General features: G+C 37.8%; 43 protein-coding genes (2 of these 43 cut by a window edge). 38 read left to right on the forward strand and 5 right to left on the reverse strand.

All coding sequences use genetic code 11. The features are described from left to right. From AB6M99_RS03625 to AB6M99_RS03650, 6 genes are all read left to right on the forward strand, one after another. Positions 1–2,057, forward strand: the final stretch of a protein-coding gene (locus tag AB6M99_RS03625; protein ID WP_369351103.1) for an isopeptide-forming domain-containing fimbrial protein. It extends 5,671 nt beyond the left edge of the window; the window shows 2,057 of its 7,728 coding nt (coding positions 5,672–7,728); the start codon falls outside the window, past its left edge; its stop codon occupies positions 2,055–2,057. Positions 2,058–2,860: 803 nt separating this feature from the next. Further along, positions 2,861–3,859 carry a tryptophan ABC transporter substrate-binding protein gene (trpX, locus tag AB6M99_RS03630; RefSeq protein WP_121836435.1) on the forward strand — a complete coding sequence of 333 codons (999 nt, stop codon included), beginning with the start codon at positions 2,861–2,863 and terminating at the stop codon, positions 3,857–3,859. 25 nt (positions 3,860–3,884) lie between these two features. Then, entirely contained in the window at positions 3,885–4,751 is an 867-nt protein-coding gene (locus tag AB6M99_RS03635) for an ABC transporter permease (RefSeq protein WP_121836436.1), read from the forward strand. Continuing rightward, the gene (locus AB6M99_RS03640) at positions 4,748–5,506 is read left to right on the forward strand and encodes an ABC transporter ATP-binding protein (protein WP_121836437.1); all 759 of its coding nucleotides are present in this window, start codon (positions 4,748–4,750) and stop codon (positions 5,504–5,506) included. Before AB6M99_RS03635 ends, AB6M99_RS03640 begins: the two co-directional genes overlap by 4 nt. Positions 5,507–5,775: 269 nt before the next feature. Continuing rightward, the gene (locus AB6M99_RS03645; RefSeq protein WP_121836438.1) at positions 5,776–7,437 is read left to right on the forward strand and encodes a ribonuclease J; all 1,662 of its coding nucleotides are present in this window, start codon (positions 5,776–5,778) and stop codon (positions 7,435–7,437) included. A gap of 482 nt (positions 7,438–7,919) precedes the next feature. Next, entirely contained in the window at positions 7,920–8,684 is a 765-nt protein-coding gene (locus AB6M99_RS03650; RefSeq protein WP_121836439.1) for an alpha/beta hydrolase family protein, read from the forward strand. A gap of 278 nt (positions 8,685–8,962) precedes the next feature. Here AB6M99_RS03650 and AB6M99_RS03655 read toward each other — a convergent pair whose 3' ends face one another. The 3 genes from AB6M99_RS03655 to mscL form a co-directional block, all read right to left on the reverse strand. Further along, complete coding sequence (locus AB6M99_RS03655; protein WP_369351257.1) at positions 8,963–13,501, reverse strand: S8 family serine peptidase; 4,539 nt, start codon at positions 13,499–13,501, stop codon at positions 8,963–8,965. Then, positions 13,491–13,919 (reverse strand): hypothetical protein, encoded by a 429-nt coding sequence (locus tag AB6M99_RS03660; protein ID WP_369351105.1) that lies wholly within the window; start codon positions 13,917–13,919, stop codon positions 13,491–13,493. The genes AB6M99_RS03655 and AB6M99_RS03660 overlap by 11 nt, the downstream gene beginning before the upstream one ends. Positions 13,920–14,266: 347 nt before the next feature. Continuing rightward, positions 14,267–14,644: a large conductance mechanosensitive channel protein MscL gene (gene mscL, locus AB6M99_RS03665; RefSeq protein WP_121834255.1), complete on the reverse strand. Its 378-nt coding sequence runs from the start codon at positions 14,642–14,644 to the stop codon at positions 14,267–14,269. A gap of 137 nt (positions 14,645–14,781) precedes the next feature. On the opposite strand from mscL, the gene dnaG reads away from it, so the two are divergent. From dnaG to AB6M99_RS03735, 14 genes are all read left to right on the forward strand, one after another. Further along, positions 14,782–16,587 carry a DNA primase gene (gene dnaG / locus AB6M99_RS03670; RefSeq protein WP_245962666.1) on the forward strand — a complete coding sequence of 602 codons (1,806 nt, stop codon included), beginning with the start codon at positions 14,782–14,784 and terminating at the stop codon, positions 16,585–16,587. Positions 16,588–16,592: 5 nt separating this feature from the next. After that, positions 16,593–17,702: an RNA polymerase sigma factor RpoD gene (rpoD, locus tag AB6M99_RS03675; RefSeq protein ID WP_121834257.1), complete on the forward strand. Its 1,110-nt coding sequence runs from the start codon at positions 16,593–16,595 to the stop codon at positions 17,700–17,702. A gap of 96 nt (positions 17,703–17,798) precedes the next feature. Next, positions 17,799–18,134 (forward strand): metal-sulfur cluster assembly factor, encoded by a 336-nt coding sequence (locus AB6M99_RS03680; RefSeq protein WP_121834258.1) that lies wholly within the window; start codon positions 17,799–17,801, stop codon positions 18,132–18,134. 78 nt (positions 18,135–18,212) lie between these two features. Next, positions 18,213–19,064 carry a dTDP-4-dehydrorhamnose reductase gene (gene rfbD / locus AB6M99_RS03685; protein ID WP_121834259.1) on the forward strand — a complete coding sequence of 284 codons (852 nt, stop codon included), beginning with the start codon at positions 18,213–18,215 and terminating at the stop codon, positions 19,062–19,064. Between the two features lie 117 nt (positions 19,065–19,181). Beyond that, the gene (gene cps2T, locus AB6M99_RS03690) at positions 19,182–20,336 is read left to right on the forward strand and encodes a beta 1-4 rhamnosyltransferase Cps2T (protein WP_121834260.1); all 1,155 of its coding nucleotides are present in this window, start codon (positions 19,182–19,184) and stop codon (positions 20,334–20,336) included. After that, the gene (locus AB6M99_RS03695; protein WP_121834261.1) at positions 20,326–21,273 is read left to right on the forward strand and encodes a glycosyltransferase family 2 protein; all 948 of its coding nucleotides are present in this window, start codon (positions 20,326–20,328) and stop codon (positions 21,271–21,273) included. The genes cps2T and AB6M99_RS03695 overlap by 11 nt, the downstream gene beginning before the upstream one ends. A gap of 86 nt (positions 21,274–21,359) precedes the next feature. Beyond that, positions 21,360–22,166 (forward strand): ABC transporter permease, encoded by an 807-nt coding sequence (locus AB6M99_RS03700; protein WP_369351106.1) that lies wholly within the window; start codon positions 21,360–21,362, stop codon positions 22,164–22,166. After that, positions 22,166–23,377, forward strand: coding sequence for an ATP-binding cassette domain-containing protein (locus AB6M99_RS03705; protein WP_121834262.1), 1,212 nt, complete (start codon positions 22,166–22,168; stop codon positions 23,375–23,377). Before AB6M99_RS03700 ends, AB6M99_RS03705 begins: the two co-directional genes overlap by 1 nt. A gap of 7 nt (positions 23,378–23,384) precedes the next feature. Then, positions 23,385–24,419: a glycosyltransferase gene (locus AB6M99_RS03710; RefSeq protein ID WP_121834263.1), complete on the forward strand. Its 1,035-nt coding sequence runs from the start codon at positions 23,385–23,387 to the stop codon at positions 24,417–24,419. Next, positions 24,416–26,185 carry a rhamnan synthesis F family protein gene (locus AB6M99_RS03715; protein ID WP_121834264.1) on the forward strand — a complete coding sequence of 590 codons (1,770 nt, stop codon included), beginning with the start codon at positions 24,416–24,418 and terminating at the stop codon, positions 26,183–26,185. The genes AB6M99_RS03710 and AB6M99_RS03715 overlap by 4 nt, the downstream gene beginning before the upstream one ends. Then, complete coding sequence (locus tag AB6M99_RS03720) at positions 26,178–27,824, forward strand: LTA synthase family protein (RefSeq protein WP_121834265.1); 1,647 nt, start codon at positions 26,178–26,180, stop codon at positions 27,822–27,824. The genes AB6M99_RS03715 and AB6M99_RS03720 overlap by 8 nt, the downstream gene beginning before the upstream one ends. Before the next feature lie 6 nt (positions 27,825–27,830). Then, complete coding sequence (locus AB6M99_RS03725; RefSeq protein ID WP_121834266.1) at positions 27,831–28,772, forward strand: glycosyltransferase family 2 protein; 942 nt, start codon at positions 27,831–27,833, stop codon at positions 28,770–28,772. Positions 28,773–28,837: 65 nt separating this feature from the next. Continuing rightward, positions 28,838–30,820 (forward strand): hypothetical protein, encoded by a 1,983-nt coding sequence (locus tag AB6M99_RS03730; protein WP_121834267.1) that lies wholly within the window; start codon positions 28,838–28,840, stop codon positions 30,818–30,820. A 347-nt stretch (positions 30,821–31,167) separates the two neighbouring features. Continuing rightward, positions 31,168–32,535, forward strand: coding sequence for an SH3 domain-containing protein (locus AB6M99_RS03735; protein ID WP_121834268.1), 1,368 nt, complete (start codon positions 31,168–31,170; stop codon positions 32,533–32,535). A 118-nt stretch (positions 32,536–32,653) separates the two neighbouring features. Here the strand turns inward: AB6M99_RS03735 and AB6M99_RS03740 are convergent, their stop codons facing one another. Next, positions 32,654–33,133, reverse strand: a complete 480-nt coding sequence (locus AB6M99_RS03740) for a hypothetical protein (protein WP_121834269.1) — start codon at positions 33,131–33,133, stop codon at positions 32,654–32,656. A gap of 442 nt (positions 33,134–33,575) precedes the next feature. Here AB6M99_RS03740 and AB6M99_RS03745 point away from each other — a divergent pair, with 442 nt between their 5' ends. From AB6M99_RS03745 to AB6M99_RS03765, 5 genes are all read left to right on the forward strand, one after another. Next, a complete protein-coding gene (locus tag AB6M99_RS03745) occupies positions 33,576–34,328 on the forward strand; it encodes an ABC transporter ATP-binding protein (RefSeq protein WP_121834270.1) in 753 nt (250 codons plus the stop codon). A gap of 1 nt (position 34,329) precedes the next feature. Further along, on the forward strand, positions 34,330–36,300 hold the full coding sequence (locus AB6M99_RS03750; RefSeq protein WP_121834271.1) for an FtsX-like permease family protein: 1,971 nt from the start codon (positions 34,330–34,332) through the stop codon (positions 36,298–36,300). Positions 36,301–36,411: 111 nt separating this feature from the next. Next, on the forward strand, positions 36,412–37,074 hold the full coding sequence (locus AB6M99_RS03755; RefSeq protein ID WP_121834272.1) for a response regulator transcription factor: 663 nt from the start codon (positions 36,412–36,414) through the stop codon (positions 37,072–37,074). Beyond that, positions 37,071–38,012: a HAMP domain-containing sensor histidine kinase gene (locus AB6M99_RS03760; RefSeq protein WP_121834273.1), complete on the forward strand. Its 942-nt coding sequence runs from the start codon at positions 37,071–37,073 to the stop codon at positions 38,010–38,012. The genes AB6M99_RS03755 and AB6M99_RS03760 overlap by 4 nt, the downstream gene beginning before the upstream one ends. Positions 38,013–38,228: 216 nt before the next feature. Then, positions 38,229–39,782: an MFS transporter gene (locus tag AB6M99_RS03765; protein ID WP_121834274.1), complete on the forward strand. Its 1,554-nt coding sequence runs from the start codon at positions 38,229–38,231 to the stop codon at positions 39,780–39,782. Positions 39,783–39,827: 45 nt separating this feature from the next. On the opposite strand, the gene AB6M99_RS03770 is transcribed toward AB6M99_RS03765, so the two are convergent. After that, positions 39,828–40,976, reverse strand: coding sequence for a helix-turn-helix transcriptional regulator (locus AB6M99_RS03770; protein ID WP_369351108.1), 1,149 nt, complete (start codon positions 40,974–40,976; stop codon positions 39,828–39,830). A gap of 184 nt (positions 40,977–41,160) precedes the next feature. Here AB6M99_RS03770 and AB6M99_RS03775 point away from each other — a divergent pair, with 184 nt between their 5' ends. From AB6M99_RS03775 to AB6M99_RS03835, 13 genes are all read left to right on the forward strand, one after another. Further along, positions 41,161–42,543 carry an MFS transporter gene (locus AB6M99_RS03775; protein ID WP_121834276.1) on the forward strand — a complete coding sequence of 461 codons (1,383 nt, stop codon included), beginning with the start codon at positions 41,161–41,163 and terminating at the stop codon, positions 42,541–42,543. Beyond that, positions 42,543–43,823: a carboxylesterase family protein gene (locus AB6M99_RS03780; RefSeq protein ID WP_121834277.1), complete on the forward strand. Its 1,281-nt coding sequence runs from the start codon at positions 42,543–42,545 to the stop codon at positions 43,821–43,823. Before AB6M99_RS03775 ends, AB6M99_RS03780 begins: the two co-directional genes overlap by 1 nt. Positions 43,824–43,868: 45 nt before the next feature. After that, positions 43,869–46,085, forward strand: a complete 2,217-nt coding sequence (locus AB6M99_RS03785) for a glycoside hydrolase family 2 protein (protein ID WP_183121623.1) — start codon at positions 43,869–43,871, stop codon at positions 46,083–46,085. Between the two features lie 146 nt (positions 46,086–46,231). Next, entirely contained in the window at positions 46,232–47,263 is a 1,032-nt protein-coding gene (locus AB6M99_RS03790; RefSeq protein ID WP_121834279.1) for a sugar kinase, read from the forward strand. A gap of 9 nt (positions 47,264–47,272) precedes the next feature. Continuing rightward, positions 47,273–49,075 (forward strand): beta-glucuronidase, encoded by a 1,803-nt coding sequence (gene uidA / locus AB6M99_RS03795; RefSeq protein ID WP_121834280.1) that lies wholly within the window; start codon positions 47,273–47,275, stop codon positions 49,073–49,075. 38 nt (positions 49,076–49,113) lie between these two features. After that, positions 49,114–49,824, forward strand: a complete 711-nt coding sequence (locus AB6M99_RS03800) for a FadR/GntR family transcriptional regulator (protein ID WP_121834281.1) — start codon at positions 49,114–49,116, stop codon at positions 49,822–49,824. Positions 49,825–49,933: 109 nt separating this feature from the next. Beyond that, positions 49,934–50,554, forward strand: a complete 621-nt coding sequence (locus AB6M99_RS03805; RefSeq protein ID WP_121834282.1) for a bifunctional 4-hydroxy-2-oxoglutarate aldolase/2-dehydro-3-deoxy-phosphogluconate aldolase — start codon at positions 49,934–49,936, stop codon at positions 50,552–50,554. Between the two features lie 4 nt (positions 50,555–50,558). Next, positions 50,559–51,956 carry a glucuronate isomerase gene (gene uxaC / locus AB6M99_RS03810; RefSeq protein ID WP_121834283.1) on the forward strand — a complete coding sequence of 466 codons (1,398 nt, stop codon included), beginning with the start codon at positions 50,559–50,561 and terminating at the stop codon, positions 51,954–51,956. 47 nt (positions 51,957–52,003) lie between these two features. Next, positions 52,004–53,098: a mannonate dehydratase gene (locus tag AB6M99_RS03815; RefSeq protein ID WP_121834284.1), complete on the forward strand. Its 1,095-nt coding sequence runs from the start codon at positions 52,004–52,006 to the stop codon at positions 53,096–53,098. Between the two features lie 16 nt (positions 53,099–53,114). Further along, a complete protein-coding gene (locus tag AB6M99_RS03820) occupies positions 53,115–53,954 on the forward strand; it encodes an SDR family oxidoreductase (protein WP_121834285.1) in 840 nt (279 codons plus the stop codon). A gap of 105 nt (positions 53,955–54,059) precedes the next feature. Then, a complete protein-coding gene (locus AB6M99_RS03825) occupies positions 54,060–55,586 on the forward strand; it encodes a beta-glucuronidase (RefSeq protein WP_121834286.1) in 1,527 nt (508 codons plus the stop codon). Positions 55,587–55,705: 119 nt separating this feature from the next. Beyond that, complete coding sequence (locus tag AB6M99_RS03830) at positions 55,706–56,509, forward strand: HAD family hydrolase (protein ID WP_121834287.1); 804 nt, start codon at positions 55,706–55,708, stop codon at positions 56,507–56,509. A gap of 9 nt (positions 56,510–56,518) precedes the next feature. Further along, on the forward strand, positions 56,519–57,671 hold the 5' portion of the coding sequence (locus AB6M99_RS03835) for a glycoside hydrolase family 3 protein (protein ID WP_369351258.1). 635 nt of this gene lie beyond the right edge of the window; the window shows 1,153 of its 1,788 coding nt (coding positions 1–1,153); its start codon is at positions 56,519–56,521; its stop codon lies beyond the right edge, outside the window.

The following is a 57,671-nucleotide window of genomic DNA, read 5'->3' on the forward strand; positions in this document are numbered from 1 at the left end:
CGAGCCTCCCAACCACAATCACTTCTTATAAGAAATTTGTGATTACAGATACGCTTGACAACGACTTGATGGTTAAAGGAACACCAACAATTACAGGTGACGCCGCTAAGTTCTTCGATGTTAAAGTAGACGGTCAAACCGTTACAGCGACAATGAAAGACTTCGCAAACGCAGGTGAGTTCGCAGGTCAACAAGTTGAGTTGGTCATCCCAGCGCAAATCCGCGAAGGCGTGACTCGCGTTAAGATTCCAAATACAACGAAAGTTGTTTATAACAACTCAACAGTTGATGGCGAACCAGATAAAGAAACGCCACCAACGCCACCAGTAACCGTAACGCCACCAACCGATCCAACAGTTGATAAGAAAATCAACCGTACATTGGAACACTTAGATATTGAACGTAACAAGTCTTACATGTATAATATCTATGCAGAGATTCCAGGAGATATTGAAAATTACACCGAATACGTTGTAACAGATGATGTTGATCCTGCTCTTGGAATCAATGGTGACGTAGCTGTCCATGTTGATGGTTACACAACAGATGCCTTTAAAGTTACAGTAGAAGGCAACAAAGTGACTGCTACTGTTGTAGACTTTGCGAAACTTGCAGGTTACAAACAAGTTCAAATCTATATTCCAGCTTACATTAAGGAAGATGCAGATTTGACAACTTATGTTGATACCAAAGTACCAAATACAGCAAGTCTTGAGTTCACTAATGCAAGTGGCATCAAGAAACGTAAAGAAACTAAACCAGTAACCGTAACGCCACCAACGCCACCAACCCCGCCAACCCCAGAACCACCAAAACCAGGTGAGCCTGTGAAAACAGTTAGCAATGTTGAAGGTGCTGAACAAGCCTTGTTGTTGAAACTTGCCCAAGCAACAGATGCGTTTAGATTTGATGTTAAATCAGTTGTACCAATTGATAACTCAATAGATAACCGCACAATCTTGACAAGCCTCACTTTGATGGATACTTTGGATGACAATCTTAAAGTATCACGAGTAGGTGTGAAAGTGACTGATACTCCAAGTATCACGACTCCAGCAACAGACTTCAACTTTATTGATGAAGACGTTGAAGTTGCGAAACAAGAGCTAGAAGAAGCGCGTCAAAAACTTGAAGCCCTTCAAAAAGATACCTCTGCGGAATCACAAGAAAAAGTTGCAGCAGCTGAAGCAAAAGTTACTGAGCTTCAACAACAGCTTTCGGAAGCCCAAGCGGTATTAGACCAGCTTAAAGTAACAGGAACTACAGAAGCTGGTGACAATAGTGCAACACCAATTCAAACTCAAGAAAAAGTGGTTGCAGAATTTGAAGCACAGTTAGAAGCAGCTACCCTTGCCTTAGAAACGGTTAAAGCAGAAATCGCAAATGCGAAAAATGCGGAAGAGCTAAAAGTTGATATTTCAAACCAACAAGCAGTTGTTGATAAAGCGCAAGAAAAACTATCTGAAGCAGAAGCTAAGCAAAAACTAGTCAATGAAAAAGTAGCGTTGTTGAGTCAAGTTACGAAACAAGGTGAGTTAACGGCAGAGGCGATTGAAAAACTAGGTGGTACAATCAAAGTTGAAGGCCAAAACGTTACAGTGGACTTCAGTGATGAAGCGACAATGGAAGCGTTGAAAGGTCGAACAGTTACGATGATTATCTATACTGAAATAAAAGATGTGAAAGCTCTTAAGAACGTTCACTTCAGTGAAGGTATTGATAACACAGCAACGGTTCAATTTAACCACGATCCAAGCGTTGATTTGACGAAGAAAACGAACAAAGTAACAGTTGTTCCACCGAGTCCAAATCCACCAAAACCACCGGTTCCAATCAACCCACCTACTCCAAATAATCCGCCTTCAGGTAATACCCCACCACCAGGTGAAACACCACCACCAGGTAATACACCTCCAGGCAATACCCCACCAACACCTCCAGCAAACCATAAACCAAACTTGCCAGCAACTGGTGATAGCACTACCTACCTTGCGGTAGTTCTAGGAGTTATGAGTTTAGGTTTAGGTACATGGGTTATGAGAAAGAAACGTGACTAAAGAGAAGGCATAAGCGATAGCTTAAACTTCTAGAGGCAGAGAAAACTCATTCTCGCTTGATTAGAATGTTTCCTTAAAAAGAGAGAAGACCAAATGAAAGGTCCTCTCTCTTTTTTGTACCATTGGGATATTGGTAGTGACGTAAGCGTCCAATAACGAAGTACCTGTAAAAATCTCTCCCTCTCCGTTATACTGTCATTAGAAAACAGAAACGGAGGATTTTCATGATGTCAATACCTATCGTTCCTTTGGGTTCGCCCCATCAATCTCGTCAGATTGAAAAGAAATGTAAAACTAATCTTCTCCTCAAACTAAGATTAGGTAAACTAGAAATCAGTTGCTTTTATCCCCTTAGTCAAGATCAACTAGATTTTATTCTAGAAAAGGTACTTACTTATGACCGTCAGGCTCAATGATTTAGGGCAGGTCTATCTTGTCTGTGGGAAAACCGATATGATCCTTGATAAAAGGATAAAATGCCAAAAGGATAAAATGCCAAAAAATTTAGAAAATTTTATAAAAGGGCTTGCAATTTTACAAATTTAAGTTATAATTAAGAAAATTAAACGAGAGGAGTCTTTGACATGAGAGCATTCACATCTACAAACTGGCAAAGCTGGCGTCTGTAACGTTGTGTTTATGTTTTGGCATAGATACGACTTTTTGGAGTACTTCAAAAAAGTATCTGTGCCGCTTGTCTTAGACTTCAAAAGAAAAGCGTCATAGGAAACTAGGCGCTTTTTTGCATACTTCCTTTATCATTGACCGTTTAGCCTAGACTTTATTGAAAAGAAGGAAAACTTATGAAACACAAAGGACTTATTGCCACACTTATTGCCATCACACTCTTGACTGCATTTGCTATTTTTTCTAAGGAAAATGGCAGAGCACCAAAATCCTCTGAGAATCAGGTTGTTAGAATCGGAATCTTACAGTTCGTTACCCATGAAGCCCTTGATGCTATTAATAAAGGCATCGTCGATGGCTTAGCTGATGCAGGTTACGATGGAACAACTGTTCAATTAACACAACTGAATGCGGAAGCTGATCAGAGTAAAATCAAAACCATGTCAGATCAGTTAGTGAAATCTAATGATTTGGTCATTGGGATTGCCACCCCGGCAGCGCAAGGTTTAGCAAATGCAACAGCAGATGTTCCAGTTGTTATGGGAGCTATATCAGATCCTGTTGGTGCCAAATTAGTTACTGATTTACAAAAACCTGAAGGAAATGTCACAGGGACATCAAACATTGTTCCTGTCAAGCAGACTGTTGATTTGATTGGAAAACTCACCCCTAATGTCAAGAAAATTGGTGTTCTCTATGCAAGTAGTGAAGATAACTCGATTTCACAAGTCAAAGAGTTCCGCCAATCAGCACAAGAACAAGGGTTTGAAGTGATCGAGTATGCTGTTCCTTCAAGTAATGAGATTACCGCAACAATGGGGATTATCGTTGATAAGGTAGATGCTCTTTTTATCCCCCAAGATAATACCATTGCGTCAGCTTTTCCAACAGTAATTGGAGCAGCTAATGAAGCTAAAATCCCAGTGTATTCAAGTGTTGACACTATGGTTGCTCAAGGAAGTCTGGCAGCAATTTCTCAAAGTCAGTATGAACTAGGGAGAGAGACAGCTAAAATTGCTGTAAAACTTTTAGCGGGGAAAGAGGTTAACAAGGTTCCTGTCGCTATTATTGATACTGGTAAACCGCTTGTTAACCCTAAAGCAGCAGAGCTACTTGGGCTTATGCTTCCGAAAGATATCATGGAAGAAGCAGATATCGTAAAATTGCAAGAATAGATAAAACAATATTAAGGATAAAAACATGATTATTTCAGCAGTATCACAGGGGCTCCTGTATGGTATTTTAGGATTAGGAATCTACCTCACTTTTAGGATTTTAAATTTTCCAGATATGACGACAGAAGGATCTTTCCCTTTGGGAGCGGCAGTAGCAGTCACTTTAATCAATCATCATATCAATCCTCTTTTTGCAACTCTTTTAGGAATGTTAGCAGGTTGTTTGGCGGGATTAGTGACAGGCCTTCTCTATACAAAAGGGAAAATTCCAACTATTTTAGCAGGAATTTTAGTGATGACCTCAGCTAACTCAGTCATGTTAATGATTATGGGGAGAGCTAATTTAGGTCTTCTTGGCAGAAAAACATTAATGGATTTCTTGCCTTTTAGTAAGGATGTTAATGTTTTATTGTTAGGGGTGATTTCAGTTACCGTAGTGATAGCTTCTTTAATTTTCTTCTTACATACACAATTAGGACAGGCTTATATTGCGACTGGTGATAATAGGGATATGGCCAAGAGTTTTGGGATCAATACTGATCGCATGGAAGTGATGGGTTTGGTTGTTTCCAATGGGATTATTGCTCTTGCAGGTGCCCTTATTGCCCAACAAGATGGTTATGCAGATGTGCAAAAAGGTATTGGGATTATTGTTGTTGGTCTGGCTAGTATTATTATTGGTGAGGTACTTTATAGCAATTTAACACTGTTAGAGCGTTTGATTGCTATTGTTGTCGGCAGTATTCTCTACTGGGCATTGATTTCGATGATACTAGCTTTAGGATTCAATAGTAACTATTTGAAAATTTACAGTGCAATAGTGCTTGCGCTCTGCCTTATTTTCCCAACAGTAAAAGAAAAAGTTTTGAAAGGAGTGACCTTATCGCGATGACAAAAATTGTAGAATTAAAACATGCCACAGTTCGTGTTAATAATGGTTTTGATGAAGTCAAGGTTATTTTAGATGATGTTAATTTGACCATTTACGAACATGATTTTTTAACCATTTTGGGTGGAAACGGTGCAGGAAAATCAACCTTATTTAATGTCATCGCAGGGACGCTCATGTTGACCAGCGGCAGCATTTTCATCATGGGAGAAGACGTGACCCATTTACCAGCTGAAAAGCGGGCTAAGTATCTGTCTCGTGTCTTTCAAGATCCGAAGATGGGGACTGCTCCTCGTATGACAGTTGCTGAGAATTTGCTTATTGCTAAGTATCGTGGAGAGAAGCGCAGCCTTTTACCAAGAAAACTTCAGGAATTTTCGGATGAGTTTTTGGCACTTTTAGCAAAAACTGGAAATGGTTTAGAACGCCATTTAATGACACCAGCTGGTCTCTTATCTGGGGGGCAAAGGCAGGCGCTAAGCCTTTTAATGGCAACGCTAAAACGTCCAGAGCTTTTACTGTTGGATGAACACACCGCAGCACTTGATCCTAAAACCTCAACGTCACTGATGACTTTGACGGATCATTTTGTTAAAGAAGACCGTCTGACAGCCTTGATGATTACACATCGTATGGAAGACGCCTTGACTTATGGCAATCGTGTTTTAGTCATGAAAAATGGTAAAATCGTAAAAGACGTATCTGCAACAGAAAAAGCTCAGATGACCATCAGTGATTATTATCAAATTTTTGAATGAAAAGATCTGCCTCGTGCAGACTTTTTAATTGTCTTTTCAGAAAAATATTTTCAAATATGGTATAATACAAGGGACTGTAATTCGACTTACTAACCTTCGCAATTACTTGTGTGAAGGACGTAAGGAACGTTTGTAATTGATTTATTAAATAATTAGAGAAAATTTTTACGATTTTCTCAAGATAAAAGACATAAGAAAGGAGTGCCTAGTCAGTTTATCTAGGCTGGGGTTAAGGGAAGTAAAAATCTTAATCCTAAGGATTTTCAAGAATGAGTGATATTAAAATCATTGCCCTGGGTGGGGTGCGTGAAAATGGCAAGAACTTTTACTTAGTAGAAGTTAATGACGCGATTTTCGTTTTAGATGCGGGATTAAAATACCCTGAAAATGAACAACTGGGGGTAGATGTCGTTATTCCCAACTTAGATTATTTGGTTGAAAATAAAGATCGTGTTCAAGGTGTCTTTTTAACCCATGGACACGCTGATGCCATCGGAGCTTTGCCTTATCTTCTACAAGAAGTTAAAGTCCCTGTCTTTGGTTCTGAATTGACCATTGAACTGGCGAAATTGATGGTTAAAAACAACAATAACATCAAGAAGTTTAACAATTTTCATGTGGTTGATAGCGTTACTGAGATTGATTTTAAGGATGCTACAGTATCGTTCTTTAAAACGACTCACTCAATTCCAGAGAGTTTGGGAGTTGTGATTGGGACTGATCAAGGGAATATTGTTTACACAGGTGACTTTAAATTTGACCAGGCAGCAAGTAAATTTTACCAGACTGATTTAGGTCGTTTGGCTGAAATTGGTCGTGAAGGTGTCCTTGCACTCTTGTCAGATTCAGCTAATGCGACGAGCACTGTTCAAATTGCCAGTGAGGCAGAAGTTGGCGTTGAAATGAACAATGTGATTGAAGAAGCGCAAGGACGTGTGATTGTTGCAGCTGTAGCCTCAAACCTTGTTCGTATTCAACAGGTATTTGATGCAGCAGCACGCTTTGGTCGCCGTGTGGTTCTGACTGGATTTGACGTTGAAAATATTGTCCGCACAGCTATTAAACTTAATAAATTATCTGTCTTTAACGATCGCTTGATTATTAAAGCAAAAGATATGGACAAATATGAAGATCACGAATTAATCATTCTTGAAGCTGGTCGAATGGGTGAGCCGATTAATGGTTTGCAAAAAATGGCAATTGGACGTCATCGTTATGTCCAAATTAAAGATGGTGATTTAGTTTATATAGTTACTACGCCAAGTATTGCTAAGGAGGCAGTCGTAGCCCGTGTTAACAATATGATTTACAAGGCTGGTGGCTCTGTTAAGATGATTACACAAAATCTGCGCGTGTCTGGACATGCTAATGGGCGTGATTTACAGTTGATGTTGAATCTTATGAAGCCTAAATACCTTTTCCCAATTCAAGGAGAATACCGTGATTTAGCAGCCCATGCAGATCTTGCTGAAGAAATTGGTATGTTGCCAGAAAATATTTATATCGTGAAGCGTGGGGACATTATGCACCTGTCTGACCAAGGTTTCCTTCATGAAGGTGGTATCCCAGCTAGTGATGTGATGATTGATGGAAATGCCATGGGTGATGTTGGTAATATCGTTCTTCGTGACCGTAAAATTTTGTCAGAAGATGGTATTTTCATCGTTGCTTTGACCGTCAATAAACGCCAAAAGAAAATCATTTCAAAAGCAAAAGTTCACACACGTGGCTTTGTTTACGTTAAGAAGAGTCGTGATATCATGCGCGAATCTGCCGATTTGGTGAACACAACGGTTGAAAATTATTTTTCAAAAGACAATTTTGATTGGTCAGAATTAAAATCAGCTGTCCGTGATGATTTGAGTAAATTCCTCTTTGACCAAACAAAATGTCGTCCAGCAGTTTTACCTGTAATTATGGAAGTTCGTTAATCAATAGTAAAAATTCTACCGCACTTAGAGGTAGAATTTTTTGATAACCCCATTGTAAATTTTGGAGTGTTTTTGCCATTTTGTGCTATAATGATATAGTGTTTTAGCTTTAAAATGGTAAACTCGTTTAAGATAAAATGTCTCAGTCACAATGAATTCCTCTTCAATATATGGTTGTTTTATAATATTTTATTGCTGGTAGTTTCTGCAATCATTACGAGCGACGAAGTCGCCACAACTAGCACTTTCCGCAGTGGTGATAACACTAAAACTAATAAGTTTTAGTGTGTGGGGGTGAAATTGTCCAGTGGACAGTTTCAGCCTGAGCTTAGAAACCTGGGAGCGAAGGAGACCTAGGCTTGCCAAGAAGGAATGGAACTCTGTAGGAGGTCGCTTCCGCCCCATACCACATTAGGAGAAGTGCTAACAAAAATACTAAATAAAAACTAATTGACTTTAAAAATTAATAAGGGGAACAAAACATGGCATTTATGAAGATTGAATATAGCTCAGAAGTATTAAAACAGGATCGTCAGGTTACCGTGATTTATCCTGAATGTGGAGTTGGTGAGGATATTCCTGTTCTTTATCTTCTTCATGGAATGAATGGCAATGAAAATTCTTGGAATAATCACTCAAATGTCCAGCGTTTGGTGAAAAAGACGAATCTGATTGTTGTGATGCCTAATTGTGATAATGGCTGGTATACCAATACAGCTAGTGGAATGGCTTATTATGATGCGATTGCGATTGAACTCCCTCAGGTGCTGCGCCGCTTTTTCCCTAATATGACCACTAAGCGTGATAAAACCTTTATTGCTGGTCTTTCGATGGGTGGTTATGGCGCTTTAAAAATTGCTTTAACGACCAATCAATTTAGTTGGGCTGGTTCATTTTCAGGTGCCTTATTTACTGATGAAACCATATTAGAGCATACTACTGAGAATGAGACGCCTTATTGGACTGGGATTTTTGGTCCCCTAACAGCTAAAAATCTTTCTAGGCATTCTTTGACTTATCATGCAAAGGTTTTTGATGGACAAACAAATCTCTACGCTTGGTGTGGACAAGAAGATTTTCTTTTTGAAGCTAATGAAAAAGCTGTCGCTGACCTTAAAAAAATGGGGATTACAATTGATTACCGCAAATCTCATGGAACACATGAGTGGTATTATTGGGAAAAACAAATAGAAATTTTTCTTGAAATGTTACCGATTGACTATGTGAAAGAAGAGCGTCTTAGCTAGAAAATCATAGCCATCTTATTTCAAGATAATAATAAAAAAGCATAAAATCATCTGAAACAGATATGAGCTGTTCCTCGTGATTTTATGCTTTTTTATTATTATCTTGAATAAAGGTTAGAACAGCGTTAAGTAGCTTTGGTGGACTTTAGTTCTATCAGTAGTCCCTTGTCCTATTTCTTTCTCAATCCACTATACTATTTTTTGACTATTCGTGTTAAAAAAAGTCTGATTGTTCATCTCGTAAACTGATATATTTAAAAAGTAATGTTTACAAAGACTTAGTCCTGTTTACGTTTAATACCTAAGTAGGTTGCCAAACTGCTCAATATCACTCCGAGGATAGGAAGTTGTAAAAGTCCTAAGTTCTTCTCGCCTGTTTGTGGGAGGTTTGTCTCTGCCGGTGATACAGGAGCAGAAGGAGTTTGTTGGCTGATTTGAGTTTTGTAGTTATCTACCTTGATTGGATTTTGTAAAATTTGGTTGGTAGGATTTGGTTCACTCATATCTTCTTGCTCTAAAGGAATTTCCAATTTAAGATTATTAATATGAGGGTGTTGGTGTTCTGCCTTGGTATGACTTTTATCGTTTTCAGAGTGATTTTTTTGATTATCATCTAAGGAGTTTTTAGGTTGCTCGGAATATTCTTTGATTTCTTCAGGAACCTTATTATCATTTGGTACTTCTTCAGTCACAACTTTAGCATAGAATTTGTACTCTATTTCGTTACCTAAGTAGTCTAGTGCATGGACTTTGATAATATCGTTATCTTCGATATCAAGTTCATAGTGGAAGACTTGGCCATTATCGCCGTATTCACCAGTTAAGATGCGGCTATCAATCATATTATTATTGATGTACAATTTCCAACCATCAAGATTATCTTGTATGTTACCTGTGATGATAACTTTGCTATTTTGAGCGGTAATGGTACCATTGACCTCTTTATCATCTTTTTCTTTGAAGAAGGTGATATGGCTAGTGTCGAGCGCAAGAGCTGGTTTTTCTGTATCAAGATATAAGAAGTAGCCTTTGTTAAAAATGAGTTCCTCTTTGCCATCAATGGTTTGATACACTTTGATATTGATTTGGTTGCTTCCATCTGTGATCGGTAGATTCAGGTTTTCAAGTGTCCAACCGTCTGAGTCAGAATCAGAACGATATTCTACAGTAGAAAAAGGTTTGTAGGCATCAGCAATTTGTTGATTACGGTTGTAGTGAACATTTGTATTGGTGATGACAGCACGAAGGGATTGACGAAGGAAAATAGGAACCTTGTAGAGAATATTCCCTTTATCAACTGAAGCAAAATTATTGTGCTTATCTTCAATGATATCAAAATAGGTGTATTTTAAGACGTTATGCATCGGGATATTTGAAACGGTGAAAGTATCATCATCGTCAGAAGGTGTTTTGCTATCTTCGTCAACATCGTTGGTTTCCTCATCGTCAGATTCTTCATCTTCATATTCATCGTCGCCAGAGTTTTCCTCGCCAGAATCATCATCGTTAAATTCTTCGTCATAAGATTCTTCATCATCGTCTTCGTCGTCAATGTCTTTATCAACTTGTCTATCTTCCTCGATTTCAGATGTATCATCATTTTCGATATCTTCTTCTGACATGTCATCTAAATCTTCTAAGTCATCTTCATCCGCTTCCTCGTCTCTGCTTTGTTTCGTTAAACGTGAGCTACGTGATGTAGATAAGTTAAATTTATTTCTAAATCTAGGTGAGGTAATCACTTCCTCATCTTCTTCGGTATCCTCTGAGTCATTGTCTACAATATGGAGGATTCCAGTGAGTTTTTTCCAATTAGCAACTGTTAAACGGTGTTCGGTGCTGTTTCCTGCTTGGTCAAAGACTTCAATGCTGAGATCACGATCCTCATCTTTATCTGCCAAATCAATCTCATATCGGTGATTTTCTAATTTTGTTACAGGAGTTTCACGATAGGATAATTTGGCCTTAACTGTTTTGATAGCATGATTATCGCTAGGAATAATAGTTAATTTATTGGTATTTGTATCATAAGTCACATCATAGGTTGGGCGCGTGCTATCCACTTTGATAGGGATATACATGGTTTGGTATGGTGAATCTGATGTTAACCTCGCGCGGAGACGGTAGTAGTATTGCCCTTCGGGAGCGGCTTCATCTTCACCTGTTTTGCGATTATACAACTTACCTTCCCAGATATTTTCATTGGCAGGGGTATCGTAGTGTTTTCGATAATGCTCATATTCTTTATAAATACTGCTACCGTATTTATTGGCAAAATGTCCTGTTTGTAAGACTTGTAGTACCTTAGCTTGATCGTCATTTCGGTCTACGATAGCGACTTCGTAATCTTGAGCCTCTCTGAGGAAAATATAGCGTGGGGCAACCTTGCTAACAGCATTGACATCTCTTGGTTTTGTTGTTAAGGCATAAAGTTCCGGGTTAGGCGTCTCTTTTCCATCTTCTTTACCAATGGTAATATACTCAAATTCATCATGTGTTTTATATTTTGGATGGAGAAGTAGTGAGAGTTTTGTTTTAGATTCTTTTTCCCAAGCTGGCGCATCTGCAATAGCTTCTTTGTGCCATTCTCCTTTGAACCCCATATAAGGCATGCTGAGATTAGGATGGTTTTTGTCTGCTGAAATAAACTCAAGATAACCTTCAACAAATTCATCCTTAGCTTGACCTGTTTTAAGAACAACATCAATAGTAACTGATGAATTTGGGTCAATGGTTACTGTTTCTGGATGTTCTAGTGATGCCCCTTCAATGGCTTTAGGGAAAATGGCTTGAATAGCAATTTCACCTGATTCATCAAGACGTATGCGTTCTGAGTTGGTTACTCCCTGGACGGTACCGTGTTTCAAGGTGAAGCTTTGCTTAGTATTCCCAAGATTTCTAAATGTCAGTTTGAAGGATTTTGTGTCACCGATTTCTTTTAAAGAAGCTGCGCCTTTATTATCATGGGTGACAATAACAGTTGATTTTAATGCTTCTTCGAATTGTGTCAATCCAGCCCCTTGTTGTCTAGGTGAATGATAGAGAGAAGTACGACCGCCGTTGGCCTCTTCTTGTTCTTGAAGAGGTTTTGCTGTATTCATCAAGAGCAATTTTGTTAACTCAACCAGTGATAAGTCTTTCTCAGAAGACTTTGCAAGAAGGGATTTGGCGTGTTGACTGAGCAGAGCACTGACTCCTGCTACGTAAGGAGATGCCATGGATGTCCCAGACAGCATGACGTATTTTCCGTGGTTTCCTAAGGAATAAACATCCTCACCAGGTGCCACCAAATCGGGCTTGATTTCTAAGTTGAGATTAGCTCCCCAACTGGTGAACCCAGAAACTCTAGGAGCATTGAGCAGTTGATGAGGGACGGCTTCTTTATTAAAGGTTAATTTTTGTTCCAATTGCTGAGCAGCTAAAGCGATAAGTTCTTGACCGTCTTTATGAGAAACACTGATTGCCCATTTGTTAGGAATATCTAAATTATGATAGCCGATAATAGGGTGTGTTTCAAAATTACCACGGCTATACTCGGTAGGATTATTGATGACAATAACACCTTTAGCACCTTTTCCTATCCACTTTTTAACCTTATCAAAAACAGACTCACCACCTCTGTGGACTAGAGCAATTTTATTATAGAGTGGCGCGTGGTTTTTATCTTCTCTTGTTTGGTCAATATATACTAAGGAAGCAGATGCATTAGAAAGTGTTTTCTCATTATGCTTGCTGAGGTCAGAGTATGCATAGTTTTTCCCACCAATGGTTAGTGTTGGAAGATAAACAATTGGGCTTTGAGCTGAACCAACCCCAATCGCTAATGGGTTAGCAGCAACAGAAACAGTTGTTGAAAGGTCTTTAGTGTTTAAAGAGTTATCAGTGTATTTATCGTAGGTGTTAGTTGATGGCGCAGCTCCATAATTTCCCATAGCCGCAACAACGATAACACCAGCTTCGGTTGCCTTTTTGACGGCTTTATAGAAAATATCATCAGGATGTCCCGTCCCACGTTCGCCAACACTGAGGCTAATGACATCAGCTCCGCGTTTAACAGCGTCTTCCATAGCATGAAAAACAGCATCGTCACCAACGTATTCGTATTCATCAGTATTGCCATAATTTTCAGAGAAAACTTTGTAAGTCAGCAGTTGTGCATTAGGAGCGATACCTTTAAACCCTTTTGGCTCCAAAGAATTACCTGCTAAAATACCTGCAATATGCATACCATGTGGAGATTTTGCCTGGTCAATCATATCCGTATCGCCACGCATGTAATTGAAACCATGTGGCACTTTATGGTTAAACTGACCATTTGGTGTGATGTCTTTAATTTTCATTTGATTCAAAACATCCGGGTCAGTAATATCAAGTCTCAAGTCAGGATGGGTTAAATCAATACCAGAGTCAATAGTAGCTATCACAAGACCACGACCATCAAGGTCTTTATGTAACTGCTTAAATTGAGGGCTAGTCATTAAACTTGCTAAAGGAGCTTCTGATTGTCTAGGTTTGCTCGTTTTATAACTTGTACTTTCTTGAATGGTTTTAATTCCAGAAGTCTTTTTTAACTTCTCAAGTTCAGATTCAGGAAGTTCGACAGCAGCCCCTTGGAATAACTGATCATAAGTGTATTTTACGGTCAATCCCTTAATGGCTTCTAAATCCTTTAAAATGGTGTCTTTTTTGCCATCTTCAAATTGCAAGATATAGCGTTTCGGTCCAAAGGTTTCTGTAGGTTTCTCCTTATCTAGCTCTGTATCGTCAAATTCTTCGTCATCTAACTCTGGGTCATCTAATTTTTGTTCAGATGTCAAAGACTCTATCTTTTTGTTTGTGCTTGATTTTTCTTTCTCTATTAAGGACAGAGGTCTCACTTTTATTTGTGATAGGTGCTCCATTTTCCGAGGTAGATGCTACATCAGAAGGAGAGACAGTGTCTGTAGGGGTTGTAACGTTTGCAGTATCGACTTGTTGAGCAGAATCATCCTGTTTTTCTGCAGAGCTATCTTTTATTGATGATTCTTCTTCAGCAGAATCATCTGTGACTTGATTTCCTTTTTCGTTTTCTTTTGAAATAGCAGAGCTTGACGCGTCTGTAGTCTCAGAAACGAGGGGGAGTGACAGATCGGAAAGATTAGTTTCTTCAGCGAGAACCTCGCTAGAATGAGACATTAAAATCAATGGACAGCAGAGTGCCAATAAGCTTATGGGGAATGTTTTTTTAGAATTCATAAATCCTCCTAGGTTTTATTTATTTTAAAATTAGGTTGACCTAATTTTAAAATAAAGTTTTTAACCTGTCAAGGACTATAATAAATAATTATTTAAAATTGTTTATGATATTGCCGAATCATAGATATTGATTTTCACAATTAAAAAACAATGGAGATAAAGTTTGCTTGAAATTTGTATTTATACAACAAATAACGAAAAAACCAAGAATATCAATTGGAATAAGAATGTTGACTTATGCCTGGTGACAAAAGGAATATATATTACATTAAAAGGTAGAAGTAACATGAAAAAGATGCAGGTCGGAGCAACAAAAAAAGCACTTCCGAAAAAGTGCTTTATAGAGATTATTTTTTAAGAAGGTCACGGATTTCTGCAAGAAGTTCTTCTTGAGTTGGACCAGCAACTTCAGCAGCTTCTTCTTCAGCTTTCTTAGTAAGAGCAGTTGCTTTTTCAGCAGCTTTAACTACGAAGAAAAGAGATGTTCCAATGATAAGGAAGTTGATAACAGCACCAAGGAAGTTACCATATTTCACACCGTTCCAAGCAAGTTCAGTGATGTTTTGAACGTTTGCAGCTTTTAAAGCTGGGTTAAGGATAAGAGGAGTGATGATGTCACTAACAAGTGAAGTGATGATTGCACCGAAAGCACCACCGATAATAACAGCAACAGCAAGGTCAATAATGTTCCCGCGGAACAAGAAGTTTTTCAAATCTTTAATCATGAGATAAAGAGTTTCCTTTCAGAATTTTTAATACTCATATAGTATATATAAAAGAAATTTGAAAGGCAAGGAAAATGACTTGATTTTTTCATTTTACACCTGTTAGCTTTAGTGATATAATGAAATATAAAACTAAAATGGGATTTTTGTGTGGAGGTGTTGATTTGGCAGTAAGCAAAGAACAGATTCTCGACATCAAAAACAGTGTCAATATCGTTGATGTTATTGGCGAAGTTGTGGCTTTGACAAAGGCTGGTAGGCATTTTTTAGGGCTGTGCCCCTTCCACAAAGAAAAGACCCCCTCATTTAATGTTATTGAGGATAAGCAATTCTATCATTGCTTTGGTTGTGGTAAATCTGGAGATGTTTTCAAATTTCTAGAAGACTATCGACAAATTACCTTTATGGAAAGTGTTCAGATTTTAGCGGATAGGGTTGGTATTAATGTCTCTGTTAGCCAACCTCGGGTTGAACAAACACAGTCACATCCTCATCAGAAATTATTTTCTCTCAATCAGGATGCTAGTAAGTTCTATCATGCTGTTTTGATGACCACAACACAAGGTCAAGAGGCTAAACAATATCTCTATGACCGTGGGCTTACTGATGAGTTGATTGTGTATTTTAATATTGGTCTTTCGCCGTCTGAGCCTGATTACCTCTATCAAGCGATGTCTAAAAAGTATGATGAAGATACTCTCATGCAGGTTGGGTTATTTAACCTTTCTGAAAATGGTCGTGTTTTTGATGCCTTTCAAAATCGGATTATGTTTCCTTTGACAGATGATAGTGGTCGTGTTCTAGGATTTTCAGGTCGAATTTGGACAGAAAATGATCAGCAGCAGGGACAGGCAAAATATAAAAATACCCGTTCGACGCTTATTTTTAATAAATCTTACGAATTATATCATATGGATAGGGCAAAAGCTGTCGCTAAAAAGACGCATGAGCTCTATCTGATGGAAGGTTTCATGGATGTGATTGCGGCCTATCGAGCAGGTATAAGCAATGCAGTCGCTTCAATGGGTACAGCTCTGACATCGGAGCATGTCCGTCATTTGAAACAATTCACAAAAAAAGTGATTTTGACTTATGATGGTGATAAAGCAGGGCAAAACGCCATTGCAAAATCTTTAGAAATTTTGCGAGATATGACTGTTGAAATTGTTCGTATGCCAAATCAAATGGACCCCGATGAGTTCCTGAAAGCAAATTCGGAAGAAGAATTGGCAAAGCTATTGACACAGTCTCGCTTATCGGCCACTGAGTTTTGGATTTATTATTTGAAACCAGAAAACACTGATAATCTTCAAGCTCAAATCGCTTATGTTGAGAAAATTTCTGAGATGATTGCTCAGGTTTCATCAATTACTGCTCAGAATACCTATATTCATTTAGTAGCGGATTTATTGCCAGATTTTGATTATATGCAGGTTGAGCAGGCGGTCAATAACCATCGATTGGCTGACCGTAAGCAACGTCAAGAGCAAACTTATCAAGGGCAACAAGTTCTTAAAACACTTCCGTTAAGTAAAGCTTTATCTGCTCTTAATAAGGCTGAAAATCAATTGTTTCATAGGTTGTTAAATCACCCTTATTTATTAAATGAATTTCGCAATCGCTCAGACTTTTTCTTTCATACACCAGAGTTACAAACTCTTTATCTTGTCTTAGAGAAAGCTGGTGAGATTAGCTCATTGGACTTGGCTTCTTTGTCAGAAGAAGAAAATAGAGCGTATTATCGTGTTCTTGAAGAAGTGCTACCTCCTGAAATTGCTGAGGGAGAGATTGTTCAGATAGAAGAACGGATTTATCGTCTCCTAGGGGAACAAGAACTTCGTCACACTGCCAAATCCATCCGTGAATCCAGTAACCATGGAGATATTGACCGCGCTGTTGAGGAATTACAAGCCCTCATTTCCCAAAAAAGAAAGTTGGAATAAGATACATGGCAACTAAAAAAACAAATACTACTTTTAACGTTCAAGTCGCAGATTTTATCCGTAATCATAAAAAAGCAGGAACTGCCACAGATGAAGAGGTAACTGAAAAACTCGTTATTCCGTTTGTACTTGATGCGGATCAAATTGATGACCTTTTGGAACGTTTGACAGACGGTGGTATTGCTATCACAGACAAAGATGGTAATCCATCAACTAAATATGTTGTTGAAGAAATTCAACCAGAAGAGTTAACGGATGAAGAACTTCTTGGTTCGAACTCTGCTAAAGTTAATGACCCTGTTCGTATGTACCTTAAGGAAATCGGTACAGTACCACTTTTGACCAATGATGAAGAAAAAGACTTAGCCGTTGCGGTGGCTGCAGGCGATTTACAGGCTAAACAGCGTCTAGCCGAAGCTAACTTACGTCTGGTGGTGTCTATTGCTAAACGTTATGTTGGACGTGGTATGCAATTTCTTGACCTTATCCAAGAAGGTAATATGGGACTTATGAAAGCCGTTGATAAATTTGATTATGAGAAAGGCTTCAAATTCTCTACTTACGCAACTTGGTGGATTCGTCAGGCCATTACACGTGCTATTGCAGACCAAGCGAGAACCATTCGTATCCCTGTTCACATGGTGGAAACCATCAATAAATTGGTCCGTGAGCAGCGTAACCTTTTACAAGAATTAGGGCAAGATCCAACCCCTGAACAAATTGCAGAGCGTATGGACATGACACCTGATAAAGTTCGTGAAATTTTGAAAATCGCTCAAGAACCTGTCTCACTTGAAACACCGATTGGTGAAGAAGATGATAGCCACTTGGGTGACTTTATCGAAGATGAAGTGATTGAAAATCCTGTGGATTACACAACTCGTGTTGTTTTGCGTGAGCAATTGGATGAAGTGTTAGACACTCTGACAGACCGTGAAGAAAACGTTCTTCGTCTCCGTTTTGGACTTGATGATGGAAAAATGCGCACACTTGAAGATGTTGGTAAAGTGTTTAACGTTACTCGTGAGCGTATTCGTCAGATTGAAGCTAAAGCTCTTCGCAAATTACGCCACCCAAGCCGTAGTAAACAACTTAAAGATTTTATGGATGAGTAAAATTTAGTTATTCAGACCAAATGATGTGTTGAAGCTAATCATTTCTGTAGCTGATTAGTAATTGTTGATAGCAATTTATCAACTAGAAAGAATGATATGTCAGATAAAAAATATACCGATGATGAAATTTTAGCCATTAAAGACAAGATACTTCAAGGATTAGAAGAAGTGATTGATCCAGAGCTTGGTATTGATATTGTTAATCTTGGCTTGATTTACGAAATTCGTTTTGAACAAAATGGGGCAACAGAAATTGATATGACGTTGACGACGATGGGGTGCCCTTTGGCTGATTTAATTACAGATCAAATTCACGATGCGATGAAATCAATTCCAGAAGTCACAAAAGTAGACGTCAAACTCGTTTGGTACCCAGCTTGGACTGTGGATCGTCTCAGTCGCTATGCACGTATTGCCCTAGGCATTCGATAAAAAATTAGTAGGACAGAGACTGAGTATCTCAATCGTCTATTTTTGACCAAATAAAAGAAAATATTTAAGGAGAATCACATGATTTTAGTAACAGGTGCCAATGGACAACTTGGAACAGAGCTCCGCTATTTGCTCGACGAAAGAAATGAAGAATACGTTGCAGTGGATGTCGCAGAAATGGATATTACCAATGCTGAGAAAGTTGACGAGGTATTTGCTCAAGTGAAACCAACCTTGGTCTATCACTGTGCTGCCTATACAGCTGTTGATGCAGCAGAAGACGAAGGTAAGGAATTGAACTACGCTATCAATGTCACAGGGACGGAGAATGTCGCAAAAGCTTGTGCCAAATATGGTGCTACGCTAGTGTATATCTCAACAGACTATGTTTTTGATGGCGAGAAACCTGTCGGTCAAGAATGGTTAGAGACAGATAAACCAGATCCTAAGACAGAATATGGACGTACCAAACGTTTGGGTGAAGAAGCAGTTGAAAAGTACGCAGACAAGTTTTATATCATTCGTACAGCTTGGGTATTTGGTAACTATGGCAAAAACTTTGTCTTTACCATGGAAAATTTAGCAAAGCAACACTCACGTTTAACAGTTGTTAATGACCAACACGGTCGTCCGACCTGGACACGTACACTTGCAGAATTTATGTGCCATTTGGCTGAAAATCAAAAAGAATTCGGCTATTATCATTTATCAAATGATGCGAAAGAAGATACGACTTGGTATGATTTTGCTGTGGAAATCCTAAAAGATACCGATGTCGAAGTGGCTCCAGTGGATTCATCAGCCTTCCCAGCTAAGGCAAAACGTCCGCTTAACTCAACCATGAACCTTGATAAAGCTAAGGCAACAGGGTTTGTTATTCCAACTTGGCAAGAAGCTCTAAAAGAGTTTTACAAACAAGAGCAAAGATAATTGTAGGGGCAAAGCCCCTTTTTGTGTGCTAGTATTTTTAATGTTAAGTTGAACAGAGCAGATTTTCTGAGATTGTGCTATAATGAATAAGATTAACATTAAAGCGAAAGGTCTTTTATGAAACACGTTTTTATTATAGGAAGTCGTGGTCTACCAGCTCAATACGGCGGATTTGAAACATTCGTTGAAGAACTGGTGAAAAATCAAAGGACTATCGGTATAAAATATCACGTTGCTTGTCTGAGTAATCAAGAACAAGGAATGCATTTTGACATGTATGGAGCAGATTGTTTTACGATTAACCCACCAAAACTTGGTCCAGCTAGGGTTATCGCTTACGATATTCAAGCGATCAATTACGCTCTGCAATTGATTGAGAAAGATAGGATTCAAGAGCCCATTTTTTATGTACTGGGCAACACAATAGGGGCTTTCATAGCTCCACTGGTAAGAAAGATTCGACGCTTAAAGGGAAAGCTTTTTATTAATCCTGATGGTTTAGAATGGAAGAGAAGTAAGTGGTCTCGTCCAGTTCAAATGTACTTGAAATTATCTGAAAAGATGATGACTAAGCATGCTGACCTTGTGATTTCTGATAATGAAGGGATTGAAAATTATATTAAACGCTCCTATCCTTGGTCTAACACACGCTTTATTGCCTATGGGACTGACTTGGCGCTGTCTAGCTTGACGGAAAATAGTCAGTTGGTTCGTGAGTTTTTTGGAAAATGGCAGAGCAGAGAAAAAGGGTATTACCTAATAGTTGGGCGTTTTGTCCCTGAAAATAATTACGAAACAGCCATTCGTGAGTTCATGGTGTCCAAAACCAAACGTGATTTAATCATTATTTGTAATCAAGAAGGAAATCCCTATTTTGAAAGATTACGTGACGTGACTGGCTTTGATAAAGACCCACGTGTTAAATTCGTGGGGACGGTATATGACAGGGAGCTTTTGAATTATATTCGTGCTCATGCCCAGGCCTATATTCACGGCCACGAAGTTGGTGGGACAAATCCTGGTCTTCTCGAAGCGCTAGCACATACAGAACTTAATTTAGTATTAGATGTTGATTTTAACCGTTCTGTGGCTGAGAGCACCGCTTTGTACTGGAAAAAATATGCAGGAAATCTATCAGAGCTGATTAATCAGGTTGATCAGGCAAGTGATTTTTCAGACTTAGGAAATGCGGCTAAAAAACGGATGGCTGACCATTACAGTTGGGAAAAAATTGTAGGAGAGTACGAGGAGTTGTTTTTGAATGAAAGTTAATATTCTGATGGCTACCTACAATGGTGAGCGGTTTTTAGCTGAACAGATTGAAAGTATTCAACAACAGACGTTTACCGATTGGAAACTCTTGATACGTGATGATGGCTCATCTGATAGAACACGAGAGATTATTCAGCAATTTGTGGAGCAAGATGACCGTATTAGCTTCATAAATCCTGATGAAACAACAAATCTCGGCGTCATTAAGTCCTTTTTCACCTTGCTCAAACATGAGAAAGCAGACTATTATTTTTTTAGTGATCAGGATGATATTTGGTTGCCTGAAAAGATGGCGTTGACACTCGCAGAGGCGCGAAATCACGCCCAAACGGATCCTCTGATGGTCTATACTGACTTAAAAGTGGTCAACCAACAGTTGGAAGTCATAAATGACAGTATGATTCGTAGCCAATCACACCATGCTAATACAGAGTTGCTTCAAGAATTGACTGAAAATACGGTGACTGGTGGGACTGCTATGATTAATCATGCCCTAGCAGAACGTTGGACTGCTACAGATAATTTACTCATGCATGATTGGTACTTAGCTCTTTTAGCAACAGCTTTCGGAAAGCTCATTTATATCGATCAGCCAACAGAGCTTTACCGTCAGCATGACAATAACGTGCTTGGAGCAAGGACTTGGTCAAAGCGTCTTTATAAATGGATGCGTCCACATTTGCTATTTAGTAAGTATTGGCAGCTTATCATAGATAGTCAACGACAGGCGAAGCATTTGCTTAATATGGATATATCAGCAGAGCAGAAAGACCTGATTGAGAAATTCATCTCCTTACAAGAGTACGGATTTTTTGAACGAATGGCTATTTTGAAAAATTATGGTTTTAGAAAAAATCGGACATTCCATACGATTGTATTTAGGACCTTGCTGATGACAAAATTTGCCTATAAAAAGGAATATCAGACAAAAAAATAATGAAAGGAAAGTTCAGTTAGTAACCTAACTGAATGAAGGGAACACTGAGTCAACTGTGACGGCTGTATCCCTATTTGATTATAGATATGAATATATTTGCTAAGGAGAATCGAATTCTTCTCCGAGAAATGATAAAAACGGATTTTAAGCTTCGTTATCAAGGAAGTTTTATAGGACATTTATGGTCTATTTTAAAGCCAATGATGCTTTTTACTATCATGTATTTAGTATTTGTTCGATTTTTACGTTTTGATGATGGAACACCTCATTATGCAATTGGTTTATTAATAGGTATGGTAACTTGGAACTTTTTTTCTGAGGCAACTAATATGGGGATGATGTCAATTGTTTCAAGGGGAGATTTGCTTCGCAAGTTAAATTTTTCTAAAGAAATTATTGTCATCTCATCAGTCGTAGGTGCAACCATTAACTATGCTATTAATCTTCTAGTTGTTTTTATCTTTGCCGTCATAAATGGAGTAAATGTGTCTTTAGGTTGGTTGGTGATTTTCCCACTATTTGTTGAACTCTTCTTAATGACAACGGGCATTGCGTTTATTTTAGCAACACTTTTTGTGAAATATCGGGATGTCGGTCCGATTTGGGAAGTTGTTATGCAGGCTGGAATGTACGGCACACCTATCATTTACTCTCTGACGTTTATTTTACAAAAAGGTCAAGTTGCCATTGCGAAAGTAATGATGCTGAATCCTTTAGCGCAGATTATTCAAGATTTACGTCACTTCATTGTATTTTCAGGAAGTTTACGAGGCTGGGATTTGATTGAAAATAAAGCAATTGCTATAGTGCCCTATATCTTACCAATTTTAATTTTTGGAATAGGTTATGCTATTTTCCAAAAAAGTGCTAAGAAATTTGCGGAGATTCTTTAATGACAAAAAATATTGCAGTAAAAGTTGAACACGTTTCAAAATATTTTAAATTACCGACAGAAAGTACACAGAGCCTGCGCACTAGTATGGTTAATTATTTTAAAGGTATCAAGGGATACAAAGAACAGCATGTTTTAAAGGATATTAATTTTGAAGTGGAAGAAGGGGACTTCTTTGGTATTCTTGGTCGAAATGGGTCAGGAAAATCAACGCTTCTAAAAATTATTTCTCAAATTTACGTTCCTGAAAAAGGAAAAGTAACCGTTAATGGGAAAATGGTTTCCTTTATTGAATTGGGCGTTGGTTTCAATCCAGAATTGACAGGACGAGAAAATGTCTATATGAACGGTGCCATGCTAGGTTTTACAACAGAAGAAGTTGATGCCATGTATGACGATATTGTTGAGTTTGCAGAGCTAGAAGAATTCATGAATCAAAAACTTAAGAATTATTCTAGTGGGATGCAAGTTCGTCTAGCCTTTTCGGTAGCCATTAAAGCGCAAGGAGATGTATTAATCCTGGATGAGGTGTTGGCTGTCGGAGATGAAGCATTTCAACGGAAGTGTAATGACTATTTCATGGAACGTAAGAAGAGTGGTAAGACTACCATTCTTGTAACTCATGACATGGGAGCGGTGAAGAAATATTGTAATAAGGCTATTTTGATTGAGGATGGTCTCATTAAGGCTTCAGGGAACCCACGAGATGTAGCGAATCAATATAGTTTTGATAATACGAATCAAGTTGTTAGTGAAACTCATACAGAAGACATCAGTAACCGAATTTTAGTAGACAATCTTAAAATGGAGCTCCTGTCGCCAAATCGTACCACTCCAGATATACCTGTTCAGTTCAAGGTAACATACGATGTTTTTGAAGATATTAAAACTTATGTTGCGATTTCATTGACAGACATTGATCGGAACATTTGGATGTATAACGACAACACGATGGATCGTATGACAGATGGTAAGGGGCACTACGCTATAGATTATAGTTGCTTATTAACGCCACTGAACGATGTTAAGTTGAAATTAGAAATGACCATCCGTGATGAACGAAACCAAGTTCTAGCTTTCTTACCAGTCTATGAGACACCGATTATTGTTCTCAATCGTGATGATTTGGATACTAGTGATGAGTCTGCTAAAGACTCTGCAACAGGAATCTTAAAGCGGAATGGAAGTTGGAATATTTTAAAATCTGAGTAGGTAGACTATGAAAGTTTCTATTATTTGCACGAATTACAATAAAGATCAGTGGATTGGACAAGCTATTGATAGTTTTATTCAGCAAGAAACAACTTTTCCTTATGAAATTATCTTGATAGATGATGCCTCAACGGATTGTTCTCGAGAAATTTTAGAACAGTATGAAAAGAAGTATCCAGAGCTTATCCGTGTATTTTATAACGAGTCTAACTTTGGAATCGCAAAGACTTGGAAAAAAATTGTCAAGGAAGCAAGAGGGGAGTATATTGCTCGTTGTGATGGAGATGATTTTTGGACGGATTCTTTGAAATTGCAAAAGCAGGTAGAGCTATTAGAGAGTAGAGAAGATTCTCTCTGGGCTAATTCTGAGTTTGATATGATTGCTGAAGATGGAACCTTGCTACAGAAGGATGTTTTCAAAAATGGGATTTTACCATTAGCGGATTCTTATGAACATCTATTGGTCTACAAATTGATGACAATGGCATCTACCTGGTTGGTTGAACGTCAGTTAATGTTAGAAGTGACAGATGCTCTTGCTGAAAATGCAGCGGATGATACTTTTGATTTACAACTGGAATTATTTAAAAGAACCAAATTATCAACGTTGGAAGATAGTACAACGGTCTATCGAATGAATATCGGTTCAGATTCTAAACCGATTACCTATGAAAAATTTGAAAAACGAGTAGCTGGAATTTGTCAGACACAACTAAACTATCTGAAAAAATATCCAGACTATGATGTTTCGCGTCTCGTCAACATGCTTATTGAAAAAGACAAACAATCGGATTTAGAGCAATTTAAGCGCGATCAGGAAATCAGTCGTTTGAATATACTTGTTGATCAACTACAGACGATTTCGGCTAATCAGAATGCATATATCGAACAGCTCAAGGAAAGTAACGTAGGACTTGAGGTGACAATTGCAGAAAAAGAACATCAGATTAGCCATATAACAACGGAATATGAGCGTGTGATTACGTCACGACGTTGGACCATTCCGACTAAGATTATTAACTTCTTTAGGAGAAATAAATGAAACGACTACTTCTATATGTTCATTTTAATAAAAATGAGGTGATTAGTGGACATGTCCATTACCAACTAGAGCATATTCGTTCCTTGTTTGCGAAGGTTGTATTCATTTCAAACAGCCTATTGAGTGAAGTGGAAGTGAAGAAGCTTCGTCAAGAGGGGCTGATTGATGAATTTATCCAACGTGAAAATATTGGATATGATTTTGCTGCTTGGCAAGATGGAATGAAATTGGTCGGATTTGAGAACTTGAAAGACTACGATTCTGTTACAGCCATGAACGATACTTGTTTTGGACCATTGTGGGACTTGACGCCACTTTATGATCGCTATGAATCAGATGTGGCTACCGATTTTTGGGGTATGACAAATCATCGAGCGATTGATGCAGGGCACATCTATATTGATGAACATCTACAGTCTTACTTCATGTCCTTTAAACAATCAATTGTTCAGTCTGATGTTTTCGAGAACTTCTGGCAAACTGTCGTAGCTCATACAGATGTTCAAAAGGTTATTGATGAGTACGAAACCAAGTATACAAAACTCTTTGTAGAAGCTGGTTTTCGTTATAACTCTGTGCTAAACACAGTCCCCATAGCTGACCAGTATTTTCATTCGAATTTTACGATTCATTATCCCCATGTGCTTTTGGATCAACAGGTACCGTTTATCAAGGTGAAAACCTTTGATTTAACACAACATTTATCTCCGTACACTCTTCGTACAATTGAGGAGAAAACGAATTATCCAGTTCAACTGATTGAAGAACATATGTCGGATATTAGTCTACCAACTCCAGCTTATTTGATTGATCGCAAAGTGATTGATGGAAAAGCAACAGGAGAAATAGCGGTAACTACGAAGAAGGTTGCGGTTCATTTACATACTTTCTATGTTGATTTATTGGATGAGTTTTTGACAAATTTTGAAGCATTTGCCTTTGATTATGATTTGTATTTGACAACGAATACGGCTGAAAAAGAAGAACAAATTAAAGAAATTCTAGAAAAGCGTGGCAAAACTGCTACTATCATAGTGACTGGTGCTAAGGGACGCGATATTATTCCAATGTTGAAATTAAAAGATGCCCTATCCCAGTACGATTATATTGGACATTTCCATACGAAGAAATCTCCAGAATACCCTTATTGGGTAGGTGATTCTTGGCGAGCAGAATTAAATCAAATGTTGATTCAGTCAGCAAACCATTTATTAGCTGCATTTGATCGTAGAGAGAAGCTAGGTCTTGCTATTGCAGATATCCCAAGTTTTTTCCGTTATACTAAGATTGTGGAACCTTGGAATGAATATCGTTTTGCAGCGGATATGAATGACTTGTGGAAACGAATGGGCTTGGCAAGAAGTATTGATTTTGAAACGTTTGATACCTTCATCATGTCTTATGGAACCTTTATTTGGTTCAAATACGATGCTCTAAAACCTTTATTTGATTTAGGACTCACAGATGAGGAAATTCCTGCGGAGCCTTTACCTCAACATACTATTTTACATTCGATTGAACGCATTCTGGTTTATCTTGCATGGGCAAATCACTATGACTATGTGATTTCAAAGCACGAACGCTATATCTCTCCTTTTGTTGACAATAAAGTGCTAAATATCCGTGCGGATAATGTTCCAAATACCTATATCAATTTTGACCAAATAGGTGGTATAAAAGGAGCTTTGAAATATATTTACAGAGGTCCTGGAAGTGCTATTAAATACATTATCAAGAAAGGAATTTTAAAAATCAAAAATGGCTAGTCGTCGAGTAAAAAGAATACCATTAAAAGAAACGATAGCTGAGAGATATCTTGATATAAGTATTGTTCTCAAATATACCATATCAATTATTTTATCTGTACTTGTACTAATGAGTTCTGAGAATATGATGTTATTTTGGGTTAATATCTTAGAACTGGTGATTATTTTTTTAATTTCCAACGTAGTTATTGTAAAATATAATGTCTTTGGAAATTTTTTAAATGCTATTCTAATATTTTTATTCAATATTGAGCAAGGGATTTATGTTTTTGGTGGTACCTATTTATCATCTGTTATGCTTTCCAATATTGATTCTCTTGCAGCTCTATCTGGAAAAATTTGGGTATACTCTATTGGGGCAATTGGGATTATCGCTATATCGCTATTACCAATTAAAAAGCTTGAAATTCCCAAAAGATACACTTCTATAGCTTTACTATTACTATTTATTAATGAAATTTCATTAATTTCTGGCATGCCTATTGAAAATAGAACGTCACCTTATTTTAACTTCTATAATCTTTATCAGGAAAAGTTAGAAAATTATCGTATTGCAAAACAAATTGCAAGTTTACCTGATGTGACAAAAGAATTTTTTAAGCCAGAGGTGGCTGATGTTATCGAGAAATCAACAACTATTAATGATAAACCTAATATTATTCTTATATTTACAGAAGGTTTGTCACAAGGAATTATTGACCATAAACAGAATATTATGCCTAAAATAAAAAAGGTACAGCAGGAGTCTATCAATTTTACTAATTATTATAACCATACCTTTGCAACATATCGTGGATTAATTGGACAATTATACTCGGGATATCAATTTGATAACTATGATTCGAATAATCTTATTTCAATCGAAAGTATTCTTAAAAATGAGGGCTATTCAACGACTTTTATTAATTCAGAGCCAAGTAATAAGACATTTACAAAGTATTTGAACTCACTTGGTTTTGATAATATATCAACACTAGAAGATGGTAGAAAAGGACTTTCTGATACAGTTTCAGATAAACAAATGTATCAATTATTATTAGATGAAGCTCAAGATAAATTTGAGAAAAAAAAGCCATTTTTCATTTCGATGTATACCTTTGGAACGCATATATCTATGGATTCGGTAGATAAAAAGTTTGGTGATGGAAAAAATGCAACATTAAATAAATATTATGATTTAGACTATCAATTTGGAGAATTTTTTAATAAATTTGTAAATAGTTCGGTCTCTGATAATACTATTTTAGTATTTACAACAGACCATGGCACGTACGTAGATGACAGTTATCAAGATGTTTTTGAAAGTAGATCTCATGGAAGTTTGGATCAAGTTCCTTTCTTTATCTACAGTAAAAAAGTTAAACCTGCAGTAGTTGATGTCAATGGTAGAAACTCACTAAACTTAGCTCCTACCATTTTAGATTTTATTGATATTAGTTCGCCAAATTATTTTTTAGGAAGTAGTCTTTTTTCTGAAGCGGCAGCTAGTGACTTTGAATATGTGTTCAATTCAGAGAATGACTATTTGATAACAAAAGATAATCGAATTGAATTTTTAAAAGATGATGAAAAAGAAGAAATTGTAAAACAAATTGAAAAATATTTTGCTGCTAATCAGCAAGTGCCAGAGGGAAGGTAAAATAACATGTCCGAAAAAATCGCAGTCTTACTTCCTGCCTACAATGAGGAAGTAACTATTCAAAAAGTTATTAAAGATTTTCAGCGCGTTCTTCCAGAAGCTGATATTTATGTGTATGACAATAATTCAAAAGACAGAACGAATGAGTTAGCAAGAGCAGCAGGAGCAATTGTGCGTTTTGAGCCTCGCCAAGGTAAAGGGAATGTTGTGCGTTCGATGTTTCGTGAAATTGAAGCGGATTATTATATTATGGTTGATGCAGACGATACTTATCCAGCTGATGAGGTAGAAAAACTCTTGGAGCCTCTTCGTTCTGGTATGGCGGATATGACTATCGGAGATCGTTTATCGAATGGGACTTACGCAGAAGAAAACAAACGAGGTTTCCATGGTTTCGGAAATAACCTTGTGAAATTTCTTGTAAATAAACTTTATAAAGGCCAATATGAAGATATCATGACAGGTTATCGAGGGTTTAATCGTCTCTTCGTTAAAAATTTCCCAGTGTTATCACCAGGATTTGAAATTGAAACTGAATTGTCTATCCATTCCTTAGATAAACGCTTTAAATTGGTTGAAGTGCCAATCACCTATCAGGACCGTCCTGAGGGGAGTGAATCAAAACTCAATACTTTCTCTGATGGTTTTAAAGTATTGCGAATGATTTTTAACTTATTTAAAGATTATAAGCCATTACTGTTCTTTAGTATTTGCTCAGCTATCTTCTTTATTTTAGGCTTGTTTGCTGGTGTTCCAGTTATTAGTGAATTTACGCAAACTGGTTTTATTGCTAAGATGCCATCAGCTATTTTAGCGACTGGTCTCATGATTTTAGCTGCCTTATCTTTTGTTGCTGGATTTATTTTAGATACGATTGTAAGACAAAATCGTATGCAATATGAGTTGAAGATTTATGAGTATTATGAAAACTTACTAGATAAGAAGTAACAGTTTGATCATCAAACAGAAGAAATCCTAATTGATTTTTTCTGTTTTATTTTTGGAGACAATGAATGAAACGATTAATCAATAATATTATTAAATTTAGATATATTATAGCGGTAATGATTTGCTTGCTAGGTATTAGTCTAGATTTAAATGGAAGTTCAATTGGATTTTGGAATAATTTTGGGCTCACTGAGACTATTTCTGGAAAACGAGAACAAGCAACAAGTCTTGATAGTGCGACAAATATTTTAGAGATAGGTAGTTACTGGATTCCTAGAGAAAAAGAAGATGGGACAATTATTGGTGTTCCTAGAGGGATTAGATCGGATGAATGGTTGGTTCAAACACCATTTTATCTTTCTCAATCTAGTACAGGATTTCAATTAGTTAATCCATCATATGCCACTTCGGGACAAAATATGGTTGTTGCCTATAATGCTCCAGTGAATCATATTTCTCTTATTGGAAAACCGTTTAATTGGGGCTTCTTATTTTTAGGTGCTTCAAGAGGCTTATCTTGGTATTGGTGTGTTAAAGTCATTGGTATGCTCTTATTAGCATTTGAGTTTGCTATGATATTAACTAAAGGGAAAAAATACTTATCGCTAGTTGGTAGTTTTTGGATTACTTTTACACCAGTTGTTCAATGGTGGTTTATGCAACACTTAGGTGATGTTGTATTCTTTAGTTTATTAATCATGGTTAGTATGCATCACTATTTCAAAGTAAAATCAAAATGGGCAAAAATTGGTTTAGCGGCACTCCTAGCTTCTGGAATTATTGGCTATATTTTAGTTATCTATCCAGCATTTCAAGTACCTTTTGCTTATCTCATTTTATTATTTACTCTGATTGAGTTTATCAACGCTATCCGACAGAGACTTATCAATAAATTTGATATTTTAATGATAAGTTGTACATTAGGTCTTTCTTTTACAGTTGTTGGAATTACGATTATAGATAGTTGGGATGCGATTAAAACGACTTTAAATACAGTATATCCAGGAAGTCGTGTGTCTACTGGTGGTGAATTATCATTAACTGTAATAAGTGACTTTTTATTAAATGCTATCCTGCCGTATAGAACACCGTTTGCAAGTAATCAAGTTGAATTATCCAGTTCATATCATTTGCTAGGTTTTGTGAGTTTCTTATTACCATTTGTGATAAAGAAAAAAGACTTCAAGTCAAATAGTTTAGGACTTGGGTTAGTTATTTTATCAATATTATTAGCAACCTATGCTATCATCGGTCATGTACCTGTGTTACTTGCAAAAGTTACTTTACTATCATTTGTAACAAGTTCACGTGCTTGGCAGGCATTGGCAGTCATTTCTGTGTATGCATCAATTTGGGCTATTGCGTATATTTGGGATAAGAAACCGCAGGATTATTGGAAAGTTATTGTAGCAGCTGTTCCGTTTACAGGATTCATGGTTTATCGTATCTTGACTGAGGAATTTTATCGTAACTATTCTGGAAGGTTTATCTTACTTATTCTTTTAGGAATCATCTTATTCAGCTATTTTGCTATGGCTTTTAGATGGAAAAAGTGGCTCGTGGCTAGTATTTTAGGACTTACTTTAATTAGTGGTATGACAGTTAATCCAGTTGTTCATGGGCTAGAAGCCATTGAAGATAAAAAATTATCTGTTGAAGTCGCTGAGTTAGTTCAAGAAGATCCATCTGCTCTTTGGATATCGGATTCAACAATGTTGTATAATTATCTCGAAATGTTTGGCGCTAAAAGTTTAGATGGTATTCGTTTCTATCCAGATTTGCAATTGATGAAAATGATTGATAGCAAAGGTAGTATGGAAAATCAATGGAATAGATATAGTCATATGAAATATGTTTTAACTGATGAAGCTACTACTATGGCAAATCCATTTCCAGATGTGTTGAGCATTCAACTAAATGTTAATCAACTTGATGAATTGAATGTTAAATATGTGCTGACAACTAGAGATTTGGATAATGAATATGGTAATAAGTTTATTCTTATTTATCGTGATGCAGATAATAATAAAATTTATCGTCTGGAGTAGAAAAGTTATTGAGGTAACTTATTGTAGATGAATTATGGTATTTATTAATTACCAATTGTCAAATTAAATGCTACAACTAATCTCACTAAGAAAAATGTGATAAGATTTTGATAGTTTAGAGATTTACTGTTTCAAATTTATACTATGTCACTACATTTACACTGTGTTTAATACTGATAATTAATTTTATAGTGTAAAATTGTAAATAAACAAAATAGGCTTCAAAGTTACTATAGCTTTGTAGTTTATTTTTTTAAAATATTATTTTTGATTTCTTTCAACTTTTTTTCCTCCTTGCGAATAATTAGGTACAGGCCTGAAAGATTAAGTTTACAAGGAGTTAATGAATGCAAAAAGGTATGCAAACTGTTCAACATTTTTCAATTCGTAAGTGTGGTATGGGAGCTGCGTCAGTTCTTTTAGGGATGTTTTTGGTGACTGGCTCTGCTTTGGCAGAGGAAGTCTCAACTGTACCTGAGGTGACAACGCAACTTGAAACACAGGAATCATCTTGGGATATGGCTTCTTTAGAAAGGGCGATCGCAAAAGCAATAGCTGAAAGTTTAAAAAACACCAAGGTGGATCAGCCGAGAAAGGAAATCGTTGATGCGGCTAGTTCGGAGACTTCTGAACAAAAAGTAGAAAAAGCAGTTGTTACAGAACCTAAAGTGACTGTACCTGAAGCTAAGAAGGAAACTCCGCAAGTTGTGGCGCCTAAGAAAGAAGCAGTGCCTCAAAAGGTCGTTGAATCAGTGGTAGAAGTTCCGAAAATGAAAAAGTCCAATGACTTACCAACTTTGAGTTTTGCACATTTGGGAGATGATTATCCTGTCTATCTTAAAAATGCAGCTCCGGATAGTCTCATTGATCCTTGGAGACTTTGGAATAGAGAGTGCGTATCATTTGTAGCTCATCGCTTATCTTCGGTCAATGGTTTTATAATTCCTGGTGCTTATGGAAATGCGGATCAGTGGGGAACGCGTGCACGACGTGAGGGATATGTTGTTGACAATAAGCCAGCAGTAGGTTCAGTGGCATGGTGGCGCAGTTGTCATGTTGCTTGGGTAGCGGAAGTATCAGGTGATTACGTGACCATTGAAGAATATAATTATGATTATACTCATCGATATCACAAACGAACAATTCCTATTAGTAAAGTAGATGGTTTTATTCATTTCAAAGACTTGTCAGCATCAACTGTAGTTAAAACGCCATCCGTATCCCATGTGACACCAGTAAGTCATTCAAGTTTGGCTAAGAGTGGTACGTATCAATTCACCAAGACATCTATTATTCGAGCTGAAGCGAAACTCTCAAGTCCTGAATTAGCTCACTATGATGCTGGTGACTCTGTCCATTATGATAAGCTTGTAGAGGCTGATGGTTTTAGATGGCTATCTTACTTGTCATATAAAGGAAATCGACGTTATATTGCTATTGAAGCTTTGAAACATCAAAAGTCGCCAGTAAATAAAGTGACTCAAACTCCTCAACCAACCTCGCCTACTGTGAAGATTACTCTTCCTGCTAGTGGTGTCTACATTTTCCAAAACTCCTCACCGATTAAAGCTGAGGCAAAATCAGCTAGTCCAACTCTTGCCACTTACGATAAGGGAGAAAAGGTGAATTATGATAAAGTTTTGATTGCAGAAGGAAAACAGTGGATTTCCTATCTGTCTTATTCAGGAGCGCGTCGATATATTCAGGTAGATTAGTACTTGATGATACATTTGGATGGTGCTATATGTAGTGATGATAAAGTTAGTTACCACAGTCTATAAATGATAAAAACACCTAGACCTCAATTATGATGATACGGGTCTAGGTGTTTTTTTATTTTTTCTTACCAAGTGGGAGTTTGACTTTTTTGAGGGTATCAAGTGGTTTTGCTAAGTTTTTTTGAAGATTTGCAAGGTTATCTGTGGTTGTCTTTTTGAGTTCGTTACTCTGGTTAATAATGTCTTCGTTAACAAAATACAATTTGACTAAGGTTTCAGGCTTATAATTTCCAGCACGTGGGTGCATGGCAACGACTTCTAGAGGTCGTTCGTTGGCGTATTTCGGATGGGCTTTGGCTAAGATGGGTAAAACGGTAAAACCACGATTCTCTAAGAGTTTCTGTGCATAATCGAGTGGAACATGTTGAACATCATCTAGTTGGATGAGTGATTTTTTATGTTCGTGTCTGCGGTCTAATTCTTTTTCAATGATTGGTGTTGCTTTGTCTGTGACGTGCTTGACAGCATCAATAGCGTCTGGAATGGCTAAAAGATTTCCGACAGCACCGAGTAATTTTCCGATTTTTTTGGCCATGTTGTTTCCTCTTGTTCATTTCTAAGATTTTCTCCATTATATCAAAGTCTTACAATTTTGTAAGGTTTAAGCACGTTATTGTAAGATTAGCTCTGCTATTTTCCGATAAAATAAAAATATCAAAAGAAAGGAAGAGAGCGATGTCACTAGAAGCGATTAAAGGAACTTTTGAATTTTACGGTGGAAGTCTTTTAGGCTTAGCTATTTTGGCAGGAGTGATTCTGTTAGGAATTGTGGTCATCAAGAAATGGAAGTGAGTGAAATGAATAAATTAGGTTATAGTATTATGATTTTAGGTTTGGTCGTCGTGTCAGTCTGCACCGCTTGTTTTAGGAAAAAATGCAGGGCTGAAAAATGCAGGAAGTGAGAACTTTCTGATATAGTAATAGTGAAAGTATGACTCGAAGTTATCAAGTATGGATAGTAAGGAAGGAATCGTATTATGTTTTTACAAATCAATCATTTAGAAAAAGTTTATCGTACACGTTTTTCAAAGGAAGAAACACGCGCTCTTCAAGATGTGGATTTTAAGGTTGAAAAAGGTGAATTTATTGCCATTATGGGTGAGTCTGGTTCTGGTAAGACAACCTTGCTCAACATCCTAGCGACTCTTGATAAACCTAGTAAGGGGCAGGTTATTTTAAATGGTGAGGACATTACCAAAATCAAGGAAAGTAAACTTGCTAGTTATCGTCTGAAAAATCTAGGGTTTGTCTTCCAAGATTTTAACCTTTTAGATACTTTATCTATTAAAGACAACATTTTCTTGCCACTTGTACTGGATAAAAAATCTTATAAGGAGATGGAGATGCGCCTGCAGGGATTGGCCAGCAGTTTAAGAATTGACACGCTTTTGAATAAACGTCCCTTTGAACTTTCTGGTGGTCAAAAGCAACGCGTGGCCATTGCGCGTGCGCTTATTACGCAACCTCAGCTTTTATTGGCAGATGAACCAACCGCTGCTTTGGATTATAAAAACTCAGAAGATTTATTGAAGCTTTTTGAAGGAATCAACGAAACAGGTCAAACCATTTTGATGGTAACTCACTCTGCCAATGCGGCTAGTCATGCCAAACGTGTTCTCTTTATCAAAGACGGTCGTATTTTCCACCAGCTTTATCGTGGTGATAAGACCTCAACAGATTTTAACCGTGAGATTTCGCTTGCCATGTCAGCTCTTTTAGGAGGTGAATAATATGTTTTATTTAAAACTGGCTTGGAATAACATCAAGTCATCGAAAAAGGCCTATGCTCCGTTTCTCTTGGCAAGTTTTGTCCTTTATAGTCTGACGTGTTCCATTTTGCTTATCATGACTAGTCCGATGAGAGAAAGAATGGATACGGCTGCTATTATCTTACCTCTAGGTGTGGTGGTGCTAACCATTTTGTCTATTGCGATGGAGATTTACAGCTATAATATTCTCCTTAAACAGCGAAGTAAAGAATTTGGACTTTATAATATTTTAGGGATGAATAAGCGTCAGGTGGGCTGGGTATCAACTCTCGAATTAGGGATTATTTTCCTCATTCTAGTGATTTTAGGGTCAATTTTCTCTGGGATTTTTGCCAATTTTCTTTATCTGATTTTTGTTAATATCATCAATTATGATAAGTTGATTTTGACCTTGTCGCCATTGGCGTTTGTCCTAAATGCGTTGCTTTTTGCGGGAATCTTCTTTATTCTTATGCTAGTTGGTTTGCGTCGTATTGGTAAAACCTCTCCGCTCAGCTTGTTCAAAAGTAGTGAGCAGGGTGAAAAAGAACCGCGTGGTAATATGCTTCTAGCTTTTCTCAGCGTTCTCTTTATTGGTGCAGGCTACGGGATTTCGATTTATTCTAAGGATTTGTCAGCTCTCTTGGTTATTCTCTACTTCTTTGTAGCGGTGGTGCTAGTCATTTTAGGGACTTATCTTTTCTATATTAGCTTTATGGCTTGGTATTTGAAGAAAAAGCGGAGCAATAAAGGCTATTTCTATCAACCGAAGCACTTTATCACGACTAGTCAGATGATTTTCCGCATGAAGGCTAACGCTGCAGGACTTGCAAGTATCACCCTCTTGTCAGTTATGGCCTTTGTTTCAATTGGGACAACAGCTGCGCTTTATGCCAATACGCAAACACAAACCAACAAAATATTTCCTAATTCAGCCAAGATTTCATTGACTGTAGATGGCTTTTCAGATGAAGGTCAGGCATTACTGGATAAATATGTTTTGAGTAAATTGGATTCTAAGAAAAAAGTGGTTGGTTACACATCCTCCCTCATTAGTTTTCCACTAGAAAATCGTGACCGTATCTCCTATGCAAACATAGAAGAAATGATGCAAAAAGGCGCTGAAACAGGATTTGTTTTTGTCGTTACCCAAGATGATTTTAAAAAATTAGGTAATGATGTTCCTAACTTGTCTGCTAATCAAGTTGCCTTCTTTAAACAACAAGGAAACAGTCATTACAAGACCATGAACTTGTTAGGTAATCAATTTGATGTCGTTAAAAATTATAAAACAGCTCTTATCCCAGAAGTTTATTATATCTATAATGGAGCAGTGATGGTCGTTGCCAATGAAGAAGTAGCTTCAAGGTTAAAAACCTCCTTTAAGGAGATTATGGATTCTGCGGTGACTTTTCCACCAAATACCTACACGGCTCATCTCGATTTAACGAAAGAAGAGGCTGAGAAACTAAACTTGGCTAGTGGTGTTGGTATTGTTGATGATGCTGGAAATGGTATTGGTGATATTCAATTTAGACAGGATGCTCTTGATGAAGGTTACACCTTGTTTGGTGGTATGCTCTTTACAGGTGTGGTTCTAGGTCTATCATTCCTACTTGGTGCAGCTTTGATTATTTACTATAAACAATATTCAGAAGGTCAGGAAGATAAGAAATCTTATAAGATTCTCCAAGAAGTTGGAATGTCAAAAGAGGATGTTAAGAAAACCATTTCTTCTCAAACTATTTTAGTTTTCTTTATGCCATTGGGAATTGCGGCGCTGCATTATGTAGTGGCTATTCCGATGTTAAAACAAATGCTTCTTTTCTTTGGGGTTGCTAGCAGTAATTTAGTTTACCTAGTGGCTGGGGTTACCATGCTCATCATTGGTATCCTCTATTATGGTATTTACAAAATCACTAGCAGAACTTATTATAAATTAGTTGAAAGATAATCATAAGAAGCACCTGTTCTAAAATTAGCAGGTGCTTTCTTGATTTATCATCTAAAAACGACTACAATATTTTCAGATAGTTATGTTAGTGTTCTTAAAAGGGCTTGAAAAATGAAAAAAGATAAAATTTTTATTGTTGAAGATGATGAGACTATTGTGTCGTTACTGAAAGGGCATTTGGGACAACAGTATGAGGTGTTTAGTGTGTCAAATTTTCGTGCGGTTAAGCAGGAGATTGAAGAGGTTAAGCCAGACCTGATTTTGGTGGATATTACACTTCCTTATTTTAATGGCTTTTACTGGACAACGGAGATTAGAAAGACATCAACTGTCCCTATTATTTTTATATCATCGAGTAATGATGAGATGAATATGGTTATGGCTCTAGACATGGGGGGTGATGATTATATCGCTAAGCCCTTCTCGATTAGTCTTTTGGATGCTAAAATTGGGGCTTTTTTACGGCGTTCGCATCAATTTACCAGTGAAGAATTGACGTTCAATGGTTTTACGCTCAGCCGTGACGGTGTCCTCTCTAGTTCGACTGAACAAATCCAGCTGTCGCCCACGGAAAACAAAATCCTAGCTTTGCTATTTTCCTATAAAGAAGAAGTGGTGAGTAAGGAGACGATTTTGGAGAAGCTGTGGGAGAGTGATGAGTTTATTGACCAGAATACGCTAAATGTCAATATGACACGCCTGCGGAAGAAAGTGGCTGGGCTTGGGTTTGACCATATTCATACGGTAAGAGGGGTTGGGTATTTACTCAAATGATGAAACATTATTTTAGGCAGTATGGGCTTTGGTATGTCTTGATTTTACTGCTATTAGCTGGTTTTTTAGGTTCTTTTATCTTGTATCACTTTCCCATCGCCTACTTTGGAATGGCTATTCTCTTTAACTTAGCGGTTTTTCTTCCTCTTAGTTTGTGGCATTTTTTTCGCTTTCATCACCAGATGAGGCTTTTAAGAGATTTTAGGGATTTGGAAGAAATAGCAGAGCTTTCAAGTCCGCTTGACGATGCCTATCAGAAGGCCTTATATGCGCGTGATGAGAAAGCGAGGCAAGAGGTTTTCAAGGTTAATAGTCAATCTTTGCGTCAACAAGATTTAATCAAAATGTGGGCCCATCAGATGAAGGTTCCCTTGTCAGCTATTTCTCTGATGGCTCAGACAAAACAATTGAATCCAGATGATGTTAATCAGCAAGTTTTGCGCCTAGAACGCTATTTAGAAACACTTTTGACCTATCTTAAATTTAGTGATAAGCAAGATGATTTTCGCTTTGAACACGTTTCCGTTAGTGCGTTGGTCAAAGAGTTAATCAAAAAATATCGCATTCTCTTTTTGCATAAACAGTTATCCGTTGATCTGACAGGTGAGTGGTTTTTAAAAACAGATAAAAAGTGGCTGACGTTTGCCCTGTCACAAATCTTAGACAATGCTATTAAATATAGTACCGCAGGTGGAAAAATAACGATTACTTTAACAGAAAATAGTGTCACAATAGCAGACCAGGGAATCGGTATCTTACCAGAAGATTTGCCCCGCCTTTTTGACGAAGGTTTCACAGGCTATAACGGGCATGAACACCAAAAAGCTTCAGGATTGGGACTCTACATGACCAAGCAAGTACTAGAACAGTTGAACCTGGATATAGAGGTCTCCAGCCAGATTGACGTAGGGACAACGGTGAAAGTGTTTAAGAAGTAGTTTCAAGAGGCAGTCGCAAGGCTGCTTTTTTGATTTGTAGTGTTAAATGAAGGGAGTTGTCTGATTAATTTGATGTTCATCAGACTAATTTTAGAAAAAATAGCTTAAAATGGAAAAAAACGTTGACAAGTCATCTGATGTATTGTAGAATGAGAATGTAAATAAAACGCTTACACAAGAAGTGTTCAGATACTAATTTTTATGGAGGTTTCCAAAATGGAAAAATCATTGGAAAAACGTACAGAAGACGTAACGTATAATCGTGCAAAATTATGGCAAATTATTTTATTTGCTATGAATAATTCCTCAACTAACATTTATTTAGTTGCTTTTACATTTGTGACTTATTTGTCAACAGGTGTCCTTGGTCTGGCTGCGATATTTGTTAGTCAATTAATGGGCTATATTCGTATTTTTGATGGTTTTATTGATCCAACAATTGGTGTTATCATTGATAAAACAGAAACAGCTTTTGGGAAATATCGCCCAATTCTTGTTTTAGGTAATATTATCACAGCCAGCTCGCTTTTTATGATGTTGGGATTAGGTGGTGTTAGTGAGAGTGTACGTTTACCGCTTTTTGTTCTCGTGATGATTATCCATAAAATTGGTTATTCACTCCAACAAACAATTACAAAAGCTGGTCAGGTAGCACTTACTAATGATCCAAAACAACGTCCAATTTTTAATATCGTTGATGGTATTGCAACAACTGTTCTTATGACAGGAAGTCAAGTGGTCGTATCAGGAACACTGGTTCCTAAACATGGCGGTTTCACACCAGGATTTTTCCAAGAACTTTTCATTGGTGTTGTTGTAATTTCTGCTGTGCTTGGTGTTTTAGCTATTATTGGTATTTGGGAAAAAGACAATAAACAGTATTTTGGTCTTGGTGAAAAAACACAGGAAACGAAATTACGTGATTATTGGAAAGTTATTAAAGGAAACAAACCACTTCAAGTTCTGTCTATTTCAGCAGCTTTTGTAAAATTTGTAGCACAATTATTTGGTGACTCAGTTGTTGGTGTCATGCTCTATGGTATTGTTTTTGGAGATTATGCACTTTCTGGAAAAATGTCAATGCTACTAATCCTACCTGGTATTCTTGTGACAGTAGGAGCTGCTCAGTTGGCTCGTCGTAAAGGCTTACGTTTTGCATATGTTACAGCTCTTCAGCTCGGTATTGTTGGCTTGGTAGCTTTGGCGGTTCTTCTTTTCTCAGCTAAACCAGGAATGCTTGATTTAGCAGGATGGAATTTGTACACGATTGCTTTCTTTGTCGTTTACATTATCGCTCGCTACGCCTCAACTGCCCCTTCTGGTTTAGTTTTAACAATGGGTGCTGATATTACAGACTATGAAACATCTGTATCAGGTCGCTATCTTTCTGGTATGATTGGAACAATCTTCTCATTGACTGACTCAATTGCTTCTTCATTTGCTCCTATGGTAGTTGGTTTTGTCCTTGCAGGTATTGGCTTTGGAAAAGAATTTCCAACGGTTGAAACGGCATTTTCTAATGATTTGAAAATGGCATTGATTACACTTATGACGTTAATTCCAGCAGGAGTTTTATGTCTTTCATTATTCTTGATGAAATTCTACAAACTTGATCGTGAAGAAATGGCGCGTATTCAAGAGAAAATCCATGTCATGAAAGCAGCAAAAGATGATGAACGTGTTCAAGCAATTGCGAAAAATGTTCCGCTAACAGATATGGACTACGTTGATGTGACACAATATAAAGTTGATCAATACGACGAAAAATAAGATAGACAAAAAAACATGGCGAATTGTCCATGTTTTTTGTGTCTGTTAGGGAAGATGATGATTGATTTTACGATATTGACTTGGTGTCATTTGCTTAAGTTCTTTAAAGACTTTTGAGAAATAATCGCTGGATTGGAAGCCACAGCGTTCAGAAATTTCTAATATTGACAAGTTTTTATTGGAGAGTAATTCACAAGCTTTTTTGATGCGGTATTTCTGGAGATAATCAGACAATGACATGTTGACTTCTTTGTGAAAGAGGCTGCTGAGATAATTTTTCGAAATGTGGCAATGCTCTGCTAATTGATTAAGCTTTATATTGTTTTGATAATGTTGGTCAATATAGAGTAAGGCATTTTGAATGATTGGTGAATAGTTAGAAGTATTGCGATAGCTTTTAACCAAATCACAGTAGAAAAAGATAATGGTGTGATCAAAGTTAATGAGGTCATCATTTGATGAAGCTTTCCAAATGGTTTTTGCAATCTGAGAAGATAATTTATCAATGTAAAAAGGTGGAATCTGTTGACTTTCTACGGCCTTTCGACATAAGGTATTAAAGGTACTAAAGCGTAATTTTGTGACTTCTAATAGATTCTCGGAACGTGATTTGAATGACAGACTATTTTGGAGTGTTTTGAGATAAATAGCTTGATCCGCATCGGCATGAGCAACTGCTGCAAGGATATCATTTTCAAGAGCGTAATAGCCTTCAATTGTATCGCTATAGTGATTCAAATCTTTTTGAGACTGAGATTTATCTAAATATTGTTTAGGTAAGATGGAGAGTTTAATTTTGCGATCACTGAGTGTACTAAAAAGAGTTAATAGGACATAATCAAGATGCTCTAAGTCAGGGAAAATAGTGAGTTGCTTAAAAAACTCTCCTTTCTTTTGATTTGTAGCTGGTATTTTTTTCGTTCTTATAGGTCCAATGGTGATATAGGAATCATCTGAAAGAAAGTAGAAAAGATAGTAGGTTAAGCCGAAATAATCTGTAATACGGGCAAGTTGAGTAGGAGTTATAAAACGCTGTAACACAACAATAAATCGGTCATATCCTTTAGAATCATAGAATGTTTTCCTAAATCCAAAATCTATCTCTTCGATAGTTGAAAAATGGTGTGAAAAGTGATGATAAGGAAGATTTAATAAATCAAGTGTTTTTTTGAATAATACAATATTTTTTTCCATAGAATTACCTCGATAGAGGTATTTTACCATAATATATTCCGATTTCTCCGAAAAAAAGTAACAATAATGATAGGATGTTAAGAAAAGGCAAATTATGATGTATACGGTGTGTGGTGTCTGTTGTTAAAAGAGAATATACTATAAATGTAAACGGATACATAAAAATTTTAAGGAGAATACTCAGATGAAAAAATTTGGTATTAAAGATCAAATTGGCTATATCTTTGGGGATTTAGCTGGTAGTATGGTAACAACTTATGTTAGTATGTTCTTTCTAACATTTTGTACCTATGTATTGGGGATCAGTCCACAGTATATGGCTGGCCTGTTTCTTTTTGCAAAGGTTTGGGATGCTGTCAACGATCCATTGATCGGTTCTATTCCAGATAAATTTATGATTGGGAAGTCAGGTGATCGCTTTAAACCGTATATTAAACTAGCTATGGTACCATTAGCACTCTCAGTATTGATTTGCTTTGCGGATGTGTCTGGTTGGCCAATGACCAGCAAGCAAATTTGGGTAGCCTTTGCTTATCTTTTCTATGATTTGTCTTATACAGGCACTTCAATGCCTTATGGTGCGATGGCTTCAGTTATCACTGATAAACCAGAGGAACGTATGAAGTTGTCACGTGCACGTAGTTTGGGCGGTATCGCAGTCGGCGTCCTTTTCATGCCAATCATCAACATGATGGTTTGGAATGCAGACCATACCCCAAATGTTAAAAACTATTTCCTAGTTGCAGCTGGTGCGGCTGTTGGTTCCCTTATTTTCTACAGTATTATGCTAGCAACTAGTACAGAACGTATTAAAACACCAAGTTCACAAAAAGCAAAACTCGCTAAAGATTATAGTTTTAAAGAAGTAATGCGTGATGCGCTTCGTAATCGTCCTTTATTTGGTATTATGTTAACAACAATTGGTGGTTTGATTGGTTCTTCAGCAGCTGGTACCCTTTCAATGTATCTTTACAGAGAATATTATCACAACCCACGTATCATGTCTGTCAGTTCATTGGTGAGTTTGCCAATTACAATGCTTTGTTTTTTTGCGGTTCCAAAATTAGCTAAGAAATTTGGTAAAAAGAATATTGTTCTTGTTGGTTTGGGTTACAATATGATTTTCTCACTTTGTCTGTACCTTTTCCCAATTAAAGATGCTATGACCTATCTGATTTTGTCAAATATTGCTTCTGCAGGTTCTCTTGTTTTTATGATTTTAACATGGGCATTTGTAACAGATGTTATTGACTACCAAGAGTTTAAAACAGGTCGTCGTGCAGACGGAACACTTTATTCGATCTATACGTTTAGTCGTAAAATTGGTAGTTCATTATCAAGTACATTGATGACTTTCTTGCTAGGTGTTATTGGTTTTGTATCTGGTATACCTGAACAAGCTCCAGGCGTTGGTGATGGTATTCGTACATTGGTAACATTGGCACCGGTTCTTGCTTGTGTGATTCAGTTTATTGGTATGGGACTAATCTACAATTTGACTCGTGAGAAAACAGAGGTTATTCATGACGAGTTAGCATCTCGTAAAGCGAGTAAAGAGGTAGTTTAATGGAAATAAAAACAAATTGTGGTGACTTACTAGGTATTTCTGAAGATGGTGTTCGCTGCTTTCTAGGAATTCCTTATGCTAAAGCAAAACGTTTTGAATTACCAGAAGAAATGATTCATTGGGAAGGTGAATATAACGCTACAGATTTTGGTACAGCCTGTGTTCAACGACGAACGTTTGTACCGGAGGCAGAGGATTCTTTCTACTATAATGAATTTCGAAAAGGATTATCATTTAACTATAGTGAAGATTGTCAGTTTCTCAATATTTGGACGCCTCAAAATGCTGATAATTGCCCAGTAATATTGTATATCCATGGCGGCGCTTTTCAATCTGGTGCTGGTAATGAGTTACCGTTTGATGGTACACATTTTGCTCAAAAAGGGATTATATTTGCCACCTGCAATTATCGTTTAGGACCATTAGGTTTTGCAAGTATTGATGATGAAGATGGCAAAAGAGCTAACTTTGGTTTGTATGATCAATTGACGGCGCTCAAATGGTTGTCTCATAATATTGAAGTGTTTGGCGGTAATCCTAAAAACATTACGTTGATGGGGCAATCTGCAGGTGCTATGAGTATTCAGCAGTTGGTTTGCTCGCCTCTAGCTAAGCCCTATATTTCTAAAGCAATCATGACAAGTGGAGGAGGGCTAGGAAGAGAGTTTGCCAAAGCTCAACCAATCGAAAAGGTAGTTCCTTTTTGGGAATCTGTGCGTGACGCTTTTTCACAAGAGGGAAAAGATTGGTGCATAGTACCTTGTCAGGAACTGTTTGATATGGTAAATGAATTGTTGCCGAAAGATAAAACCGCTATTGATTTTTTATCACCTTGCATTGATAGGGAACTGGTTCCATATAGCTCAGACGAATTGATGACAACCTTTGCTGAGACTGATATTCCTTACCTTCTTGGGACAACAAAGGATGATATGTTATCGGATACGTTACTTGAACTGGCTTCTTCCTGGAGAAAACGTCGTAATCAGATGGTTTCTAACTCAGCATATCAATTTTATCTCGCTAGAAACCTACCAGGTGATGAGGCAGGGACTTGGCATTCGAGTGATTTGTGGTATACTATTGGCAATTTGGAAAAATGCTGGCGCCCATTTACAGAGTGGGATTATCACATTTCAAATGTGTTACAAAAATATATTATCCAATTTGTGACAACGGGTAATCCTAATTCTCCAGAGCTTCCTAAGTGGGGCAGTGATGATGAGAAAATACTAATCATTGATGATTATACGATAGCTTATACTACGTTAGAAAGGTAAATTAAAGAACCTGTAATGAATTGCAGGTTCTTAATTAGGTGGGACATGAGAAAGATAACATTATTAAATGATAACTGGCAGTTTGATAGACTATCAAAAAAAGAATACGACAATCAAAGTCAGCCTGTGACTACTCAAAGTGTTACCATCCCTCACACGTGGTATGAAGAGGGGGTTGGTGACAATACGGGATATGGTTATTACAGAACGGTATTACAGAAAGATGATTTGGCATCTGGGTATCATTTCATCCGCTTCCAAGCAGTTAGTCTTATCGCGACTGTCTTATTTAATGGTCAAAAAATAGGTTATCATGAAGGTGGGTATTCTGCTTTTACAGTGGCTTTACCGACAGATAACTTGCAAGAGGAAAATGTTCTTGAGGTTTTTGTGTCTAATATTGTGAGTGATGAGATTTCACCAGCAGCGGGAGATTTTACCGTATTTGGTGGTATTCATCGCCGTGTCGAATGGCTACAATTTGATACAGACGATTATTTTGATGTGACTTATTTTGGAACCGATGGTGTTATTGTCAAAACCTCTCTAGAGGATTCTTTGGAACAAGGTCATCTTGTGATAACTCCTAAAGTGATAAAAAATGCCCCAGAGGGGAGTTATTTTAAAGCTGTGTTACAAGATGTAGACGGTAATATAGTTGATAGTTGGGTTTTTAATGAAGAACTTGATGTGATAATCAATCATCCTATATTATGGAATGGTCTTGAAAATCCGTATCTGTATACCGTTACTGTAACTTATGAAACCCCAGAAGCAATTTTGGATAGTGTCACAAAGTCAGTCGGTTTTAGACAGATTCAGCTATCTTCGTCATCTGGCTTTTATCTGAATGGTCAAAAAGTGAGATTAAATGGGGTTGCTCGTCATAACGATAGTGCGGTTGTGTATTCAGCAATAACAGATGATGAGATTACTCGTGACTTTGAAATGATTAAAGAAATTGGCGCAAATGCAATCCGCTTATCGCACTACCAACATCCTACAGAAGTGTATCAAAAGTCAGATGAAGAGGGCTATCTTGTTTGGGCTGAGATTCCTTTATTGAAAGTACATTTGACTGATGTAGCCAAAGCTAACGCCAAGCAGCAGATGGCTGAGTTATTGCTACAAAATGCTAATCATCCAAGTATTTGTTTTTGGGGTGTGCAAAATGAAGTTGCCATCTATACTGAGGATGACGTAGCGACTCCTTTTGTCGAAGAGGTAAAAGCCTATGCTGAGAGCTTGGACCAAACGCGTGTCTTTACTGTGGCTAATCTTTTTAGTGTTAAACCAGAAAGTCCCTTAAATCAAACTACAAAAATGGTTGGTTATAACATTTATTTTGGCTGGTATTATGGCAAAATGCAAGATTACGGCACTTTTTTGGACGATTGTCACGAGAAGTTGCCAGCAGTTGCTTTAGGAGTTTCAGAATATGGTGTGGATGCAAATAAAGCCTTTCATAGCTTAGATCCAAAGGTGCGAGACTACACAGAAGAATTTCAGGCGCTTTATCACGAGACGGTTTACCCACAAATTGAAGCGCGTGACTATCTTTGGGGAAGTTTCATCTGGAATATGTTTGATTTCTCAAGTAGTCATAGAGATGAAGGTGGTATTAAGTACCGTAATTTGAAAGGTCTAGTGACTTATGATCGTCAGAAAAAGAAAGATGCATTTTATTACTACAAGGCCAAATGGGCTAAGCAGCCATTTGTACATCTAGCAGGAAAAGATTTTTCAAAACGTACAGGAGATGTTCTGGTACTAAAAGCATACTCAAATCAGAAGCAAATTATTTTTGAAGTCATGGGACAACATTATTCTGTCGCTTCCAAGACTGGAGTCTTTACAATTGAAGTTCCATTTACTGAACAAGAACTTACAGTGAGGGTAACGGCTGGTACAGTATCTGACTGGTCAGTATTTACAAAAGTGACAGAATTACCTGAAGAATACACGTATAAAGATGCTCATCCAGGTGTTAACGTTCAAAATTGGTTTGAAACAGATGAGGAGAAGGAGAAGCTTTTCCCAGAAGATGTTTATTCCATTATGGACTCTACAGCAGTCTTATTATCCAATGCAGAAACGCTGTCAGTATTAGAAAAATTAATGCCTAAACATATTGCTAGTATGATTGAACGAGGTGGAAATATGCCTTTGCACCGTGTCATCTTTTATATGAGAGAAGCTTATTCAGAAGAAGATGTTCAGAAAATTAATGAAGGTCTGAAAAAGATAAAAAAAATAACTTAGTTTCATTCTAACAGAATAACTACACCTTTCGACGCTAAACGTTTGAAGGTGTTTTTAGTAGGATATATGAGTAACCGCTTGACAAATCATCAGATGAATTGTAGAATAATATTTGTAAAACGTTTTCAAAAAAAGGGAGTTGGCGTATGAAAATTAAAGCTTTTGGGGAAATCATGCTTCGTTTATCCCCTCCGCAACATCAGACGATGACGCAGGCAACGACTTTTGATTGTCAATTTGGTGGGTCGGAATTAAATGTATTGTCAACACTTGGGCAGTTAGGGCACCAAGTATCAATGATATCAGCGATTCCGGATAATGACATTGGTCATATGGCAGAATCTTTTCTTTTCGCTCATCAGATTGGACAAGAACATCTGGTCAAATCTGGCGAGAGATTGGGGATATATTACTATCAGAAAGGTTTCTCACTGCGTTCTAGTCGTGTTCTTTACGATAGAAAATACTCTTCATTTTATGAATCAACATTATCAGATTATGATCTAGATGCTATCTGTGATGATATGGAGTGGCTCCATGTCAGTGGGATAACGGTTGCTCTTAATCCTGAAATCTATAAGATTTCATTAGCTTTAATGGAGCGTGCAAAGGCAAAGGGGATTCCAATTTCTTTTGATTTAAACTATCGCGAAAGCCTTTGGGAATCTTTTGAACAGGCTAGGGTTGAGTTGTCTAAGCTGGTTTCCTTAGCAGATGTCTGTATTGGACTTGAGCCGATTTCACTATTGACTGACAAAGGGACAGACTTAAAGGATGAGATAGGGTTCACAAGGCCTTATCGTGATCGAGAAGCTCTGCTATTAGTCCTAAAAGAAATGGCGAAGCGCTATGAGTTGAAAACAATCGCCTTTACTGAGCGTGAAATTGGTGCAACGAATGAGTATGTGTTAAAAGCCTATCTTTACGATGGCGAGATGGAAACGTTGTATGAAACAGATCGTGAATCCATTCAAGTTCTGGATCGTGTTGGGACGGGAGACGCTTATACCGCAGGCATTATCTACGGCTTGATTGAAAAGGTACCAATGCAGGATGTTTTGGATATTGCGATGGCAAGCTTTAAGTTTAAACACACCATTGAAGGTGATATTAATATTGTAACCAAGAAGGATATTGAGCAACTGATGAAAAAAGGGGCTCAGGATATTAAACGTTAGGAGAAATATATGCTATACCCACAATTAACAAAAACACGCAGCCTTTATGATTTGAACGGCGTTTGGAATTTTAAATTAGGTGACCATAATCCTCAAGAAAAGCTCAGTTCTGAAACTGTTATGGTTGTTCCGACTTCGTTTAATGATGTTTCAGTTGATAAGGACATTCGTAACTATATCGGAGACTTTTGGTATGAGCGTGAAGTTGAGATTCCAAAAGTTAGTCGTGACGAAGAATTAGTGATACGCTTTGGTTCTGTAACTCACCGTGCCAAAGTGTATGTCAATGGAGAATTTCTTGGAGAGCATGAAGGTGGTTTTACCCCGTTTGAAATCATTGTTCCAGAAAGTTATTATCAAGAGCAAACGCTAAAAATCTCAGTATGTGCCAATAATGAGCTCAATTATACCACTTTGCCTGTTGGAAATTATTTTGAAGAAGTGCAAGAAGATGGTTCAGTCAAAAAAGTTGTGAAAGAGAATTTTGACTTCTTCAATTATGCTGGGATTCATCGACCAGTGAAATTAGTGGTACGTCCTAAGACACATATCTCAGACATCGTGATCGTGCCAACCTTGTCAGATGATTTGCGCACAGCTGATGTAGCTGTAACTGTGGCAACATCCGAAGCAGTTGATGAGGTTCGTGTGACGATTTTGGATGAAGAGAGAAAGATTGTTGCGACTGCTGAAAATGGCAGAGCGGTGATTCCAAATGCCCGCCTTTGGGAAGTTCTAGATGCTTATCTTTATACGGCGCAGGTAGAAGTTTATAAAGGTGGCGAGCTTGTTGATACTTATTCAGAGCCGTTTGGGGTTAGAAGTATCCGTGTCGCTGAGGGACAATTTTTGGTCAACGAAAAACCAGTTTATTTCAAAGGCTTTGGTAAACATGAAGATACCTTTATCAATGGACGTGGGTTGAACGAAGCAGCTAACCTTATGGACTTGAACCTTCTCAAAGAAATGGGAGCGAATTCATTCCGTACCTCTCATTATCCATACTCTGAAGAAATGATGCGTTTGGCAGACCGAATGGGTGTCTTAGTGATTGATGAAGTGCCCGCAGTTGGACTGTTCCAAAACTTCAGCGCTGCTTTGGATATTTTAGGAGATGGCGAAAAACCAAAAAATACTTGGGAAGTGATGCAGACGAAAGCAGCTCACGAACGAGTGATTGATGAATTGGTGGCACGTGATAAAAACCATGCTTGTGTTGTCATGTGGGTTGTGGCAAATGAACCTGCAAGCCATGAAGATGGTGCGCGTGACTATTTCAAACCATTAATTGAACGCTATCGTGACAATGACCCTCAAAAACGCCCTGTTACCTTGGTTAATATCATGAATGCTACACCTGATAAAGACCAAGTGCTAGATTTGGTTGATGTGGTATGCTTAAACCGTTATTATGGTTGGTATGTGGCTCATGGCGATTTGAAAAAAGCAGAGCTAGGACTTCAAAAAGAATTAGAAACGTGGCAAAATCTTTATCCAGACAAACCGATTCTCATCACAGAATACGGTGCTGATACCTTACCTGGATTGCACAGTATGTGGGATATTCCTTACACAGAGGAATATCAACGAGACTACTACGAAATGAATCATAAGGTCTTTGATACAATTCCTAATCTTATTGGTGAGCAAGTATGGAATTTTGCAGATTTTGAGACTAATGTGATGTTGATTCGTGTTAAAGGAAATCACAAGGGGCTCTTTTCACGCAATCGTGAACCTAAGATGATTGTCCATGACATTAAGAAACGCTGGACTAGCATTCCACATTACCATGATAAAAAGAAAAAATGATATACTAATATTAAGAAATTAATAGAGGAGTAAAGGCCATGGCGAAACCACGTGTGGAACAAGCAGCAGAACGACTTTGGAAATATATTGTTGACAATGAATTGGAAGTTGGGACAAAGCTTCCAAATGAATACGAGCTAGCAACAGTTTTAGAGGTGGGGCGTTCAACCGTTCGTGAAGCAGTTAGGGCGCTTGCGGGGCGCAATATCTTAGAAGTCCGCCAAGGTTCTGGGACATATATTAGTAGCAAAAAAGGGATTGCTGAAGATCCGCTAGGATTTTCATTAGTCAAAGACCGTGTCAAATTAACGACAGATTTATTTGAATTACGCTATTTATTAGAGCCTAGAATTGCAGAGCGAGCAGCACAATTTGCCACTGATGAAGATATTGAAAACCTCGAAAAAGTGGTTATCGCTATTGAAGAAGCTGTTGAAAAAGGTGACCCTGTTCATTTGGAATTGGATGTTAAATTCCACACCATGTTAGCTGAAATGAGTGGTAATATTGCGATGACGAGTTTATCACCTGTCATCAATGAGTCCATTCATTTAATCAATGAAGATTACACAAGTCGTCAGATGAAGGACTCTAGTTTAAAAGCACATCGTAATATTCTTCACGCTATTAAAACGAGACATCCTATCGCTGCCTATGATAGTATGCTGGGACATATCCTAGAAGTGAGACAAACAGTTTTAGCTGAGTGGTTTAATAAGGATATTCCATTGCATGGCATGCGTCGATAATAAATAGAAATCAGGGAGAAAAATTCCCTGATTTTTTGCTTTATCGTTGACAAATCATCTGACGAATTATATAATATAACCATGATAACGATTACAAATGGAGGTTATTATGTTAGAAACGTTGAAACAAAATTACTTTTTTGCAGTGGTTCGCGGAAAGACAGAAGAAGATGCTAAAGAAATTTCTCGCTATGCTATAAAAGGTGGTATTCGAAATATTGAGATTACCTTCTCAACACCAAATGCTGCCAAAGTCATTCGTGAATTATCAGATGAATTTTCAGATAGGGATGATGTTGTTGTGGGGGCTGGTACTGTTATGACGACAGAGTTGGCGCAAGAAGCGATAGCAGCAGGGGCGAAATTTTTAGTCAGTCCTCATTTTTCACCAGCGATTCAAGAAGTTGCAAAGAAAGCTGATAACCTTTATTTCCCTGGTTGTGCGACAGTAACTGAAATTGTTTCAGCGATGGAAGCTGGATGTCAGATTATCAAACTATTCCCTGGTGGGGTACTTGGTCCTGGTTTTATCAAGGATGTTCATGGTCCAATTCCACAAGTGGATTTGATGCCTTCTGGCGGTGTATCTATTGACAATATTGCTGCTTGGAAAAAAGCTGGCGCTTGTGCCGTTGGTATCGGATCTGCTCTTGCAAGCAAAGTCGCTACTGATGGTTATGAAAGTGTCACTGAAATAGCAAAAGCATTTATTGAAGCAGCAGGAGAATAATCGTATGACTTTTAATGATAAGAATTTTATGCTCAAAAATGAGCCAGCACAAAAAATTTATGAACAAATTAAGGATCAACCAATTTTTGACTACCACTGTCACCTTGATCCAAAAGAGATTTTTGAGGACAAGGTTTATGATAACATCGTTGACCTTTGGTTGGGGGGAGATCATTATAAATGGCGCTTGATGCGTGCTAATGGTGTTTCTGAAGAGGAAATTACTGGTTCTGCATCAAAGCTGGATAAATTCAAAGCCTTTGCTCGTACACTTGAAAAAGCCTATGGGAATCCTGTTTATCACTGGTCAGCAATGGAGTTGAAAAATGTTTTTGGCGTTGAGGAGACTTTGACAGAAAGCAATGCTGAAAGACTTTATCATCAGTTGAATGATTACTTGGTGGAACATCACATTAGCCCACGTAAGCTTATCGCTGATAGCAAAGTTACATTTATCGGTACGACAGATCATCCCTTAGATGATTTGGAGTGGCACCAAAAACTGGCAGCAGATAGCAGTTTTGATACTGTGGTTGCTCCTACTTTCCGACCTGATGAAGCATTTATTGAACACCGCAATTTCGTCAATTTTGTTAATCGTCTCAGTGATAAGACAGCTCTTGAAATCACGGATTTTAGCTCCTTTGTCAAAGCACTTGAAAAACGGATTGCTTATTTTGCAGAACATGGTTGTAAGGCGAGTGATATTAGTTTTACAGAAATTGTTTTTGAGCCAGCGACGAAAGCTGAATTGGATCAACTTTTTGGAAAAGTTAAAGCGGGTGATACGCCTAATCTTTTGGAAATCAAACAATGGCAGACAGCTGTGTTTGCAGAATTATGCCGTCTTTATAAGCAATATGGCTTTGTGACTCAGGTTCATTTTGGGGCGCTACGCAATAACCACTCAGGTATTTTCAATAAGCTTGGAGCAGACGTCGGTGTTGATTCGCTTGGTGATCAGACAGCACTTGCTATCAGCATGAACCGTCTTTTGGATGACTTGGTACAAAAGGATTCGTTACCAAGAATGATTTGGTATAACCTGAATCCAGCCTATAATATTGCGGTTGCCAACACCCTTCAAAATTTTCAAGCTAATGAGGATGGTGTACCTGGCTACCTACAGTTTGGTGCTGGTTGGTGGTTTGCTGATACCAAACTTGGCATGATTAGTCAGATGAATGCATTAGCTGAGCAAGGTATGCTTGCTAATTTTGTAGGTATGTTGACGGATTCGCGTAGCTTCTTATCTTATCAACGTCATGATTATTTCAGACGCATTTTATCTAATTATCTAGGTGAATGGATTGTTGATGGGGAGGTACCAGAAGACTATGAGGCGCTTGGTCAAGTAGCTAAAGATATTTCATACCACAATGCAGTAGCTTATTTTGCATAGTGTTCATGATAGAACATCAATGAGAAAAAAGAATTGGAGATTAAAAAATGAAAATGTCATTTCGTTGGTACGGAAAAAAAGACCCCGTTACCTTAGAGGAAATCAAAGCCATTCCTGGCATGCAAGGAATTGTAACAGCTGTTTATGATGTGCCAGTTGGTCAAGCTTGGCCATTGGAAAATATTCTCGAACTTAAAAAGATGGTAGAAGATGCCGGTCTTGAAATTACAGTCATCGAATCTATCCCTGTTCATGAGGATATAAAACAAGGTAAACCTAACCGTGACGAATTAATCGAAAACTACAAGACCTCCATTAAAAATGTTGGAGCAGCTGGGATTCCAGTAGTTTGTTATAACTTTATGCCAGTCTTTGACTGGACACGTTCTGACCTAAATCATCCCCTACCAGATGGATCGACGTCACTTGCTTTCTTAAAATCTGATTTAGAAGGTGTTGATCCTGTTGCAGATGATTTAAATTTACCAGGTTGGGATTCTTCTTATTCAAAAGAAGAAATGAAAGCTATCATTGAAAACTACCGTGAAAATATTTCTGAGGAAGATCTTTGGTCAAATTTGGAATATTTCATCAAAGCGATTATGCCAACTGCAGAAGCAGCAGGTGTTAAAATGGCGATTCACCCAGATGATCCGCCGTACGGTATCTTTGGATTGCCACGCATTATCACTGGTCAAGAGGCGGTTGAACGCTTCCTTGATATCTATGATTCTGAAAATAACGGAATTACCATGTGTGTTGGTTCTTATGCTTCTGATCCTAAAAATGATGTGATTGCAATGACAGAATACGCATTGAAGCGTAATCGTATTAACTTTATGCACACACGAAATGTGACTGCAGGAGACTGGGGCTTCCAAGAAACAGCGCATTTATCTGAAGCAGGTGACATTGACATGAATGCCATTGTGAAGTTACTTGTGGATTATGATTGGCAAGGTAGTTTGAGACCTGACCATGGTCGTCGTATCTGGGGAGACCAAACGAAGACACCAGGTTATGGTTTATTTGACCGTGCCTTAGGAGCGACCTATTTCAATGGTCTTTATGAAGCAAATATGCGTGCGGCTGGAAAGACACCAGATTTTGGTACCCGTGTCAAAACTGTTGGTGATAAGTAATAAGAAAGGGAATGTTATGTCTAAAGTGATTGAATTTAAAGATAAGGTCGTTGTTGTAACAGGAGCTGGTGGTGTGCTTTGTGGCTTCTTTGCTAAAGAATTTGCCAAAGCTGGCGCTAAAGTTGCTCTGCTTGACCTTAACCAAGAAGCGGCCCAAAAATTTGCAGATGAGATTACTGCTGAAGGAGGTATAGCTAAAGCTTATAAAGCTAACGTCCTTGAGAAAGACAACTTGGAAGAAGTGCGTAAAGCTGTGCTTGCAGACCTTGGTCCAACAGATATTCTGATTAACGGTGCCGGCGGAAACAATCCAAAAGCAACAACGGATAATGAATTTCATGCTACAGACTTGCCAGAAGGAACAAAAACATTTTTTGATTTAGATAAGTCTGGAATTGAATTTGTTTTCAATCTCAATTACCTTGGAACGCTTTTACCAACACAAGTATTTGCACAAGATATGGTTGGACGCCCTGGCGCAAACATCATCAATATTTCAAGTATGAATGCTTACACACCATTGACAAAAATTCCAGCTTACTCAGGAGCAAAAGCTGCAATTTCTAACTTTACCCAATGGTTAGCGGTTCACTTCTCGCAAGTTGGTATTCGTTGCAATGCCATTGCACCAGGTTTCTTAGTAAGTAATCAAAATCGCGCTCTGCTATTTAATGAAGATGGCACACCATCAGCCCGTGCGGAGAAAATTTTGCGCAATACACCAATGGGACGTTTCGGAGAAGCAGAAGAATTGGTTGGAGGAATCTTCTTCTTGGCTGATGAAAATCTTGCTAGTTTTGTGAATGGGGTTGTTCTACCAATTGATGGAGGCTTCTCCGCTTATTCAGGAGTGTAATATTTTAGGATAACTTATCCGCTGTTAGAGTGGGAAATAACAATGAACATATTCAGTTGTTTTTCTCGCTCTTTTTTTACAATACAAAATGAAAGGGGTTCCATCATGGGAACAATTACGCTTAAGTCAAACAGTCTAAAAAAACTCCGAGATATCAACCCACGCTTAGTCTCTTATAATGTTGAGTTTGCAGAGGTAACAGGTGGAACCTTTTGGAAAGCTTATTCTGACAAACAGATTACTGGCGAAGAAGAATTTTACGTAGAGCCATCAGAAGATGGCATTGCAGCCATGTACAAGGATTTAATGCAAGTTTATCAGCCTATCAATTTATACGATGAAAAACTTCGTTATCTCTCTAAAGAGCTAGGACAGGCTTGGGTTCGTGTTTCTGGTACTTGGTCTACTAAAACCTATTATGATTTTGAAGGGCAGTATCAGGGAGAAGTTCCGAAAGGCTATCTCAATGTTCTAACTAAGGATCAGTGGATTGGCGTTCTTGATTTTGTGAAATCCATCAACGGCAAACTTATGATTTCAATGGCAAATTGTCCAGGATTACATGCAGCCGAAGAACCTTGGCATCCTGCAGAGGCTGAGAAAATCTTTTCACTCAGTCAATCTTATGGTGTACCTATTGAGGCTGTTGAATTTGCTAATGAGCCTAACATGTTAGAAGATACAGGTTTTCCAGAAGGCTACACTGCACAGCATTATCGTCGTGACCAAGATATTTTCTTTAGTTGGTTGGAGGTTAATTACCCAGATTGTTTAAAGGTCGGTCCAAGCACTACTGGTGGAGACAATGTTGTTTTTGGTAAAAAAGATGAGCAAGGGGCAGGTGGTATTGAGCAAGTTGCACGCCAAATAGTTAATTGCTCTGATTTGATGGAAGGCACTCAAGTACCACTCGATATCTTTTCATACCATTATTACAATGGTGTTTCTGAACGTTTGGCTTCAGTTATACCTAGTGGGCATTGGTCACCTGAGGAGGCACTCACTGAAGATTATCTTGAAGTTGCTTCTGATTTTTGTAGGACCTACCTTCCTTTAAGAGATAGATATGTCCCTAATGCAGAAATGTGGGTCACTGAATCTGGAGATGCTGGTGGTGGTGGCAATACTTGGGCTTCGACTTTCTTAGATGTTTTCCGTACTCTTAATGAATTAGGGACTTTTTCTACTCTTACAAATGGTGTTATTTTCCATAACACTTTGGCATCATCTGATTATGGCTACCTTGCACGTGAGGTGTTTGATCCTCGTCCAAACTATTTTGCTGTTCTTCTTTGGAACCGATTGATGGGGACAGAAGTTTTTGATAGTGGTTTTGAGATTCAAGAAGGGGCACATATTTTTGCACATTCGAGAAAAGATGGTAGACAAGGTAAAGCTTACCTTATTATCAATAATTCAGAAGTCAATGATACGGTTATTAAGCTGGACAAAGAAGCGGAGCTTTATTTACTAGAAGGTGAGAACAAGGACAAACGTGCAAGGCGAATGACTTTAAATGGTAAGGTTTTAGAATTAACATCAGAAAATCAATTACCAGAAATTGTAGCTAATAAAGTGGAAGCTGGAGAAATTGTTATCCCCAAAACCTCTTGTGCATTTATCATACTTTAAATATCGGGTTAAAGGTCATATGACTTTTAACCTTTTTTATCTAATGTTTTATATTGACAGCGTTTTCTTGTTTTGATATAATTAAATCATCGGATGATTTATAGTTCAGGAGGGATTTGATGTCAAGTAAATTAAAGACTGTTGTTTTTTGTGTAGATTCTGATGGTTGTGCAATGGATACCATGACTTATAAGCACCAGCTTTTTTTTGGTCCGATTGCAGCGGATGTTTTTGAGGTGAAAGACAGAGATGCCTTTTTAACAGAGTGGGATCGTGTTAACCTTTTTTCTAAAACGAGAGGTGTCAACCGTTTTGTTGGACTTGTTATGGGACTTGAATTTGCAGGTGTTGGAAATATTGAACACTTGAAACAATGGGTAGAGACGACGAGTTCGCTTTCAAATGCTAGCTTAGAAGCAGTACTTTCTCAAAATCCATCAGATGATTTGAAAAAAGCTTTAGAATGGTCTAATGAAGTCAATCGTCAAATCAAATCCTATGAGGGTGAAGTTTTGGCATTTGAAGGTACTCTTGCAGGCTTACAAAAATTACACGCATTAGGTCGTGTTTTTGTGGTTAGCTCAGCTAATAAGGAAGCAGTTGAAGAAGAGTGGGTTGAACAGGGCTTAATGCCTCATATTGATGATTTGTATTGTCAGGATCGTGGCAAGAAAGAGGATGTGATTGCTGAACTCATCAACCAAGGATATGATCCAAGTCGCATGATGATGATTGGGGATTCTCCGGGAGATTTGGCGGCCGCTGAACAAAATGGCGTTGCGTTTTATCCGATTCTTGTTGGAAAAGAAGCTGAGTCTTGGAAACTTTTAGCTGATGAAGTAGCAGATGCTTTTGCTGAAGGTAAATTGACATCTGTAGACCAAGAAATGTATCATTCTAATTTTTGGAGTAATTTAGCATAGGAGAATATCATGACACATTTAGTAGATTTAACAAAAAAACCTTATAACTTAGATGAAAAAGCTATTGCATGGGTGGAAGAAACCATTGCGAATATGACCTTGGATGAAAAAATTGGTCAGCTCTTTGTCAATATGGGGGGATTACGTACCGAAGAATATTTGACGGGTGTGCTTAATGACTGTAAGATTGGGGCAGTACGTTATGCACCTGGACCTGCAGCAGATATTTGGGACCAAAACTACATTTTACAGACCAAGTCAAAAATTCCATTGCTTATCGCAGCGAACACGGAGTCTGGTGGTAATGGTGCGGTAACAGATGGGACAAAAATTGGTGATGAAGTGAAAATTGCTGCCGCTAATGATTCGAAGTACGCTTACGAACTTGGTCGTATTGCAGGACTTGAAGCCTCAGCGGTTGGTTGCAATGCGTCGTTTGCACCAATTATGGACTTGAGTAGAAACTGGCGTAATCCTATTATTGCTAACCGTACTTGGGGGGCAGATGTTGAGCAAGTGTTGACACTTTCTAAAGAATACATGCGTGGTATCATGGAACATGGTATTATGCCGTTTGCCAAACATTTCCCAGGTGACGGTATTGATGAGCGTGATCATCACCTTTCTTATGCGGCAAATCCGATGACCAAAGCAGAGTGGATGGAAACCTTTGGACGTATTTATGGTGAAATGGCAGAAGCGGGACTTCCAGGAATCATGGCTGGGCATATTCACTTGCCTAATGTTGAAAAGGAAATGCACCCAGAACGTGACTTGGATGACACGCTTCCTGCCTCACTCAATAAAACGCTTCTTGATGAACTTTTGCGTGGTGAACTTGGTTACAATGGAGCAATCGTCACAGATGCCTCGCACATGGTTGGAATGACAGCTTCTTTACCACGTCGTGAACTATTACCTACAGCCATTGAAGCAGGCTGTGACCTCTTCTTATTCTTCAATGATCCTGATGAAGATTTGCAGTGGATGAAAGAAGGCTATGAAAATGGTTTGTTGACAGATGAACGCCTTCATGATGCTCTTCGTCGTACACTAGGTCTCAAGGCAAAATTGGGGCTTCATACCTTTGAAGGTCATCGTGAAGATATCATGCTTCCAAAGGAAGAAGCGTTGGCATTGATTGGTACTGATGAAGCTAAGA

Origin of the sequence: Streptococcus hillyeri (assembly GCF_041081565.1) — a bacterium.
GTDB classification, from domain to species: domain Bacteria; phylum Bacillota; class Bacilli; order Lactobacillales; family Streptococcaceae; genus Streptococcus; species Streptococcus hillyeri.

What these genes read in the sequence shown, in the direction of transcription:
- trpX (WP_121836435.1), top strand. Translation starts at nt 2,861, where the DNA reads ATGAAACACAAAGGACTTATTGCCACACTTATTGCCATCACACTCTTG.
- AB6M99_RS03635 (WP_121836436.1), top strand. Translation starts at nt 3,885, where the DNA reads ATGATTATTTCAGCAGTATCACAGGGGCTCCTGTATGGTATTTTAGGA.
- AB6M99_RS03640 (WP_121836437.1), top strand. Translation starts at nt 4,748, where the DNA reads ATGACAAAAATTGTAGAATTAAAACATGCCACAGTTCGTGTTAATAAT.
- AB6M99_RS03645 (WP_121836438.1), top strand. Translation starts at nt 5,776, where the DNA reads ATGAGTGATATTAAAATCATTGCCCTGGGTGGGGTGCGTGAAAATGGC.
- AB6M99_RS03650 (WP_121836439.1), top strand. Translation starts at nt 7,920, where the DNA reads ATGGCATTTATGAAGATTGAATATAGCTCAGAAGTATTAAAACAGGAT.
- AB6M99_RS03660 (WP_369351105.1), bottom strand. Translation starts at nt 13,919, where the DNA reads ATGAATTCTAAAAAAACATTCCCCATAAGCTTATTGGCACTCTGCTGT.
- mscL (WP_121834255.1), bottom strand. Translation starts at nt 14,644, where the DNA reads ATGATTAAAGATTTGAAAAACTTCTTGTTCCGCGGGAACATTATTGAC.
- dnaG (WP_245962666.1), top strand. Translation starts at nt 14,782, where the DNA reads ATGGGATTTTTGTGTGGAGGTGTTGATTTGGCAGTAAGCAAAGAACAG.
- rpoD (WP_121834257.1), top strand. Translation starts at nt 16,593, where the DNA reads ATGGCAACTAAAAAAACAAATACTACTTTTAACGTTCAAGTCGCAGAT.
- AB6M99_RS03680 (WP_121834258.1), top strand. Translation starts at nt 17,799, where the DNA reads ATGTCAGATAAAAAATATACCGATGATGAAATTTTAGCCATTAAAGAC.
- rfbD (WP_121834259.1), top strand. Translation starts at nt 18,213, where the DNA reads ATGATTTTAGTAACAGGTGCCAATGGACAACTTGGAACAGAGCTCCGC.
- cps2T (WP_121834260.1), top strand. Translation starts at nt 19,182, where the DNA reads ATGAAACACGTTTTTATTATAGGAAGTCGTGGTCTACCAGCTCAATAC.
- AB6M99_RS03695 (WP_121834261.1), top strand. Translation starts at nt 20,326, where the DNA reads ATGAAAGTTAATATTCTGATGGCTACCTACAATGGTGAGCGGTTTTTA.
- AB6M99_RS03700 (WP_369351106.1), top strand. Translation starts at nt 21,360, where the DNA reads ATGAATATATTTGCTAAGGAGAATCGAATTCTTCTCCGAGAAATGATA.
- AB6M99_RS03705 (WP_121834262.1), top strand. Translation starts at nt 22,166, where the DNA reads ATGACAAAAAATATTGCAGTAAAAGTTGAACACGTTTCAAAATATTTT.
- AB6M99_RS03710 (WP_121834263.1), top strand. Translation starts at nt 23,385, where the DNA reads ATGAAAGTTTCTATTATTTGCACGAATTACAATAAAGATCAGTGGATT.
- AB6M99_RS03715 (WP_121834264.1), top strand. Translation starts at nt 24,416, where the DNA reads ATGAAACGACTACTTCTATATGTTCATTTTAATAAAAATGAGGTGATT.
- AB6M99_RS03720 (WP_121834265.1), top strand. Translation starts at nt 26,178, where the DNA reads ATGGCTAGTCGTCGAGTAAAAAGAATACCATTAAAAGAAACGATAGCT.
- AB6M99_RS03725 (WP_121834266.1), top strand. Translation starts at nt 27,831, where the DNA reads ATGTCCGAAAAAATCGCAGTCTTACTTCCTGCCTACAATGAGGAAGTA.
- AB6M99_RS03730 (WP_121834267.1), top strand. Translation starts at nt 28,838, where the DNA reads ATGAAACGATTAATCAATAATATTATTAAATTTAGATATATTATAGCG.
- AB6M99_RS03735 (WP_121834268.1), top strand. Translation starts at nt 31,168, where the DNA reads ATGCAAAAAGGTATGCAAACTGTTCAACATTTTTCAATTCGTAAGTGT.
- AB6M99_RS03740 (WP_121834269.1), bottom strand. Translation starts at nt 33,133, where the DNA reads ATGGCCAAAAAAATCGGAAAATTACTCGGTGCTGTCGGAAATCTTTTA.
- AB6M99_RS03745 (WP_121834270.1), top strand. Translation starts at nt 33,576, where the DNA reads ATGTTTTTACAAATCAATCATTTAGAAAAAGTTTATCGTACACGTTTT.
- AB6M99_RS03750 (WP_121834271.1), top strand. Translation starts at nt 34,330, where the DNA reads ATGTTTTATTTAAAACTGGCTTGGAATAACATCAAGTCATCGAAAAAG.
- AB6M99_RS03755 (WP_121834272.1), top strand. Translation starts at nt 36,412, where the DNA reads ATGAAAAAAGATAAAATTTTTATTGTTGAAGATGATGAGACTATTGTG.
- AB6M99_RS03760 (WP_121834273.1), top strand. Translation starts at nt 37,071, where the DNA reads ATGATGAAACATTATTTTAGGCAGTATGGGCTTTGGTATGTCTTGATT.
- AB6M99_RS03765 (WP_121834274.1), top strand. Translation starts at nt 38,229, where the DNA reads ATGGAAAAATCATTGGAAAAACGTACAGAAGACGTAACGTATAATCGT.
- AB6M99_RS03770 (WP_369351108.1), bottom strand. Translation starts at nt 40,976, where the DNA reads ATGGAAAAAAATATTGTATTATTCAAAAAAACACTTGATTTATTAAAT.
- AB6M99_RS03775 (WP_121834276.1), top strand. Translation starts at nt 41,161, where the DNA reads ATGAAAAAATTTGGTATTAAAGATCAAATTGGCTATATCTTTGGGGAT.
- AB6M99_RS03780 (WP_121834277.1), top strand. Translation starts at nt 42,543, where the DNA reads ATGGAAATAAAAACAAATTGTGGTGACTTACTAGGTATTTCTGAAGAT.
- AB6M99_RS03785 (WP_183121623.1), top strand. Translation starts at nt 43,869, where the DNA reads ATGAGAAAGATAACATTATTAAATGATAACTGGCAGTTTGATAGACTA.
- AB6M99_RS03790 (WP_121834279.1), top strand. Translation starts at nt 46,232, where the DNA reads ATGAAAATTAAAGCTTTTGGGGAAATCATGCTTCGTTTATCCCCTCCG.
- uidA (WP_121834280.1), top strand. Translation starts at nt 47,273, where the DNA reads ATGCTATACCCACAATTAACAAAAACACGCAGCCTTTATGATTTGAAC.
- AB6M99_RS03800 (WP_121834281.1), top strand. Translation starts at nt 49,114, where the DNA reads ATGGCGAAACCACGTGTGGAACAAGCAGCAGAACGACTTTGGAAATAT.
- AB6M99_RS03805 (WP_121834282.1), top strand. Translation starts at nt 49,934, where the DNA reads ATGTTAGAAACGTTGAAACAAAATTACTTTTTTGCAGTGGTTCGCGGA.
- uxaC (WP_121834283.1), top strand. Translation starts at nt 50,559, where the DNA reads ATGACTTTTAATGATAAGAATTTTATGCTCAAAAATGAGCCAGCACAA.
- AB6M99_RS03815 (WP_121834284.1), top strand. Translation starts at nt 52,004, where the DNA reads ATGAAAATGTCATTTCGTTGGTACGGAAAAAAAGACCCCGTTACCTTA.
- AB6M99_RS03820 (WP_121834285.1), top strand. Translation starts at nt 53,115, where the DNA reads ATGTCTAAAGTGATTGAATTTAAAGATAAGGTCGTTGTTGTAACAGGA.
- AB6M99_RS03825 (WP_121834286.1), top strand. Translation starts at nt 54,060, where the DNA reads ATGGGAACAATTACGCTTAAGTCAAACAGTCTAAAAAAACTCCGAGAT.
- AB6M99_RS03830 (WP_121834287.1), top strand. Translation starts at nt 55,706, where the DNA reads ATGTCAAGTAAATTAAAGACTGTTGTTTTTTGTGTAGATTCTGATGGT.